At 38.7% G+C, this 44,342-nt stretch carries 49 protein-coding genes (1 of these 49 only partly in view); 18 read left to right on the forward strand and 31 right to left on the reverse strand.

What is annotated here, in order from left to right; translation table 11 throughout:
• Both ffh and gntR read left to right on the forward strand, forming a co-directional pair.
• Nucleotides 1-453, forward strand: partial view of a signal recognition particle protein gene (gene ffh, locus QQS40_RS10955; RefSeq protein ID WP_289901393.1) — the 3' portion only. Its footprint begins 939 nt before the window's first position; the window shows 453 of its 1,392 coding nt (coding positions 940-1,392); the start codon falls outside the window, past its left edge; the stop codon is at nt 451-453.
• A gap of 177 nt (nt 454-630) precedes the next feature.
• Nucleotides 631-1,626, forward strand: coding sequence for a gluconate operon transcriptional repressor GntR (gene gntR, locus QQS40_RS10960; protein WP_289901394.1), 996 nt, complete (start codon nt 631-633; stop codon nt 1,624-1,626).
• Nucleotides 1,627-1,674: 48 nt separating this feature from the next.
• On the opposite strand, the gene QQS40_RS10965 is transcribed toward gntR, so the two are convergent.
• The gene (locus QQS40_RS10965; protein WP_289901507.1) at nt 1,675-2,205 is read right to left on the reverse strand and encodes a gluconokinase; all 531 of its coding nucleotides are present in this window, start codon (nt 2,203-2,205) and stop codon (nt 1,675-1,677) included.
• A gap of 227 nt (nt 2,206-2,432) precedes the next feature.
• On the opposite strand from QQS40_RS10965, the gene QQS40_RS10970 reads away from it, so the two are divergent.
• The 6 genes from QQS40_RS10970 (at nt 2,433) to hda (ending at nt 9,765) form a co-directional block, all read left to right on the forward strand.
• Nucleotides 2,433-3,782, forward strand: a complete 1,350-nt coding sequence (locus tag QQS40_RS10970) for a GntP family permease (RefSeq protein WP_049356964.1) — start codon at nt 2,433-2,435, stop codon at nt 3,780-3,782.
• Nucleotides 3,783-4,126: 344 nt separating this feature from the next.
• Complete coding sequence (locus QQS40_RS10975; protein WP_329505297.1) at nt 4,127-6,367, forward strand: nitric-oxide reductase large subunit; 2,241 nt, start codon at nt 4,127-4,129, stop codon at nt 6,365-6,367.
• Between the two features lie 176 nt (nt 6,368-6,543).
• Nucleotides 6,544-6,882, forward strand: coding sequence for a PM0253 family protein (locus QQS40_RS10980; RefSeq protein ID WP_128787033.1), 339 nt, complete (start codon nt 6,544-6,546; stop codon nt 6,880-6,882).
• A 121-nt stretch (nt 6,883-7,003) separates the two neighbouring features.
• Nucleotides 7,004-7,630, forward strand: a complete 627-nt coding sequence (gene upp, locus QQS40_RS10985; RefSeq protein ID WP_128787032.1) for a uracil phosphoribosyltransferase — start codon at nt 7,004-7,006, stop codon at nt 7,628-7,630.
• Between the two features lie 120 nt (nt 7,631-7,750).
• A complete protein-coding gene (locus QQS40_RS10990) occupies nt 7,751-8,998 on the forward strand; it encodes a nucleobase:cation symporter-2 family protein (protein WP_329505300.1) in 1,248 nt (415 codons plus the stop codon).
• 71 nt (nt 8,999-9,069) lie between these two features.
• Nucleotides 9,070-9,765 (forward strand): DnaA regulatory inactivator Hda, encoded by a 696-nt coding sequence (gene hda, locus QQS40_RS10995; protein WP_329505302.1) that lies wholly within the window; start codon nt 9,070-9,072, stop codon nt 9,763-9,765.
• A gap of 37 nt (nt 9,766-9,802) precedes the next feature.
• Here hda and QQS40_RS11000 read toward each other — a convergent pair whose 3' ends face one another.
• The 12 genes from QQS40_RS11000 to ccmA all read right to left on the reverse strand — a co-directional run bounded on the left by QQS40_RS11000 (nt 9,803) and on the right by ccmA (nt 17,941).
• Nucleotides 9,803-10,108 (reverse strand): hypothetical protein, encoded by a 306-nt coding sequence (locus QQS40_RS11000; protein ID WP_225852614.1) that lies wholly within the window; start codon nt 10,106-10,108, stop codon nt 9,803-9,805.
• 13 nt (nt 10,109-10,121) lie between these two features.
• Complete coding sequence (locus QQS40_RS11005) at nt 10,122-10,709, reverse strand: DUF8095 domain-containing protein (protein ID WP_329505304.1); 588 nt, start codon at nt 10,707-10,709, stop codon at nt 10,122-10,124.
• A 19-nt stretch (nt 10,710-10,728) separates the two neighbouring features.
• Entirely contained in the window at nt 10,729-11,127 is a 399-nt protein-coding gene (gene gloA2 / locus QQS40_RS11010; RefSeq protein ID WP_128787029.1) for an SMU1112c/YaeR family gloxylase I-like metalloprotein, read from the reverse strand.
• Nucleotides 11,127-12,044, reverse strand: coding sequence for a c-type cytochrome biogenesis protein CcmI (gene ccmI, locus QQS40_RS11015; protein WP_126471898.1), 918 nt, complete (start codon nt 12,042-12,044; stop codon nt 11,127-11,129). The genes gloA2 and ccmI overlap by 1 nt, the downstream gene beginning before the upstream one ends.
• Nucleotides 12,044-12,508, reverse strand: a complete 465-nt coding sequence (locus tag QQS40_RS11020; RefSeq protein ID WP_329505308.1) for a cytochrome c-type biogenesis protein — start codon at nt 12,506-12,508, stop codon at nt 12,044-12,046. The genes ccmI and QQS40_RS11020 overlap by 1 nt, the downstream gene beginning before the upstream one ends.
• Complete coding sequence (locus QQS40_RS11025; RefSeq protein WP_126471902.1) at nt 12,508-13,053, reverse strand: DsbE family thiol:disulfide interchange protein; 546 nt, start codon at nt 13,051-13,053, stop codon at nt 12,508-12,510. The genes QQS40_RS11020 and QQS40_RS11025 overlap by 1 nt, the downstream gene beginning before the upstream one ends.
• Before the next feature lie 55 nt (nt 13,054-13,108).
• Nucleotides 13,109-15,058, reverse strand: a complete 1,950-nt coding sequence (locus tag QQS40_RS11030; RefSeq protein WP_329505311.1) for a heme lyase CcmF/NrfE family subunit — start codon at nt 15,056-15,058, stop codon at nt 13,109-13,111.
• The gene (gene ccmE, locus QQS40_RS11035; RefSeq protein ID WP_329505313.1) at nt 15,058-15,588 is read right to left on the reverse strand and encodes a cytochrome c maturation protein CcmE; all 531 of its coding nucleotides are present in this window, start codon (nt 15,586-15,588) and stop codon (nt 15,058-15,060) included. Before ccmE ends, QQS40_RS11030 begins: the two co-directional genes overlap by 1 nt.
• On the reverse strand, nt 15,585-15,788 hold the full coding sequence (ccmD, locus tag QQS40_RS11040) for a heme exporter protein CcmD (RefSeq protein WP_049356985.1): 204 nt from the start codon (nt 15,786-15,788) through the stop codon (nt 15,585-15,587). Before ccmD ends, ccmE begins: the two co-directional genes overlap by 4 nt.
• A 29-nt stretch (nt 15,789-15,817) precedes the next feature.
• Nucleotides 15,818-16,558 carry a heme ABC transporter permease gene (locus QQS40_RS11045; protein WP_128787024.1) on the reverse strand — a complete coding sequence of 247 codons (741 nt, stop codon included), beginning with the start codon at nt 16,556-16,558 and terminating at the stop codon, nt 15,818-15,820.
• 69 nt (nt 16,559-16,627) lie between these two features.
• Entirely contained in the window at nt 16,628-17,293 is a 666-nt protein-coding gene (ccmB, locus tag QQS40_RS11050; protein WP_049356989.1) for a heme exporter protein CcmB, read from the reverse strand.
• 6 nt (nt 17,294-17,299) lie between these two features.
• Entirely contained in the window at nt 17,300-17,941 is a 642-nt protein-coding gene (gene ccmA, locus QQS40_RS11055) for a cytochrome c biogenesis heme-transporting ATPase CcmA (protein ID WP_329505317.1), read from the reverse strand.
• Nucleotides 17,942-18,224: 283 nt separating this feature from the next.
• On the opposite strand from ccmA, the gene sodA reads away from it, so the two are divergent.
• Nucleotides 18,225-18,872, forward strand: coding sequence for a superoxide dismutase [Mn] (sodA, locus tag QQS40_RS11060; RefSeq protein WP_128787023.1), 648 nt, complete (start codon nt 18,225-18,227; stop codon nt 18,870-18,872).
• A 53-nt stretch (nt 18,873-18,925) separates the two neighbouring features.
• Here sodA and QQS40_RS11065 read toward each other — a convergent pair whose 3' ends face one another.
• The 7 genes from QQS40_RS11065 to rlmN all read right to left on the reverse strand — a co-directional run bounded on the left by QQS40_RS11065 (nt 18,926) and on the right by rlmN (nt 25,310).
• On the reverse strand, nt 18,926-19,369 hold the full coding sequence (locus QQS40_RS11065) for a methyltransferase family protein (protein ID WP_049356994.1): 444 nt from the start codon (nt 19,367-19,369) through the stop codon (nt 18,926-18,928).
• A gap of 51 nt (nt 19,370-19,420) precedes the next feature.
• Nucleotides 19,421-20,035: a YfgM family protein gene (locus tag QQS40_RS11070; protein WP_049356996.1), complete on the reverse strand. Its 615-nt coding sequence runs from the start codon at nt 20,033-20,035 to the stop codon at nt 19,421-19,423.
• Nucleotides 20,036-20,053: 18 nt separating this feature from the next.
• Nucleotides 20,054-21,325, reverse strand: a complete 1,272-nt coding sequence (gene hisS / locus QQS40_RS11075) for a histidine--tRNA ligase (protein ID WP_329505321.1) — start codon at nt 21,323-21,325, stop codon at nt 20,054-20,056.
• 9 nt (nt 21,326-21,334) lie between these two features.
• The gene (ispG, locus tag QQS40_RS11080; RefSeq protein WP_005695590.1) at nt 21,335-22,441 is read right to left on the reverse strand and encodes a flavodoxin-dependent (E)-4-hydroxy-3-methylbut-2-enyl-diphosphate synthase; all 1,107 of its coding nucleotides are present in this window, start codon (nt 22,439-22,441) and stop codon (nt 21,335-21,337) included.
• Nucleotides 22,442-22,459: 18 nt separating this feature from the next.
• Nucleotides 22,460-23,482, reverse strand: a complete 1,023-nt coding sequence (locus QQS40_RS11085; protein WP_329505323.1) for a RodZ domain-containing protein — start codon at nt 23,480-23,482, stop codon at nt 22,460-22,462.
• A gap of 67 nt (nt 23,483-23,549) precedes the next feature.
• The gene (gene pilW, locus QQS40_RS11090; RefSeq protein WP_329505325.1) at nt 23,550-24,092 is read right to left on the reverse strand and encodes a type IV pilus biogenesis/stability protein PilW; all 543 of its coding nucleotides are present in this window, start codon (nt 24,090-24,092) and stop codon (nt 23,550-23,552) included.
• 69 nt (nt 24,093-24,161) lie between these two features.
• Nucleotides 24,162-25,310, reverse strand: a complete 1,149-nt coding sequence (gene rlmN, locus QQS40_RS11095; protein ID WP_197542296.1) for a dual-specificity RNA methyltransferase RlmN — start codon at nt 25,308-25,310, stop codon at nt 24,162-24,164.
• Nucleotides 25,311-25,611: 301 nt separating this feature from the next.
• Between rlmN and QQS40_RS11100 the strand changes: the two genes are divergently transcribed.
• The 9 genes from QQS40_RS11100 (at nt 25,612) to arsB (ending at nt 34,167) form a co-directional block, all read left to right on the forward strand.
• Nucleotides 25,612-26,487, forward strand: a complete 876-nt coding sequence (locus QQS40_RS11100) for a D-alanyl-D-alanine carboxypeptidase family protein (protein ID WP_329505329.1) — start codon at nt 25,612-25,614, stop codon at nt 26,485-26,487.
• A gap of 153 nt (nt 26,488-26,640) precedes the next feature.
• Nucleotides 26,641-27,522 (forward strand): metal ABC transporter substrate-binding protein, encoded by an 882-nt coding sequence (locus QQS40_RS11105; RefSeq protein ID WP_049364985.1) that lies wholly within the window; start codon nt 26,641-26,643, stop codon nt 27,520-27,522.
• The gene (locus QQS40_RS11110) at nt 27,522-28,418 is read left to right on the forward strand and encodes a manganese/iron ABC transporter ATP-binding protein (RefSeq protein ID WP_049385015.1); all 897 of its coding nucleotides are present in this window, start codon (nt 27,522-27,524) and stop codon (nt 28,416-28,418) included. The genes QQS40_RS11105 and QQS40_RS11110 overlap by 1 nt, the downstream gene beginning before the upstream one ends.
• 3 nt (nt 28,419-28,421) lie before the next feature.
• The gene (locus QQS40_RS11115) at nt 28,422-29,273 is read left to right on the forward strand and encodes a metal ABC transporter permease (RefSeq protein ID WP_297567499.1); all 852 of its coding nucleotides are present in this window, start codon (nt 28,422-28,424) and stop codon (nt 29,271-29,273) included.
• Nucleotides 29,266-30,099: a metal ABC transporter permease gene (locus QQS40_RS11120; RefSeq protein WP_420485553.1), complete on the forward strand. Its 834-nt coding sequence runs from the start codon at nt 29,266-29,268 to the stop codon at nt 30,097-30,099. The genes QQS40_RS11115 and QQS40_RS11120 overlap by 8 nt, the downstream gene beginning before the upstream one ends.
• 394 nt (nt 30,100-30,493) lie before the next feature.
• Complete coding sequence (locus QQS40_RS11125) at nt 30,494-30,775, forward strand: ArsR/SmtB family transcription factor (protein WP_005662456.1); 282 nt, start codon at nt 30,494-30,496, stop codon at nt 30,773-30,775.
• Between the two features lie 96 nt (nt 30,776-30,871).
• Entirely contained in the window at nt 30,872-31,294 is a 423-nt protein-coding gene (gene arsD, locus QQS40_RS11130) for an arsenite efflux transporter metallochaperone ArsD (RefSeq protein WP_289901410.1), read from the forward strand.
• Nucleotides 31,185-33,038 carry an arsenical pump-driving ATPase gene (gene arsA / locus QQS40_RS11135; protein ID WP_329505336.1) on the forward strand — a complete coding sequence of 618 codons (1,854 nt, stop codon included), beginning with the start codon at nt 31,185-31,187 and terminating at the stop codon, nt 33,036-33,038. Before arsD ends, arsA begins: the two co-directional genes overlap by 110 nt.
• 88 nt (nt 33,039-33,126) lie before the next feature.
• On the forward strand, nt 33,127-34,167 hold the full coding sequence (gene arsB / locus QQS40_RS11140) for an ACR3 family arsenite efflux transporter (protein ID WP_289901412.1): 1,041 nt from the start codon (nt 33,127-33,129) through the stop codon (nt 34,165-34,167).
• A 460-nt stretch (nt 34,168-34,627) separates the two neighbouring features.
• On the opposite strand, the gene rlmC is transcribed toward arsB, so the two are convergent.
• The 11 genes from rlmC to rpmH all read right to left on the reverse strand — a co-directional run bounded on the left by rlmC (nt 34,628) and on the right by rpmH (nt 44,024).
• Complete coding sequence (rlmC, locus tag QQS40_RS11145) at nt 34,628-35,821, reverse strand: 23S rRNA (uracil(747)-C(5))-methyltransferase RlmC (RefSeq protein ID WP_329505338.1); 1,194 nt, start codon at nt 35,819-35,821, stop codon at nt 34,628-34,630.
• The gene (gene nagZ / locus QQS40_RS11150) at nt 35,818-36,861 is read right to left on the reverse strand and encodes a beta-N-acetylhexosaminidase (protein ID WP_307990335.1); all 1,044 of its coding nucleotides are present in this window, start codon (nt 36,859-36,861) and stop codon (nt 35,818-35,820) included. Before nagZ ends, rlmC begins: the two co-directional genes overlap by 4 nt.
• Nucleotides 36,862-36,864: 3 nt before the next feature.
• Nucleotides 36,865-37,212 (reverse strand): putative periplasmic lipoprotein, encoded by a 348-nt coding sequence (locus tag QQS40_RS11155; protein ID WP_049363082.1) that lies wholly within the window; start codon nt 37,210-37,212, stop codon nt 36,865-36,867.
• Complete coding sequence (gene hinT, locus QQS40_RS11160) at nt 37,212-37,562, reverse strand: purine nucleoside phosphoramidase (RefSeq protein WP_005695575.1); 351 nt, start codon at nt 37,560-37,562, stop codon at nt 37,212-37,214. The genes QQS40_RS11155 and hinT overlap by 1 nt, the downstream gene beginning before the upstream one ends.
• A gap of 100 nt (nt 37,563-37,662) precedes the next feature.
• Nucleotides 37,663-39,540 (reverse strand): peptidylprolyl isomerase, encoded by a 1,878-nt coding sequence (gene ppiD, locus QQS40_RS11165; protein WP_329505344.1) that lies wholly within the window; start codon nt 39,538-39,540, stop codon nt 37,663-37,665.
• Between the two features lie 68 nt (nt 39,541-39,608).
• Nucleotides 39,609-40,166: a manganese efflux pump MntP gene (locus QQS40_RS11170; protein WP_329505346.1), complete on the reverse strand. Its 558-nt coding sequence runs from the start codon at nt 40,164-40,166 to the stop codon at nt 39,609-39,611.
• A gap of 10 nt (nt 40,167-40,176) precedes the next feature.
• On the reverse strand, nt 40,177-41,535 hold the full coding sequence (mnmE, locus tag QQS40_RS11175; RefSeq protein ID WP_178160955.1) for a tRNA uridine-5-carboxymethylaminomethyl(34) synthesis GTPase MnmE: 1,359 nt from the start codon (nt 41,533-41,535) through the stop codon (nt 40,177-40,179).
• Nucleotides 41,536-41,662: 127 nt separating this feature from the next.
• Complete coding sequence (gene yidC, locus QQS40_RS11180; RefSeq protein ID WP_111406815.1) at nt 41,663-43,291, reverse strand: membrane protein insertase YidC; 1,629 nt, start codon at nt 43,289-43,291, stop codon at nt 41,663-41,665.
• Entirely contained in the window at nt 43,291-43,554 is a 264-nt protein-coding gene (gene yidD / locus QQS40_RS11185) for a membrane protein insertion efficiency factor YidD (protein ID WP_005695569.1), read from the reverse strand. The genes yidC and yidD overlap by 1 nt, the downstream gene beginning before the upstream one ends.
• Nucleotides 43,509-43,877, reverse strand: a complete 369-nt coding sequence (gene rnpA, locus QQS40_RS11190; RefSeq protein ID WP_111406817.1) for a ribonuclease P protein component — start codon at nt 43,875-43,877, stop codon at nt 43,509-43,511. The genes yidD and rnpA overlap by 46 nt, the downstream gene beginning before the upstream one ends.
• Before the next feature lie 12 nt (nt 43,878-43,889).
• Nucleotides 43,890-44,024, reverse strand: a complete 135-nt coding sequence (gene rpmH / locus QQS40_RS11195; protein WP_005539760.1) for a 50S ribosomal protein L34 — start codon at nt 44,022-44,024, stop codon at nt 43,890-43,892.
• Between the last annotated feature and the right edge of the window lie 318 nt (nt 44,025-44,342).

Raw genomic sequence — 44,342 nt, forward strand, 5'->3', positions numbered from 1 at the left:
GAAAAAGCGGAAAAAATGGCACAGAAATTCAAGAAAGGCGATGATTTCACCCTAGACGATTTCCGTGAACAACTCCGTGAAATGAAAAAAATGGGCGGTATGATGTCGATGCTTGAAAAATTACCGGGTGCAAAAAACTTACCGGATCATGTCAAAAATCAAGTAGATGACAAAATGTTCATCAAAATGGAAGCAATCATTAATTCCATGACCTTAAAAGAACGTGCTAATCCAGACATTATCAAAGGATCTCGCCGTCGTCGTATTGCATTAGGTTCTGGCACACAAGTGCAAGATGTGAATAAGTTACTAAAACAATTTGACGAAATGCAACGTATGATGAAAAAAATGCGCAAAGGCGGAATGGCGAAAATGATGCGCGGCATGCAAGGCTTAATGGGCGGAGGCGGTTTAGGTGGCCTCAGTGGTTTAGGCGGCATGTTTAAACGTTAATTTGTTTATAAAAATCAACCTATAAAATCAAATGGATCAATAAACAATATTCTGAGTTCTGTATGACACAGAACTCGTTCTTTTGACTTAGAATGAATTTATTTTTGAGAACCAGTGCGGTCAAAAAATTGACTGTTTTTTGACTTCTCGACAAAATATTCATCGCTACTTACTTCAATGAAGCAAAAACGCCCGACTCTACAAGATATTGCCGACCATCTAGGCATGACTAAAATGACGGTAAGCCGTTATTTACGTAATTCTAATTCTGTTGCGAAAGAGACTCAGAAACGTATTGCGGTGGCAATTGAACAGTTTGGTTATATTCCTAATCGTGCGCCAGAAATTTTGTCTAATGCAAAGAGTAAAGCGATTGGTGTACTGCTCCCCTCCTTAACAAATCATGTATTTGCAGATGTATTAAAAGGCATTGAGCAAGTTGCCGATATTGCAGGTTATCAGACGATGCTTGCACACTATGGATATAGTGTAAAAAAAGAAGAAGAACGTATCGAAAGTTTACTTTCCTATAATGTGGATGGATTAATCTTATCTGAAAACTACCACTCTTTACGTACCCTTAAAATGATTGAAATCGCCAATATTCCAGTCATTGAAATCATGGATAGTTCCCAACCTGGCATTCAACAAGTCATTGGTTTTGATAACGTTGCTGCGGCACAAGCTATGGTAGAAACCATGATTCAGCGTGGTTATAAAAATATCGTCTATTTCACAGCAAGAATGGATAAACGAACCCAATTAAAAATGCAAGGTTATGAACAAGCCATGAAAAAATATGGGTTAGAACCTTATAGCTTGATTACTGAAGCCGCATCTTCTTTCACATTGGGTGGAAAACAGCTACGTAAAATTTTAGAAGAACGTCCTGAAACAAACGGTGTCTTTTGTACAAATGATGACTTAGCAATTGGTGCATTATTTGAATGCCAGCGATTAGGTATTGCTGTGCCTCAACAGATTGCAATTGCAGGGTTTCATGGACATGACGTAGGCTTTTCGGTCACACCTCAGCTCGCAACGGTTATGACTCCTCGTTTAGAAATTGGCAAACTTGCCGCACAAGAATTGTTAGTAAGACTCAATAATGAGCCACTAAAAGAGAAAATAATTGATCTAGGGTTTAAAATCCATTTAGGTGAAAGCATATAAGCTGTGCGATCAAAAAAATACCAACATTTTGACCGCACTTCTTTTACTTTAGATCAGAGGTTTTAATACCTCAACACAACGTTCAATTACTTGCTCAAAACTTCCAGAAATATCCACATGAATAACATCTGATTCATCTTGACCTGGCACTTCCAGCGTCTCAAACTGACTTTTTAGCATATCAGTTTTCATATAATGCCCTTTACGCTGTTTCATGCGCTCAAGTACCAGTTCAAAAGAGCCTTCTAAAAATAAGAACTTCACATTTCCATTTCCTTCACGAATGAGATTGCGGTATTTTTTCTTTAGTGCAGAACAAATAATGATCCCCACTTCACTTTTTCGTTCTAGACTAAATGCTGCATCACGAATACGCTCCAACCAAGGTGCGCGATCTTCATCATTTAACGGATGCCCCTCTCCCATTTTGATGATATTCGCTCTAGGATGAAGATCATCACCATCAATTAACTTTATTCCTAAACGATGAGCCACCTCTGTTCCTACGGAGGTTTTACCCGTACTTGATACGCCCATTAGAATAAAACTTTTTCCCATATTTTCTTGTTTATGACTCATCATACACCTCTGCAAATTTTCATTTACCATACTCTAATTACAAACAAAATGTTACTGGTAACATTTTATTTTGTGATTAATATCACAAAATAAATTCATAATCATAATTAACCGCACTTTTAAAGATAAAAATTATGTGAATGAGATCACAATTTTGAAAAGTCATCGTTTACCAAATGTTAAATCAAGCGTATGTTACGGGTAACAATTCTATTTGGAGAACAACCATGCTCATTGCAATTATGATCGTAGCAATCTTATTGCTCCTTTTACTTATTATTAAATTCAAAGTTCATGCTTTTGTGGCATTAATTATTGTGAGTTTACTTACCGCTCTGGCGGCTGGGATTCCGGTGGAAAAAATTCTGCCAACCTTGCTTGGTGGATTTGGCAATACGCTTGCGGCAGTTGCCTTATTAGTAGGTTTAGGTGCAATGATTGGTCGGCTTCTTGAAATTACTGGCGGAGCAAAAGTGCTTGCCGACACGTTAATTAATAAATTTGGTGAGAAAAAAGCACCACTTGCATTAGGTATTGCTGCATTACTCTTTGGTTTTCCTATTTTCTTTGATGCAGGCCTTGTCGTAATGCTACCTATCATCTTCAGTGTCGCAAAACGGTTTGGTGGTTCTGTCTTACGCTATGCTTTTCCCGTTGCAGGAGCATTTGCTGTAATGCACGCTTTTTTACCACCACATCCAGGCCCTGTTGCATCTGGTGATTTATTAGGCGTGAACATTGGTTTATTGGTCATTGTTGGCTTAGTTTGTGCAATTCCAACATGGTATATTGGGACTTACTTATTTAGTCTATTCATCAGTAAAAAAATTCACGTTGATTTACCAAAAGCATTCTTAAATGCCGTCGCAATCAGTGAAACCTCTGTGCAAAATCCGCCAAGCTTTACCCGTGTAATAACGATCTTATTACTACCTATTCTTTTGATCTTATTAGACACGGGTTTAAACACATTAAGCGTGGCAAAAATAATTGACGGTTCACAAACCTGGGTTGAAGCACTGCGCTTAATTGGTAAAACGCCTGTTGCCTTACTAATCACTTTAATTATTTCCATTTTGTTATTAAAAGAACAGCGTAGCTATGAACAAATTGAAAAAATTTGTGATAATGCCTTAGGTCCAATTTGCTCTATCGTGCTCGTTACTGGTGCAGGCGGAATGTTTGGAGGTGTATTACGTGCCAGTGGTATTGGTGATGTATTATCTACGATGCTTTCCAATACCGGAATGCCAATCATTGTTGCCGCTTTCGTTATCGCCATGGTAATGCGTGTCGCACAAGGTTCTGCAACTGTTGCTTTAACTACGGCTGCTGCACTAATTTCGCCTACCGTTGCTGCGGCAACTGACTTGAGCCAATTTGATCTTTGCTTCATTGTAATCGCTATTGCATCAGGTGCAACAGTGCTTTCTCACGTAAATGATTCAGGTTTCTGGCTGATCAGCCGTTTCTTAGAAATGGATACAAAAACGACATTAAAAACGTGGACATTACTAGAGACATCTATCGGTATTGTGGGCTTTATTATTGCATTAATTGGAAGCCTGCTCTTCTAATCTTTGAATATCACTTATTCACTGAAATTATTCATTCTCGTTCTGAGCCTTGCTACAGCAGGGCTCAGCCGCTCACATGCCTATTCCACTGCTAATTTTACCGTTCACTTGTTCGGGGAATTAAAGCTTAAATCTTGTCTGCATCACTCAAAAAAATAAACAACTTTTTCAATTAAATTTTTCATTACCATAGTAAATTACTCAGTTTTAGGTAATATTTTGATTGCACAATACCATATATAATTACTCAGGTATTTTACCTTGCGTAAAATGTCGCTTTAGATGAACATTCTTAGCATGTAATCATCGAGCATCCAATTTTATAATAATCTAGGAGTGATAAAATGGGACAGTATAAAAAGTTCTGGTACCTATTAGTCGCCGTATTAATTGGAGCATTCTCCATTCTCGGTTACTATGGGTTTGAAGTGTATCGTGAAGCACCACCAATTCCGCAACAATATGTTTCAGAATCAGGTGAAAAAGTGATTACTCACGATGAAATTTTACATGGTCAAACTGCTTGGCAAACCACTGGTGGTATGCAAGTAGGTTCTATTTGGGGGCATGGTGCATACCAAGCGCCTGACTGGACTGCAGATTGGCTTCACCGTGAATTAACTAACTGGTTGGATATTACAGCGAACCAAGAATTTGGTAAAAACTTTGCTGATTTAAATGATGAACAGCAAACGTTATTAAAAGCGCGTTTAACCAAAGAATATCGTGGTAGCAAAGTTGAAAACGGTACTGTTGTGCTTTCAAATACCCGTTTAGCGGCAATGGAAAAAACTGCACAATACTACATTTCTTTATACGGCGATGATCCTGCCACTAAAGTCACTCGTGAACACTTTGCGATGAAGGATAATACCCTCCCTGACTTACAAGCACGTAAAGACTTAACTAAATTCTTCTTCTGGACAGCATGGACTGCCTCTGCAGAACGTCCAAATACAAATGCAAGTTATACTAACAATTGGCCACATGAGCCATTAATCAATAACGTGCCAACACCAGAAAACGTGATTTGGTCTATTGCGAGTGTGGTATTCCTCATTGCAGGTATTGGTTTTGTTGTATGGATTTGGTCATTCAAAAAACGTGAAGATGAAAAAGAACCACCAATGCCTGAGTTCGATCCACTCACAAAATTACAACTTACGCCTTCTCAACGCGCATTAGGTAAATATCTCTTTACGGTGCTTGCATTATTCTTACTGCAAGTGAATTTAGGGGCGATTGTTGCTCACTATACTGTTGAAGGTCAAGAATTCTATGGTATTGATATCTCTCAATACTTACCTTATTCATTAGTGCGTACATGGCATATTCAAGCGGCATTATTCTGGATTGCAATGGCATTCTTAGCTGGCGGTTTATTCCTAGCACCGATCATCAATGGTGGTAAAGATCCGAAATTCCAAAAATTGGGCGTGGATGTTTTATTCTGGGCATTAGTGGTATTAGTCGTCGGTTCATTCACTGGTAGCTATTTAGCAATTGCACATATTCTTCCAGAAGAATGGAGCTTCATGTTCGGTCACCAAGGCTATGAGTTCATTGACTTAGGTCGTTTCTGGCAAGCGGTGAAATTCGCAGGCATCTTATTCTGGTTAGTCTTAATGCTTCGCGGTACAGTGAATGCATTCAAACAACCTGGTGATAAAAACTTATTGGCATTATTCTTCGCCTCAGTAATTGCGATCGGTTTATTCTATGGCCCAGCATTATTCTATGGCGAGCACACTCACATTTCTGTGATGGAATACTGGCGTTGGTGGGTAGTTCACCTATGGGTAGAAGGCTTCTTTGAAGTATTCTCTGTCGCGGCACTCTCATTCATTTTTGTAAGTTTAGGTTTAGTTTCACGTCGTACTGCAACTGTGGCAACCATTACTGAAGCGGCATTGTTCTTAATCGGCGGTATTCCTGGTACGTTCCACCACCTATACTTCGCAGGCGCAACCACCCCAATTATCGCAGTAGGTGCGTCATTCTCAGCACTTGAAGTGGTTCCATTAGTGTTATTAGGTCATGAAGCTTGGGAACACTGGGCGATGCAACAAAAAACACCTTGGATGGACCGTTTAAAATGGCCTCTTTACTGCTTCGTAGCCGTTGCATTCTGGAATATGTTAGGTGCTGGTGTATTTGGTTTCTTAATCAATCCACCAATTTCACTCTACTATGTTCAAGGCTTAAACACGACTGCCGTTCACGCGCACGCTGCATTATTCGGTGTGTATGGCTTCTTAGCATTAGGCTTCGTCTTCTTAATCGCTCGTTATTTACGTCCGGATACACCATTTAACGATAAGTTAATGAAATGGGGATTCTGGTTATTAAACGGCGGTTTAGTACTCATGATCGTATCAAGCTTACTACCTATCGGTGTTATTCAAGGATATGCAAGTATCTCTGAAGGCTTATGGTATGCACGTAGTGAAGAATTTATGCAACAACCATTATTCGATACCTTACGTTGGGTTCGTTTAGGTGGTGATGTGGTATTCATCTTCGGTGCACTCGCCTTCTTCTGGCAAATCTTTACGATGATTTTCTTCAAACCGAAAAATAGCTAGTCTCCTCATCACATAAAAGCAACCAAAATTTTGGTTGCTTTTATTTGTTAAATATTCGTTAATTTTCTAACCGTAATTTGATCCATATCAAATCTTTTACCCTCTTTTAAGTATAAAAAAATTCTTAGTTAGATCTATACTACTTGCACCTTCAACTTTTTTTATAAAATATCAACATGAGTGAGAATCCATTTAAAGCACACTGGTCATCAAAAGGTAATACCCTATGCCTAGGACATTGGAACATTACTTATCTTGGCCTTCCCATTGTCCTACCCATAGAGCGCCATGATAAAGATATGGGGACAAATAATATCTATAATTTCATGGATCCTGATGATGAACTTTATCGTGAGGGATTAACAGAAGATGATTGGATTGTAGAAAATATCGATTGGTTATCTGATGTATTTATTGAACACAATATTCCATTAGAAGAAGAAACCATACGAGCATTTTATAAAGCGGTGAATAAGGAAGATTGGCGCTGTGGGAGCTGTGGTGGATGTATTTAATAGCAAAGTGCGGTTAATTTTATCATTGTTTTTATACTGAACTGTCATAATAAAAACACTAGAAAATTCAATATTTCTGATATAGAATTTTTCGATTTGTTTTTTAAAAGGGAGAAAAAAGATGAAACTTGTTGAAGTAAAACACCCGCTCGTTAAGCATAAATTAGGCGTGATGCGCGAAGCTGAGATTGACACTAAGAAATTCCGTGAACTTGCAACCGAAATTGGTAGTTTACTAACTTATGAGGCGACCGCAGACCTTGAAACAGAAAAAGTGACCATCAATGGTTGGAATGGTCCTGTTGAAATAGAACGTATCAAAGGTAAAAAAGTTACTGTTGTACCAATTTTACGTGCGGGGCTAGGCATGATGGATGGCGTGTTAGAACATGTTCCAAGCGCTCGAATTAGTGTAGTAGGAATTTACCGAAATGAAGAAACACTTGAGCCTGTTCCTTACTTCCAAAAACTCGCCAGTGATTTAAATGAACGTCTAGCTATCGTTGTAGATCCAATGCTTGCAACCGGTGGTTCAATGATCTCCACAATTGATTTATTAAAAGCAAAAGGTTGCCAACACATCAAAGTATTAGTATTAGTCGCGGCGCCTGAAGGGATCAAAGCATTAGAAAAAGCACATCCAGATATCGAACTTTATTGCGCATCTATTGATGATCACTTAAATGAACAAGGTTACATCATCCCTGGCTTGGGTGATGCCGGTGATAAGATTTTTGGGACGAAATAATTCCCTTTTAATAAGACGGCATTTATAGCCGTCTTTTTTCCGTGCGTGAAAACACAAAAGCTAAAAAAGCATTAAAACCGACCGCACTTTCAGTTAATTCAAACCGAGAGTTGAAACTAAATGAGTAATCAAACTACAACCGCACCTGTTGAGGTGCAAAGCATGGGCAAACAAGCGTTTGTCGGTTTACAGATGTTATTTGTTGCCTTTGGCGCCTTAGTATTAGTTCCTTTAATCACTGGATTAAATTCTAATACAGCCCTTCTAACCGCAGGTATCGGTACACTACTTTTCCAGCTTTGTACCGGTAAACAAGTCCCTATTTTCTTAGCCTCCTCTTTTGCCTTTATTGCGCCTATTCAATATGGCGTACAAACTTGGGGTATTCCAACCACAATGGGTGGGCTTGCTTGTGCGGGCTTAGTCTATTTTGCACTATCAACCTTAGTTAAATTGCGCGGTAGTGCTGCACTTGAGCGTATCTTCCCACCTGTTGTTGTAGGCCCAGTCATTATCATTATTGGTATGGGACTTGCCCCCGTTGCTGTTGATATGGCATTGGGTAAAAACAGTACATATAGTTATGAACATTCGGTGTTGGTTTCTATGATTACCTTAGTCACTACCCTTTCTGTTGCGGTATTTGCCAAAGGTATAATGAAACTGATTCCAATTATGTTTGGTATCGTTGCTGGCTATGTGGTTTGTTTATTCCTAGGATTAATTAACTTCCAACCTGTTTTAGATGCAAAATGGTTTGAATTACCCCAATTAACTAAACCAGAATTTAATTTAGAAGCCATTCTTTATATGCTACCCATTGCTATCGCACCAGCCGTTGAACATGTTGGCGGTATTATGGCAATCAGTTCTGTAACAGGTAAAGATTTTTTTAAAAAACCAGGCCTACATCGAACGCTATTAGGTGATGGTGTTGCAACCGCTGCGGCATCATTAGTCGGAGGCCCTCCAAATACGACTTATGCTGAAGTGACTGGTGCCGTCATGCTAACTCGCAACTTTAATCCAAATATTATGACCTGGGCTGCAGTATGGGCAATTGCGATTTCCTTCTGCGGTAAAGTAGGCGCATTCCTTTCTACTATTCCAACTATCGTAATGGGGGGGATTATGATGTTGGTATTCGGTTCAATTGCTGTTGTCGGGATGAGTACCTTAATTAAAGGAAAAGTCGATGTCACTGCGCCTCGCAACCTTTGTATTATTTCCGTCGTGATGACTTTTGGTATTGGTAATATGTTCGTCAACGTAGGAGATCTCGTATCTTTAAAAGGAATTAGCCTTTGTGCTATCGTTGCTATTGTACTGAACTTAATTTTACCAAATGAAAAAAATGAAGTAGAATAACGCACTCAACAAAGGGTTAAATGAGAATTTAGCCCTTTCTTGTTATTACTTTTAGAGCAACGAATTAACTTGTGAGTCAACAGCTTTCTTTACCTATTTATCAAATCGATGATGAAACATTAGCTAATTTTTATGGCGATAATAATGCATTATTGCTCAATTCATTGCGTCAAAATATGGCTGAATTACAACAACAATTTTTCTACCTTTGGGGACATAAAAGTGTTGGAAAAACCCATCTTTTACGCGCACTTAGCAATGAATATATTCATCAAAAACGCAGTACAATTTATGTGCCGTTAAGTAAATCACGTTATTTTTCTACTGCAGTGTTTGAGAATTTAGAACAACAAGAACTCGTCTGCCTAGATGATTTACAAACTGTCATTGGTGACTCAGAATGGGAAGTCGCTTTATTTGATCTTTTCAATCGAATTAAAGATAATAACAAAACATTGTTGATTGTCAGCGCCTCTTTATCTCCCTCTGCATTACCAGTAAAACTACCCGATCTTGCCTCACGCCTTAAGTGGGGAGAAAGTTACCAACTTATTGCGCTTACTGATGAGCAAAAACTACACGCATTAAAACAAAACGCTTATCAACGAGGAATTACCCTCTCTGATGAAATCATCAGTTTCATGTTTAATCGGTTAGATCGTGACATGTCTACGCTAAAAGAAGCGCTTAATCAACTTGATAAGGCCTCGCTTCAAGCACAACGCCATCTCACAATACCTTTTGTCAAATCAACTCTAAATTTATAGGAAAAAACCGCACATTAAAAATATGCGGTTAATATTATTACCAACAATGATGACAATATCCCACTCCAACTGCGGGTATAATTGAAACGGGAAGACGAGAATAACTCACATTCTTTGAACGATGATCACTTGCATTGATCTCATTTGGGGTACTCTCTTTTTGAGCCACCTTGATTTTCTCTTGAGTACTTACGGTATTACCGCTTATAATTCGAGAGTTATAATCTTTCACAGTATTCATATTGTATACAGCAGCATCGCTACCAATCGTTGAAGCTTCCTGAGGAGCTGTACAACTTGTTAAAATCAATAATAAAGTAATAGAAATTAATTTTTTCATCATCTTTCTTACCTTTTTAATTACAAACGACTTCATTTAAGGCTTTTCTACCTTCTTGAATACGCTCATGTGCTTTGTTTCTTACATTCTTCTCTTCATTTTGCTCAATATATTTAGCAATATTCTCATTCTTTATTACATAAACAGGTACATACTGCAAGGTTTTCGTTTCACCTTTTTGATAAATTGTCGCCCCTAAAACGCTACCATAATACTCGCTAGCATCATTTGGTTTAATGTAATAATTGCTTGAGTTTGTGACATTTACCCCATTATCACTTTTAAAACCATTACAAATTCCTGCAGGTGAAAAAAACGTAGTTTTTGATGCTGACATATCATTAAATTTATATGTTTCAAACTCAACACTATTAGCTAATGCTGACATATCATTCGATAATTTAGGCTGCAAAGCTCCCTCTACGTTTCTGTTACAGTGTTCAGAATCTACCTCACAGCTCTCAGAAAAATTCTGTGAGATATGGTCTTCTGGTGTTGGCATTTGGGTTGCGTAGATGATGCGACGATCTTCTGCTAAAACCGCTACAGAGACCAAAAAACAGAATAAGTATCCACCTAATTGTTTCTTAAAATAATTCGTCATACTAATCTTATTCTCCAAGCTAATTATTTGTTTCGTATAATTCAATGGGCAACGCATCCGGATCTTTTAGAAAAGTGTACTTCATTCTAGTTAATTCATCAACTCGAATTGGTTCACAAGAGATGCCTTTCTCAAGAAGATAAGCAATATACGAATCAATATTCTCGACTTTAAATGCTAAATGTCGCAAACCACAAGCTTCTGGCGTGGTTATTCTTGGTGGCGGATTGGGAAAAGAAAACAACTCTATTTGACTCCCATCGGGAAAACTTAAATCTAATTTATAGCTATCCCGTTCAGCCCGATAAGTTTCATTTAGCTGTTTAGCGCCTAAAATCTCCATATAAAAATGCTTCGAACGTGCGTAGTTCGAAGCAATAATCGCAATATGGTGAAAACCTAATAATTGGGGTTTCATTATTTCTCTGGTGTGACACTCTTCGCTTTTTCTTCTTCCTGTAAAGCGAGTGCATCACGTGCTGCACGAATACTTTTCTCAAGCATTGGAACGCGAGGATCATCTGGTTCTAATAAACGTAACATCATCGCCCAGGTGACGGCCGCCATTTTATAATCTTCCCCTTCAAAATAACTGAAAGCAAGTAAACTTAAGGCTTCAGGATTAGAATGATCTTGACGAATAATATCACGTAAAAGCTGATTGCCTTTGAGCTTATCTGTTTGATCTTCAGAAGACATTAGCATACGCGCATAGGAAAGCTTATACGTTAAATTATCCGGTTCAAGCTTATTCGCTTGTTGATAACTATCAAATGCTAATTTGCCGTTCCCTAAATTCATTCCAACCTGACCGAGCAACCACCATTTTTTTGCATCTTTTGGTGTTTTTTGTAAATCTAGACGAAGTGCGGTCGAAAATTGCTGCATTTCTGCATCTGACATGGGATTCTTATCTTCATCTGCAATACGTTCAAAGAAATAAGGCAATTTTGCCAATGTCTTTTCCATCATATCTTCTGCTTTCCAAGAGCCTAATGGGAAATAAGAAACCCCAGCAATAATGGCTAAACCGAGCAAACCAGAAACAAACCATAACTTACCGTAATTTTTGGCATTTTTATCGATCGTTTGTGTTTCTTGTTGAGGAATATCTTCCAACAATGTTTTTTGTAGCTCTTGCTTGAGTTGTTCAACATTTTCAACTAAACCCTGTTGATTATCTTGTTCAATCTCTTGCAAACGAGAAAAATATAACGCTTTATTTAATTCATTACGTTTTTTATCTTCTTTCGCTTTAACAGAACGCAACAAGGGATAAAAACAAATTAGTGCCACCACTAAAGTGAGCGCAATAATACTTAATGCAAAATTCATTATTTATCCTTTTCTTTGAGTAAAGCCGACAAGCGTGCATTCTCTTCATCATCTAAAACAACGTCAGAATTAACCGCATTTGGGCTTTTCGATTTACGTTTAAATACAAATAAAATGCCAACAAATACTAATAAAATTGGTGCAATCCATAACACCATTGTGGCCATTGTCATAGGTGGATCATAAGTCACGAAATTACCATAACGTTGGATCATATAATCCACCACTTCATTTCGACTTTTGCCTTCTTGCAACAATTCAAACACTTTGCCACGCATATCAACAGCAATGGTTGCATTAGAATCGGCAATATTGTTATTTTGACATTGTGGACAACGCAGTTCTTGCGTTAATTGATGATAGTCCTTTTCTTGCTCTGGTGAAGCAAAATTTAGCGCATCAATTGCAGCAGTCACAGAGACACTCATAAAAAGTGCGGTCAAAAAAAGCCATGATTTTCTCATTATGGTTTCTCCGCTAATTTGTCATAAATAGGCTTCAATGTCTCATTCCAAACACGTTCATTCACATCACCCGCTAAGCGATAATGAATCACACCTTTACCATCTACAATGAATGTTTCCGGTGCGCCATAAACGCCTAAATCTAATGCAAAAGAACCTTTTTCATCTTTAAACACACGGCTATAAGGATTACCCAAATCTTTCAGCCATTTCATCGCTTTTAGCGATTCATCTTTATAATCTAAACCAATAATTGTCACGCCTTGTTTAGCCAATTGATTCAAATATTGATGTTCTGCGTAACAAGTTGGGCACCAAGTCGCCCACACATTTAAGAGAATGGGTTTACCTTGTTGGAAAATTTCATTACCGTAGGTTTTATTTTCCAATAAATCCGTTAATGTTTTCTGTGGTACAGGCTTCCCTACCAGGGCTGACTCTAACGCTTTCGGATCATCACCTTGCGCATTGCGTCCAAGCTGAACTAAAAAGGCCACAACGACAGCTAGAAAAATAATAAGTGGGATAAGTAGTTTTTTATTCATAACACGATCAATTTACATCTATTTTTAGGGGGCTTAATTTAGCCCCGCATCACAATTAAGACTGTTTTACCAAACGACTAAAACGATAACGGCGGTCAAACATACAAAGCAAGCCACCTAGCGCCATAAACAAGCCACCAATCCAAATCCAACGGATAAACGGTTTATAGTAAAGGCGAAGTGCCCATGAGTTATCTTCTATTTTTTCACCTAAGGCGACATAAAGATCGCGGGTAAAGCCCCAATCAATTGCCGCTTCAGTCATTGGCATTTTACTGACGGTATAAAAACGTTTTTCAGCAAATAATGTTGCTTCTGGTTTACCGTCTTTTGAAATATCAATTTGTGCTTTGCCACCCATATAGTTTGGACCATTTGCATCACTCACGCCGGTAAATTTGAAGTCATAGTCAGCGATCTGTACAGTATCGCCAACGGCCATTCGCACATCGCGCTCTACACTAAAATTTTGGCTAAAGGCAATTCCCCAAACCGTCATCGCTACACCAAGGTGAGCCAAAATCATCCCCCAATGGGAACGGGAAAGCTTGGTAATTCCTTTAAAAAACGATTCACGGTGTGTTGCACGTTGTTTCATTTCATAAAGGCTTAATAAGACAATGATGACGGACATCATGGTGCCAAGCACAACACTGATGGTGAGTTTGTTGTGTAGGAAATATGGCAAGGCAAAGCCTGCAATCGCCATTACAATCACACTCACTACAACCGGTGTACGAATTTCAGAGAACTGATCACGACGCCATTTAACCAATGGCCCAATACCTAGTAATAAGGCAAATGGGGTCATAATAATCAGGAACATTTGATCAAAGAACGGCGCACCGATCGAAATAGAGCCCAAACTTAATTGTTTGTGAACTAATGGCAATAACGTCCCTAAGAACACCACGCAAAGTGCGGTCATTAATAGGATGTTATTTAATAACAATAAGGTTTCGCGAGAATAGCGTTCTGCATTATCACGCGAACGAATTTGGTTGGCTTTGTAAGCGTACAAGGTTAAAGAACCACCAATTACCACAACCAAATAAGCAAGAATATATAAACCACGTGTAGGATCTGAAGCAAAGGCATGTACTGACACTAAGATACCGGAACGAACTAAGAACGTACCCAGTAAGCAAAGTGAGAAAGCAAGGATCGCTAAAAGCACAGTCCAAGCTTTAAAAGAGCCGCGTTTTTCAGTCACCGCTAAAGAGTGGATTAATGCGGTTCCTGCAAGCCAAGGCATTAAAGAAGAGTTTTCTACTGGATCCCAGAACCACCAGCCACCCCAGCCTAGCTCATAATAGGCCCACCACGAACCGAGCACGATTCCGAGTGTTAAAAAGACCCAAGCAGCCATCGTCCAAGGGCGAGACCATCTTGCCCACGCGGAGTCTAATTTCCCTGTCATTAATGAGGCAATCGCAAAGGCAAAAGCCACAGAAAAACCAACATATCCCATATAAAGTAATGGTGGATGGAAAATCAAGCCCACATCTTGCAACATTGGGTTGAGTTCTCGACCATCTACTGGGAAATCAGGGAATGTACGGGTAAATGGATTTGAGGTAAATAAGACGAAGAGTAAAAAGCCGATGCTAATAATCCCCATAATACCCAACACGCGAGCCACGGCTTCTTGTGGTAAGTGTTTGCTAAATAAGGCAACCGCTGCGCCCCAAAGGGTTAATAACCAAATCCAAAGTAACAATGAACCCTCGTGTGACCCCCACACCGCAGATAAACGATAATAAATCGGCAAGCTGCTGTTAGAGTTATTTACCACATATTGCACACTGAAATCATTAACAGCAAAGAGGTAGAACAATGCAGCAAATGCAATGGTTAAAGTAAAAAATAAACCATAAGTCATTGGACGAGCCAATGACATAAGTTGAGAATGACCTTTTTCAGCCCCCCATAATGGGAAAATCGCTAAAAAGAATGAAACGGCAAGGCTTAAAGCAAGCGCATAATTTCCTAATTCAGCAATCATTATTGACCTTCTTGCAGTTTTTGCTGGGTTTCTTTATAACGACGATCGGCTTCGCTCTCGCCTTTTAATTCTGCCCCCATTGGTTTATGCATTTTCTGCATTTTCTCACCTAATTCTGGCGGCACATAGTTTTCATCATGCTTAGCAAGTACTTCTGTTGCTTCTAATAAGGTTGGTTCTTTTAGTACACCTTGCGCGACGATACCTTGCCCTTCACGAAAAAGATCCGGCAGAATACCTTCGTACTCTACTGTAATTGATGGACCAATATCATTCACATCAAAGCGAACTTTGAGACTTTTTGGATCTCGACTAACAGAACCTTCGACTACCATGCCACCAACACGAATACGTTGTCCCACTTCAGGTTTTTGATCTGCCTTGCCTTCTTTACCTTCAATCACTTCTGACGGTGTATAAAATAAATCGATATTTTGGCGAAGTGCATAAAGCACTAAACCTGTTGCAATCGAAATACCTAAAATCACAAAGATAATGATCGAAAGTCTTGATTTACGTCTTGGATTCATAGTGTATTTCCTTTATTTGCTTGGTTTAAACGGGCTTCACGTTGTTGCTCGCGTAACACTTCTTTTAACACCACTTTACGCCCTTTGACGCTTTGTATCGCCAAAATGATCATTGCCACAAAGCTAATGCCGTAGGAAAGCCACACATAAAAACCGTAGCCTCCCATATTGATAAAATCACTCCAACTTTGGAAAAACATTTTCCACTCCCTAAAATAAAAATAAAAAACTATTTTAGCTTACTTGCTAACTCTTTTACCCATGGACGTTTGCTGTCTTCTTTTAGCAATTCAACGCGGTAACGCACGAGCGTAAACCAAATGGATAAAAATAAAAATCCAAAAATACATAAAATCAGTGGAATTAACATCGGCGTTGCAATAGACGGTTTTTCAAACTTCGTGATACTTGCCCCTTGATGTAAAGTATTCCACCACTCTACGGAAAAGTGAATGATTGGTAAATTCACTACGCCAACAATACACAAGATGCCCGCTGATTTTGCGCCCACTGCACGATCAGAAAATGCAGAGTAAAGGGCTAATACACCGATATATAAGAAGAAAAGAATCAGTTCAGCAGTTAAACGTGCATCCCATACCCACCAGGTTCCCCACATTGGTTTGCCCCAAATTGCACCTGTGACTAACGCAATAAAGGTAAACATCGCACCAATTGGCGCCATAGCAACCATAGAAAGATGTGCGGCTTTAATTTGCCAAACTAACGCAATAATCGCAGCAATCGCCATCGAACCATACATGCCCATTGACCAAATCGCCGCCGGCACATGCACATACATAATTCGGAAACTATTGCCTTGCTGATAATCAGCCGGCGCGTAAGCTAAGCCCCACACAATGCCAACAGCTAATAATAAAACCGCAATCACACCAAAAAATGGGCTTAATTTGCCACATAAATGATATTGGGTTTCATGTTTTGCGTAAGGATGTAACCACTTCCACATAAAAGATCCTTAATTCCAAAAAAATAAAAAACAGTTAAAAATCTGACCGCACTTTCACCGCAATAGTGATTAATTATCTAAACTAATTCGTAGTGCCGCGGCAATAGCGAAAGGCGATAATGTTATCGCGCCAGCCAAGATTGCACCTAAAATAGCAAGCTGTCCGCCATAAGGGAGATTTAACGCGGCGGCATCTAAAATTGCTGAGGCAAAAATTAAAACTGGAATAAATAATGGTACCACAAGTAAACTCAGCAATACGCCACCTTTACGTAATCCTACCGTCAATGCCACGCCAATCGCGCCAATGCAGCTTAAAATGGGTGTTCCTACTAGCAAGGTGACCACCAGCGCCCACCAAATATTCACTTCCAACGAAAGCAATAAAGCCGCAATAGGTGAAAGTAAAATCAACGGCAAACCAGTTAATAGCCAGTGTGCAACAACTTTTGCGAGTGCCGTTAGCGCTAAAGGTTGAGCCGTGAGCATCAATTGTTCTAAAGAGCCATCAATAAAGTCATCTCGGAATAAGCGCTCAAAAGACAGCAACGCAGAAAGCAATGCCGCCACCCAAGCAACCCCTGGTGCAATTTGAGAAAGGAGTTTAGGATCCGGCCCAATCACCAATGGAAACAGCGTGATCACGATTAAAAAGAACCAAAGCGGGTTCAATATTTCCGCTTGTTTACGGGTCGCAATCTTCAGCTCACGCTTTATAATCTGTAAAAATATCATAAAAATCTAAGAGTTATATTTATAATCAGCAAGATTGATTTTCTTCAATAGGCTACTTGGTACTTCTTGATGGCTTGTTAAAATCACCATTCCACCTTTTTTAGCATGATTTTCAAAAAGTGCGGTCAAAACTTCAACCCCTTTTTTGTCTATTGCTGTAAAAGGTTCATCCAAAATCCAGAGTGGCGCTTCAGAGATCCATAATCTTGCCAAGGCAATGCGCTTTTGCTGACCGGCTGAAAGTTGGGCAGCCGGTAAATCTTCACGTCCCAGTAAACCCACTGTTTCAAGCACATCCCATAAAATATCGGTGCCTTGCTGGCTTTGACTAATCTGCTGATAAAATTTTAAATTTTCCCATGCCGTTAATTCAGGTTTCACACCAGAATGATGACCGAGATAAAGTAGCTGATGATGGTATTCTTCGCGTTGTTTTGTAATTTCGTCTAAATTCCACCGCACTTTACCTTCTACAGGCTGTGCAAGGCCGGCTAAAATCCGTAATAAACTTGTTTTGCCGATACCATTGTGCCCTTCAATTTGTACGAAATCACCGCTTTGAAATTGCAGTGAAAGATCAGTGAACAACACACGATCGCCACGCTGGCACGCTAATTGTTCTAATTGAAGTTGATGAGCAGGAAACATAGTCTCAGCCTTAAAAATAAAATCTTGTGAAAAATCAGCGGGTATTCTACCACAAGGGGAAATTTTGACGAGATTTTAAGAGCCAAAAGGTATAACTATTTAGAAGTAGATCGGTGTGTTTATTGATTTAAAACAAATTAAGCTTTTCTAGTCTATTCATCGGATAATCAAATAATTAAAAGATTTACTGATCTAAATCAAATTTTCTGCTACCATTTAACTACTTTTTGATGTTGTTTTATCAAAAACATTACCTTAACTTCATTTAAAAAAGGAACATATTATGTCTTATACTCTACCTGAATTAGGTTACGCTTATGATGCGTTAGAACCACATTTTGATGCACAAACAATGGAAATTCACCACACTAAGCACCACCAAGCCTATGTAAACAATGCAAACGCGGTGTTAGAAACTTTACCTGCTGAATTTTCTGAAATGTGCTCAGGTCAATTAATCAGCCAATTAGACAAAATCCCAGCTGAAAAACGTACTGCATTACGTAACAACGCAGGCGGTCACTCAAACCACAGCTTATTCTGGAAATCATTGAAAAAAGGCACCACTTTACAAGGTGATTTAAAAGCAGCTATCGAACGTGATTTCGGTTCTGTAGAAAACTTCAAAGCTGAATTTGAAAAAGCGGCGGCGACTCGTTTCGGTTCTGGTTGGGCATGGTTAGTGATCAACCAAGGTAAATTATCTGTTGTTTCTACCGCAAACCAAGATTCTCCGTTAATGGGTAAAGAAATCGCAGGTTGTGAAGGCTTCCCACTTTTAGGTTTAGATGTTTGGGAACACGCTTACTACTTGAAATTCCAAAATCGTCGTCCAGACTATATCAAAGAATTCTGGAACGTCGTAAACTGGGATTTTGTTGCAGAGCGTTTTGCTAAAAAATTAGCAGATTGCGAATGTGCAGCTAAATAATCGCTTCTCAAAATATAAAAAAATCGCCTATTTTTAGGCGATTTTTTTATTGGTTAAATCCAACGTCTGACTTTTTTCTTGTAAGCCAAATAAGACTCACCAAACTTCTTCTCTAGCCAGTATTCTTCAGATTTTATTTGCCATTGTGTGATGAGATAAATAAACAGAAAAACACCGAGAAAACTGACCGCACTTTGTAAATAAAGCGCCCATGCCACTAACAAGCCTGCTAAACTTAAATACATTGGGTTACGGCTAAAACGATAAATACCATTTACCACAAATACATTACTTTTTTCTAAGTGAATTGGATTGATATTCGCTTTACTCTTATAGAATTGCCAAAGGCTGAAAAAAGCGATGGCAGAAGAAACCGATATAATCAGATAAACTGTTAATACATTGATTTCGAGTGGATAAGGATTAGGCAAATATGCCATAATAAGTGCACAGCCAATAAAAATGATGGGTGGCGGCACAATAGGTTTCTGAATCATCAGCTCAAAAATCCAATAAAAAAGCCCGAGCAATTCGGGCTAATTAAAATATTACAGATTATTTAATTTCATCTGCGCCATTTGTTTTTCTAACGGGTTACCGCTTTTTTGTGCATTCTCAAAGCTTGCTTTAGCACCATTCACATCGCCTTTTGCGACTTGAATATCGCCCGCTAAAAGATCTTTACGCGCGCTAAAGCCTTGGCTTTTCACTTGATTTAGACTTGCTAATGCTGCATCAAATTGACCTTGTTGGAATTGTACGGCAGACAAACGAAGCGCTGCAAGAGACGTTAAGATATCATCTTGTGATTGAGCAATCGCTTGTTTTAAGCTATTTTCAGCAGAGGCGTAATCTTGTTTTGCAACGAAACCTTTTGCTTCATCGAGTAAGCTAAATACCGCATAGCTGGTTTTATCATGCGCTTTCACAAATTCAGCCACTTTAGCTTGTTGTGCCGCGGCATCTTTGTTTGCAGTATAAACTAGAGCATCATATTCAGCAGACGCTTGCATGATTTGATTGGCTTGATAAGACTGCCAATAACGCCAGCCCAACATCCCGCCTACACCAAGAATAAAAGCAGCAATAATGGTTTTGCCATTGTCTTTCCACCATTCTTTTAACTGGTTCAGTTCTTGTTCTTCTTCAATGGTATATGCCATTTTCCTATCCTTCTAAAATTAAAATTGGGCTTTCACGTGTTCAATTAAATTGTCCACATCAACGGTTTGCTGATCTGCTGCACCAAGTAAGTGTTTTACCACAACTTGATTATTTTGCACTTCACTTTCGCCAAGTACAAGGGCTAGAGTCGCACCAGACTTATCTGCGCGTTTAAATTGTTTTTTAAAGTTACCACCGCTGCAATGCAACATTGTACTTAAGTGCGGTAATTCTGAGCGAAGTTTTTCCGCTAGTTGGAATGCGGCTAATGTTGTACCTTCACCTTGATAAACAACGTAAATATCTACCGCACTTTTTACCGGAATCGATTTATTCACTTCTTGAACGAGCAGCACTAAACGCTCTAAGCCCATTGCGAAACCAACACCACTTGTTGCGTGGCCACCAAGTTGTTCAACTAAGCCGTCATAGCGTCCACCACCACATACCGTGCCTTGCGCACCTAATGCTGAAGTCACCCATTCAAATACGGTTTTGTTATAATAGTCTAAACCACGAACCAATTTGGGATTAATTTCATATTGAATACCAACCGCATCTAATAGACCACATAACTGCGCAAAATGCTCGCGACTTTCATCGTCTAAATAATCCAATAATTTTGGTGCACCGTCCAATACATCTTGTAATGCTTGATTTTTAGTATCCAAAATACGTAAGGGATTTTTTACAAGACGTTCTTTCTCTTCTTCGCTCATTAAATCTTGGTGATTTTCTAAGAAGGCTACTAATGCAGAACGATAGTTTGCACGTGCTTCTAATGAACCAATAGAATTTAATTGAAGAGAAACATGTTGATCAATACCTAAGGCTTTCCATAAACGTGCTGTTAAAATAATTAACTCAGCATCAATTTCAGGGGTTGCGATACCAAATACTTCGACACCAGCTTGGTGGAATTGACGGTAACGACCTTTTTGTGGACGTTCATGACGGAACATTGGTCCCATATACCATAAACGTTGTTCATTGTTGTAAATCCAACCGTGTTCAATCGCAGCACGCACGCATCCTGCCGTACCTTCCGGACGAAGCGTTAATTGTTCATCATTATCCCAGAACGTGTACATCTCTTTTGAGACGACATCTGTGACTTCACCGATTGCACGAGCAAATAATGGCGTACTTTCCACGATTGGCATACGCACTTCTGAATAGCCGTAGCTACTTAAAATTTGGCGAACCTGCCCCTCAATCCATTGCCAAAGTGGAGATTCAGTTGGGGAACAGTCGTTCATCCCACGAATTGCTTGAATATTTTTTGCCACGAGTCTTCCTTAAATAATTCGATTTTTTGGATCTTGTTGTGCAACTTTGGCACGAATTTTTGCTTCTAATTGGTCAATAATCGCGTCGTTATCGAAACGTTCTTTTTGACGCTCGCCATCTAAATAATAGCCACTTTTCTTATTACCACCGGTAACACCTAGGTCAGACACTAATGCTTCACCTGGACCATTTACCACACAACCAATAATAGACACATCCATTGGGGTAATAATATCTTCTAAACGTTGCTCCAGTGCATTCACCGTGCCGATCACATCAAACTCTTGGCGAGAGCAAGTTGGACAAGCAATAAAGTTAATCCCGCGAGAACGAATACGTAACGATTTCAAAATATCAAAACCAACTTTGATTTCTTCTACAGGATCGGCAGCTAAAGAGACACGTAAGGTATCACCAATGCCTTCTGCTAACAACATTCCTAATCCAATGGCTGATTTCACTGAACCCGCACGTGCACCACCCGCTTCTGTAATACCTAAATGTAATGGCTGTTTAATGGCTTTGGCGAGTAAACGGTAAGATTCCACCGCGAGAAAGACATCGGATGCTTTTACGCTCACCTTAAATTGATCAAAGTTTAAACGATCTAAAATCTCAACATGGCGTAAGGCTGATTCTAATAAGGCTTCTGGTGTTGGTTCACCAAATTTCTCTTGGATATCTTTTTCTAATGAGCCTGCATTGACACCGATACGGATCGGGATATTTTTATCACGCGCACAATCCACCACAGCACGAATACGATCTTCACGACCGATATTGCCTGGATTAATACGTAAGCAATCCACCCCATATTCAGCGACTTTTAACGCAATGCGATAGTCGAAATGAATATCTGCCACTAATGGCACATTCACTTGTTGTTTAATGATTTTAAAGGCTTCGGCGGCATCCATAGTTGGCACAGAAACGCGCACAATATCTGCACCGACACGTTCCAAAGATTTAATCTGCGCAACGGTTGCTTCAACATCAGTTGTGCGAGTATTTGTCATGGATTGTACGGCAATCGGTGCATCTCCACCGATTGGTACATTGCCCACATAAATTTTTGTCGATTCACGACGTTTGATCGTAGGTTTTACTGCTGACATTTTTTCGTAAATTATTCGTTAAGGTTTTGGTAATTTAAATTTAGCCACTCGGCCATCAACTGTAAGCGGATACGCTTCGCCTTTATAAGTAATGCGCACGTTACCTGGCGCCCCAATAATTAACGCATATTTATCACCATTAAAGGTTAAGTTCTCACCTTGTTTATATTCTTTTTGCGCTAATACTTTACGGTTTTGGTCTTTCACACTAATCCAACTTGAATTTTTCGTGATCTCAATAACGAGATCGCCTTTCGCTGTAGTTTGAGCTTCAGAAATAGCAGGATTTTCAACCGCACTTTGTATATCTGGTATAGTTTTCTCTGTTGTTGGTTCTGTATTAGGTAACGTTTGTTCCACAACCGCTGCTTGAGCTTGTTCAACAGTAGGCGCTGAAGTTGCTGCGGTTGAAACATCTGCGTTTACTGTTTTAGCTTGATTTTCTTGAGTCGTTGAAACAACTGGTTCAACAACGGCATTATTTGTTGCTTCCGTTACAGACGCAGTTTTATTGGTTGACACAGTAGGATGGCTATTTACCACGACAGGAATTTCATTCAAATGAGTTACCGGCACTTCTGCTGTTTTTTCTTTTTCAACGTAAGTTTGCACTAAATTATCACGCTCTTCATTTGATTTTTGATAATTTTGCCACCACCATAATGCGGTCATTCCAACCACAATAAGTAAAACAAGCGAAGTTAATAACCCAACCCAGCGACCATGAGGAGCATATTGATTAACTGAACGCATTGTCCGCATATTTTTATCTAAATCATTTTTAGGTACTTCACCAAAATCTAAATTTGCCCATTCGCTTTCAGGAATACGCAAAAATTTAGTATAGCTACGAAGATAACCCTTTAGAAAAGTAGCAGGTACATTTTTTTGTACAAACTCATTATTCTCTAACTTTTCTAAAATATTTGGACGTAAAGACGTTGCTTTTGCTACATCTTCTAAAGATAAGTTTAAGGATTCTCGCGTCTTGCGAAGTTTATCACCAAAGGATATTTCGATTGGTTCGACAATTGTATTCATAAGCACCCAAACAAAAATGGAAAACTAAATGCTAAATTCTAAAGTCGAAAGGGGCTTTTGGCAATGATTATTTGAGTGAACGGAGCTTTTCCGCTCTAGAAGGATCAACTTGGCGTAATTTCTCCAATGCCTGTTGATAAGCATCGGTTTGTTTTCCGGCAAAAGCACAAAGTGCCATGTTTTCGTAGGTATCTGCTTGATGATAATAATTTGGTGCAGCGAGTGCCGCATTAAATTGTGAATAAGCTTGTTCAAACTCACCTTGCCCACATAGAAATGCACCAAAGTTGTTATACACATCGCCTTGCTTATCATCTAACTTAATCGCCAGTAAATAAGCTTGCTTCGCTTTTTCCGTATCGCCTTGTAATTGATAAAAATGCGCAAGTGCCGAGTGCACAAGATAATAGCGTTCATCATGTTCAAAGGCTTTATCTAAGTTAAGTTTTGCTTGAACAAAATCCTCTTGTTGCAGATAGCCTAATGCCAATTCAACGCGCGCTTTTGCTGCTTGTTGTTTATTAAAATCAACAGAAGACTGAGAGACGCAAGCAGAAAAAACAAAAGGAAAAATGACCGCACTTAGAATGTTAATTGGGATTAATTTCATCTTATCACTCCTCTATCTTATCACTCTTAGCTAGACCATTTTCCCTTTACAAGTATTGCTATATTTAGCTTAGTTAACCGCTTTTACGTCAATACCTTCGCCAAACTTACGTTTCATTGCTGTACGTTTGGTTCGGTCGATCACATCTCCTGCCAACTGACCACAAGCGGCATCAATATCATCACCACGAGTTTTGCGTACAATCACCGTAAAACCGTATTCCATTAATGTTTTTTGGAAACGATCGACACGGCTATTTGAGCTTTTACCATAAGGCGCTTCTGGGAACGGGTTCCATGGGATCAAATTAATTTTACATGGGGTATTCTTTAATACTTTGGCTAATTGATGCGCATGCTCTGTGCCATCATTCACATGATCTAATAACACATATTCAATAGTCACTTTACCATGGTTAGCATTTGATACTTCTAAGTATCTATGCACCGAATCCATCAACATCTTGATGTTATATTTTTTATTGATCGGCATAATTTCATCGCGCAACTCATCGTTCGGTGCGTGAAGTGAAATCGCTAATGCCACATCAATCTTATCACGTAACATATCGAGTGCTGGCACGACACCAGAAGTAGATAACGTCACGCGTCTTTTCGATAACCCATACGCGAAATCATCCAGCATAATTTCCATCGCGGGTACAACATTGGCCACATTTAGTAATGGCTCACCCATGCCCATCATCACCACATTGGTAATCGGACGAACACCCGTCACACCAAAATTACCGATAATTTTTGATGCACGCCAAACCTGCCCAATAATTTCAGACACCGTTAAATTACGGTTAAAGCCTTGCTGTGCTGTCGAACAAAAAGTACAAGCTAACGCACAGCCTACTTGAGAAGAGACACAAAGCGTTGCGCGATCTGCTTCAGGAATATAGACCGTTTCAACTTGCTGTTCACCTACCTGCATCGCCCATTTAATGGTACCATCCGCAGAGCGTTGCTCAACCGCCACTTCTGGCGCTTTAATTTCCGCGACCGCTTTTAATTTTTCTCGTAATTTTTTATTAATATTGGTCATATTGTCGAAGTTATCTTCGCCAAAATGATAAATCCATTTCACTAATTGATCCGCACGAAATGGTTTCTCGCCTAATTCAGCAAAAAACTCACGCATCTGCTGACGCGTTAAATCCATTAAGTTAATCTTTTTTGTATTCGTTTCGGATAAAAGGGGTTGTTCTAACATAAAGCCTCGTTATTACACATTACGGCGATGATGTTACTCAGAATTGAGCAACAAAAAATTCGCATATTAAAAATGAGCCGAGATTTTACAGATTTACCGACAGATAAGCTAGCAGATTTAAAAAACAACGAAAATTTTGACCGCACTTATTTGCGATCCGCATCGCAAAAATCAAAAAAACAAAAGAAAAAAGTGCGGTTAAAAAACTTCGAATTTTTTATCTTTCATACATCCCAAACCCCTACAAAAACTGATAGAATGTGCACTTCGTTTTATTCTCTGAGTTAGCTATATTGAAGATATGTTAAAAAAAGTTCTTTCTGTATTGTGTTTAGTACCCGCAGTCGCAACGGCACAATCTTATATCGTATATGATTTCACCCATGATCGCGTGCTCGAAAGTAGCTCACCTAATCATGTGCAACCTATCGCATCTGTCACCAAATTAATGACGGCGAATGTGTTTCTTGAAAATAATCGAAACACAAACTGTACAGCCTCAATTACAGACGATGATTTCGATTACATCAAAGGCACTCATACAAAATTACCTAAATATACGCCAATTTCTTGTAATGAATTGTTAAAAGCAATGCTCGTTCATTCTGATAACTATGCTGCCCATGCACTTTCTCGCTCTGCGGGCATGAGTCGTTTGCAATTTATTCAAAAAATGAATGAGAAAGCGAGAGAATTAGGTATGCGCTCTACCCGCTTTTCAGATAGCTCAGGTTTATCTGACAGTAACATTTCAAGTGTGATGGATCTGGTTAAATTGGCTAAATACTCTCTTAACAAAGCACAAATCAAAAACATCTCGAATATGCCAAGTGCTTTCATTCAAGCAGGCGGACGCAGTGTTTTTGTTAAAAACACCAATAAATTAGTGCGTGAAGAAGTGTTTGATGCGGCAATTAATAAAACTGGTTACATTCGCGAATCTGGCTATAATTTAGTCTTTGTGAATAAAAATCCATGTAATCGCGCGACCATTGGGGTGATCAGTTTAAATAACCATTCATCTGCGTTTCGTACTAACTTTACTAAAGGAAAATTGGAACAATACGGTTGTATCGCAGGGCGTAGCATGCACAACTTTACTGTTGATGAAGCCCAATATGAAGAAGGCTATGATGAAGCGGGTATGGATCGCCTAATTCAACAAGTTGGTGGTTAATCATTTCAAAAAGAGCGGTCAATTTTGCACAAAATTTTCCGCTTTTTAATTTTAATCACCTATCGATTTGATAATTATTTTCATTTAAAAAGCTTGTAAAAAATGATATTATTATGCAGAATGCTAATTCATCATTATTTTTAAGGAAATCTCATGAAACATTTATTTAAAAGCCTATCTGTTATCGCTCTAGGTTTAGCAGCTTTACAAGCCGAAGCGAAATTTAAAGTGGTGACCACATTTACGGTTATTCAGGATATCGCACAAAATGTTGCGGGCGATGCCGCGACGGTGGAATCTATCACCAAACCTGGTGCAGAAATTCACGAGTATGAACCGACCCCTAAAGATATTGTAAAAGCTCAATCTGCTGATTTAATTTTATGGAACGGATTAAATTTAGAGCGTTGGTTTGAGCGTTTCTTCCAAAATATCAAAGATAAACCAGCCGTTGTGGTAACCGAAGGCGTCACGCCACTTTCTATTTATGAAGGCCCTTATAAAGATGCCCCTAACCCACACGCTTGGATGTCGCCATCTAATGCGTTGATTTATGTCGAAAATATCAAAAATGCATTAGTTAAATACGATCCGCAAAATGCTGATACTTATCAAAAAAATGCAGCGGCGTATGCAGAAAAAATCAAACAGCTCGATAAACCTTTACGTGAAAAACTCTCACAGATTCCTGCCGACCAACGTTGGTTAGTGACTAGTGAAGGCGCCTTTAGTTATTTAGCGAAAGATTACGATCTCAAAGAAGGCTATTTATGGCCAATTAACGCTGAACAACAAGGTACGCCTCAACAAGTGCGTAAACTTATCGATTTAGTGAAAAAAAATCACATTCCAGTGGTATTTAGTGAAAGTACCGTGTCAGCCAAACCTGCTCAACAGGTAGCGAAAGAAAGCGGTGCTAAGTACGGCGGCGTACTTTATGTCGATTCCCTTTCTGCTGCTGATGGCCCTGTACCAACTTATATTGACTTACTGAATGTCACTGTATCCACCATAGTCAAAGGATTTGAAAAATAATGACTGAACTGTCCGCTTCTATTTCCGTTAATGACGTAACCGTGCGTTACAACAACGGGCACACTGCAATTTATGATGTTACCTTTGCATTACAAGGGGGAACCATCTGTGCTCTTGTCGGCGTAAATGGGAGCGGAAAATCAACGCTATTCAAAAGCATCATGGGCTTAATTAAACCACAACAAGGCAATATTTCGCTTTGTGGTTTGCCAATTAATCGAGCTTTGAAACAAAATTTGGTTGCCTATGTGCCGCAAGCGGAAGAAGTCGATTGGCAATTTCCAGTCTCCGTTTATGATGTTGTCATGATGGGACGCTACGGCTACATGAATTTTCTACGTATTCCAAAGGCTGAAGACAAACAAAAAGTGCTCGAAGCGATGCAACGGGTAAACATCGAGCATTTAGCTGAACGACAAATCGGCGAGCTTTCTGGTGGACAGAAAAAACGCGTATTTTTGGCTCGAGCATTAGCACAGCAAAGTAAGATTATCTTACTCGATGAGCCTTTTACGGGTGTGGATGTTAAAACTGAAAATGCGATTGTGGAACTCCTTCGCCAATTACGTGCTGAAGGCCATTTAATTTTAGTCTCTACCCACAATTTAGGCTCTGTACCAGACTTCTGTGACCAAGTGGTGATGATTAACCGTACTGTGATTGCAGCCGGTAAAACGGAAGATACATTTAATCAGCATAATTTGGAAAAAGTCTTTGGTGGTGTATTACGACACATCAAATTATTAGGTGAAGATCTGCATAATGATGAAGATAAACGTGCGGTAACCGTTCTCACAGATGATGAACGTCCCGTTGTCTTCTATGGCGAAACCAAAAATGATCCGCCTGCAACGGCTGTTAAATCCTGTCGTCTGCCTCCGTCTGACAAGGAATAAGTCATGCTTGAATATTTACTGGAACCTTTCTCCTATGAATATATGCAAAAAGCCATGTGGATAAGTGCCACAGTTGGTGGCATTTGTGCCTTTCTTTCTGCCTATTTAATGTTGAAAGGTTGGTCATTAATTGGCGACGCGCTCTCTCATTCCGTGGTTCCGGGTGTGGCGATAGCTTATGCCTTTTCACTCCCCTATGCTTTAGGTGCTTTTTTTGCCGGCATTTTGGCCGCACTTTCCATTTTATGGATCAAATCCATTTCTAAACTCAAAGAAGATGCCGTTATCGGCTTTATTTTTAGTACCTTTTTTGCCTTAGGTTTACTGATCATTTCCTTGAATCCGACCTCGATAAATGTGCAAAACATCATTCTCGGCAATATCCTCGGGATTGCTGATGAAGATATTTATCAAGTAGCCATTATTATGTTGATTTGCTTGGTCTTATTGCTTATTTTTTGGAAGGATCTATTGCTGATTTTCTTTGATGAAACGCAAGCAATTACAGTTGGACTTTCACCACTGTTTTACAAAGTTCTCTTTTTTACACTCTTGAGTGCTTGTGTCGTTGCGGCATTACAAACTGTCGGGGCGATTTTAGTGATTGCGATGGTAATAACACCAGGCGCAACCGCCTATTTACTTACTGACAAGTTCAAAACGCTGATCAAAATTGCCGTAGCATTAGGCGGAATCACTGGTTTCGTCGGTGTTTATTTAAGCTATTATCTGGATGGTGCAACAGGTGGTGTCATCGTAACATTACAAACATTGTTATTTTTATTGGCTTTTCTATTCTCGCCTAAATACGGATTAATCAGTCAAAAACGGCGTAAGGTGGTGGATTATGACTGAGATGTTCGCCATTTTCGTTGAGCCATTTCAATTTGCCTTTATGCAAAATGCGCTACTCACCGCATTAGTAGTTGCGGTTATTTGTGCACTACTCTCCTGCTATTTGGTCTTGAAAGGGTGGTCATTAATGGGTGATGCCATTTCTCATGCTGTCCTACCTGGCATTGTCTTAGCTTTTCTAGCGGGTATTCCATTAGTGATTGGTGCCTTTGTCTCTGGAATTGCCTGTGCCTTAGGTGTCGGTTATTTAAAAGAAAACAGCCGTATCAAAGAAGATACCGCAATGGGGATTGTATTTTCAGGGATGTTTGCCATTGGGTTGGTGCTGTTCACTAAAATCCAAACCTCACAACATCTCACACACATCTTATTCGGTAACGTATTGGGTGTAAGCAGACAAGAGCTGATTCAAACGGCTATTATCGCCTTGATTATTTTTATTTTGCTTGGCTTAAAGCGTCGTGATTTTCTGCTTTATTGCTTTGATCCTAGCCATGCTCGCGTTGCGGGGCTCTCGCCGAAATTACTGCACTATGGCTTGCTCACATTACTCGCGCTCACCATTGTGAGTACGATGCAAGTCGTTGGGGTTATTTTGGTTGTAGCGATGCTAATTGCGCCTGGCATCACCGCACTAACCCTGACGAATCGCTTCGACAAGATGCTTGTTATCGCGATCATCAGTGCTGTAACTGCAAGTCTACTAGGCGTGCTACTTAGCTATCATTTTGATGCGTCCACGGGCGCATGTATTATTTTGCTACAAGCAGCGTTCTTCTTGCTCGCACTGATTTATAGCAAAATAAAAGTGCGGTTAAATTTCTAAATAAAAAAAGCTAACAGAGATGTTAGCTTTTTTATTAGGAATTGAGTTCCAGCAATGTCACTGCTTCAACTTGCTCATCATTGTCCAAATTGGAATTCTGTCAATATTTTGGACACATTTTGGGAGGAATATTTAAGTCAAAGATACTGACGAACAGATGGTTTTGATGTCTGATAAAAAGGATAGATGATGCTTGATGCTTGTAACGTCATTCTATAAACTTATATGTTCCATGACACAAGTATATACATAAAAGAAACTAACATTAATTACAATAATATTAGATGACAAGATTATCCAGAAGCATTTTTGATATCTAACGAAATAAGACTTGTCAAGAAGAACAATTAGTGATACAAACAACACATCAAAATAATTTGATATGAAGACTTTTATGAACAGAGATTTAGTAAAAACTGCAAAGATATTTAAAGCCTTTTCAGTGGCAATTCGCCTAGAGATATTAGATTTATTAAAAAATGGGGAAGAATGTGCCTGTGTTTTACTAGAAAAACTAGATTTAACGCAATCAGGCTTGTCATACCATATGAAAATATTGATAGAGTCAGGAATTGTTACAGCAAGAGAAGAAGGCAAGTGGGTTTACTACACTATATCTGAACAAGGAAGACAAAAAATAATACAGATGTTTTTATCATCTACAGCAAGAAATTAGTTACCCTTAAGGGTAACTAAAAAAATACTCTTCACATCAAAAAAAATTGATATATTAATAATGTTTAATTCAAAAAATTGAAGAAAGGGGTAAAAAATGAAAAGAATGTCAATTTATGAACCAGCTATGTGTTGTGATACCGGTGTTTGCGGAGTTAATGTCGATCCTGAACTCGTACGTATTTCAACAGTAATTAACAACTTGAAGAAAAATGGTATCACTATTGAAAGATACAATTTATCAAGTGAGCCAATGGCATTTGTCAATAATAACAAGGTAAAAGATGCTTTGGATAAAAATGGAATCGATAGGCTGCCATTAATCCTTGTGGACGACGATATAGTCATAGAAGGCAGATATCCAAAGAATGAAGAAATAATGGAACTTTTACAAATCTCTAAAGATTATCTTGAAAGTAGTAACCAAAATGGCTGTTGTTCTTCAGGTAATGATTCTTGCTGTAGTGAAGATGAAGAACCAAATCAAGGGTGCTATGGAAATAATAACTCTTGTTGCTAAGGGGGGATTTATTATGAAGAAATTTAATCTTCCAGATATTAAATTAACTAAATATCTATTTTTCACAGGCAAGGGAGGGGTTGGTAAAACATCTACAGCTTGTGCAACAGCAGTGGCTTTAGCAGATGAAGGAAAGAAAGTACTACTTATTAGTACAGACCCTGCTTCAAATCTTCAAGATGTTTTTGAAACAGAATTAGACGGTAAAGCAAAACCAATCAAAGGCGTAGATAATTTAGAAGTAATCAATCTAGATCCATTGGAAGCGGCACATAACTATAAAGAAAGTGTAGTTGGACCTTTTAGAGGCAAATTGCCTGATTCTGTTATTGAGAACATGGAAGAACAGCTATCTGGATCTTGTACAGTAGAGATTGCTGCCTTTAATGAGTTTTCTAATTTCATTACAAATTCTAAGCTCAATACAGACTATAACCATATTATATTTGATACAGCACCTACAGGTCATACCCTTAGAATGTTACAACTTCCTTCTGCTTGGACTGATTTTATCAGTGAAAGTACGCATGGCGCATCCTGTTTAGGACAGTTATCAGGATTAGATACTAAAAAAGAAACCTATAAAAAGGCAGTTGAAAATTTATCAGATAAGAGTTTAACAACCCTAGTATTAGTTACAAGGCCTGATAAAACACCACTTAATGAGGTAGCCAGAGCATCAAAGGAGCTATCTGAGATTGGAATAAAAAATCAAATATTAGTGATTAATGGTGTCTTAGAAAATTATGATGATGACTTATCTGAAAATATATTTAACAAACAAAAGTTAGCCCTTGAAAATATGCCAGAGATGTTAACTGAGTTTGATACCTATACAATTGCCTTGAGATCATACAACATTACTGGAATTGACTCTATAAGAAATCTCCTTAAGAAGGATCAAATAAATGAACAAAAAGTGGAAGTAAAAGGCAAACTCTTTAATTTAGATGATGTTGTTAGTGACCTTGTAAAAAATAATAGAAAAGTAATCTTTACTATGGGCAAGGGCGGTGTAGGAAAGACTACTATTGCATCTTCTGTTGCCATCAAACTAAGCAAACTTGGTAAAAAGGTACACCTGGCTACAACAGATCCCGCTGACCATATCAAATTTATGATAGATAGTTCAAGTGGAATATCTATGAGTCATATTGATGAAAAAGAAGAATTAAAAAAATATCAAGATGAAGTACTTGGAAATGCAAGAAAAACAATGAGTGAGGATGATGTAGCTTACATTGAGGAAAATTTAAGATCACCATGTACACAGGAAATAGCTGTATTTAGAGCTTTTGCAGAGCTCGTGGAAAAAGCAGACGATGAAATAGTGGTGATTGATACTGCTCCTACGGGTCATACCTTGTTATTATTAGACTCAACTTTAAGTTATCATCAAGAAGTTCAAAGAACACAAGGACAGGTACCTGAATCTGTAAAAAACTTGTTACCTAGATTAAGGGGAGAGGAAACAGAAGTATTAATCGTTAGCTTGGCGGAGGCTACCCCATTTTATGAGGCATATCGATTAGAAGAAGATCTAACAAGGGCATCAATTCATACAAATTGGTGGATTGTTAATTCATCCTTGTATAAAGCAAATCCTAGTAACAAGATGTTATCTGCTAAAGTAAATGAAGAAGTTAAGTGGATTAACAAGATATTAGATCATACTTCAGGAAAACTAGCCGTCATTGAATGGACAAAAGAAGACCTTTGTGGTGACAAACTTTATCAGATATAGGGGAAAAAATGATGAAGAGTTTAAAAACCATTAAAGCGATTGAAAGTAAGGTTCATAAATTAATTGAGAAAGTTGAGGATATTTAGGAATGAAGAAAATAAATGGAATTGGTTTTTTTGAGAAAAACCTGACTTTTTGGGTGTTAATTTGTATGGTAATAGGCATATTTATTGGGAAATATTTTCCTGCTATTCCAGATTGGTTAGGAAAATTTGAGTTCTACAATGTGTCTATACCAACAACAATTTTACTTTGGATAATGATTTATCCAATGATGTTGAAAATTGATTTTAAGAGTATAAAAGACATAGGAAAAAATCCTAAAGGTCTATTTATTACATGGTTTGTAAATTGGATCATTAAGCCACTCACTATGTATTTAATCGCTTCCTTATTTTTCTTTATTATTTATAAAGGATTTATTAATAAGGAATTGGCATCAGAATATTTAGCTGGGGCGGTTTTACTCGGAGCTGCACCATGTACCGCAATGGTATTTGTATGGAGCAAGTTAACAAGAGGTGATAGTGGTTATACCTTAGTACAGGTAGCTAGTAACGACTTAATTATTTTGATTGCATATATACCAATTGTGAGTTTCTTATTAAAGGTTGGAGATATAAATATTCCATGGGGAACACTTTTATTGTCCATTGTATTATTTATTGTTGTTCCTCTTATTTTAAGCATGGTAACTAGAAGTATAATCATTAAAAATAAAGGGGAAGACTACCTAAATAAAACTTTTATCCCTGCATTTGATAAATACACTATGATGGGATTATTGTTGACGTTGATTATAATATTTTCATTTCAAGGACAGAAGATATTGGATCAGCCACTAAATATTATCCTTATTGCAATTCCTTTGATAATTCAAACTTTGTTTATATTTGCAATAACATTTTTCATGGCATATTTAGCAAAGCTACCATATTCAATTGCAGCACCATGTGGCATGATTGGTGCATCTAACTTTTTTGAGCTGTCTGTTGCAGTTTCTATATCTCTATTTGGGTTAGTATCAGGAGCTACGCTAACAACTGTAGTAGGTGTTCTGGTTGAGGTTCCTGTTATGTTAGCCTTGGTAAAGTTTGCCAATTCTATGGAAAATAAATTTAATCGTTGAATATGAGTTAAAACTGCTAGCAACAATCAAGTAGTGTTAATTTACAAAATGCTAGATCAGATATATGTCTTAGAATGTCCATCTATAGTCTGTGGTACTATATAATCACCAAGAAATATAATATAAGCCTTGGAGGGAAACCTTTAGGGCTTTTCTTATACCCATTAGGAGATGGAAGGATTACCAAGAAAACCAAAGCGACCTTGCGCTTAAATCATTTTGAAATGTCTTAACGTATCCATGATAGTTTCTTCTTTTTCTGGTGTAATTGTGGAATAACCTGTTTCTCTTTTTGCGATTTATTATAATGCTCCCTCAGTACAACTCCACATTTCTTTTTGATTTGTGCTATATACGATGTAGAAACCTTAAATCCAAATTTCCCCAGTACATACTCTTTAATTTTCTCATAAGTAGCCTTGCTCTCAGCACTTGTCAAATCAAGTTCATCAAGCTCTATTTAAACACTTATATGTTCATTGACATTAAGTTTGGACAATAATGCTAGCGTCTCATAATGTGCCGTATGCGGGAACATATCAAATAATTGAATTTGAGTAAGCTTATAATTGGTTAGGTGTTGCAAATCTTTTCCCATGGAAATCGCGTTACAGCTGGAATAAAGAATAAAGTGCGGTTGCATTTCATTGAGAAATTCTGCGAGTTCCCTTCCGATACCTCGACGAGGCGGATTGACGATCACCAAATCCGGTTTATTTTCATCTTGTGTTAAAGCAAAATTAGCCGCATCCAAAGATTGGAATTTAACGTTGTTTAGCCCTAACACCTGAGCGGATTGCGTCGCCGCTTGAATAGCAGATGGGGAAATTTCAATCCCGGTCAATTCCACTTCTTGTTGATGTTTATCCTGTAAAGCTTTAGCGCAATGAAGTCCAAACCCTCCAACACCACAAAAGAGATCCCAAAGTTTAGTAATCGGCAAATCTTGCACCCAATCTTGCGCCGTTGCATATAGCCCTTGCGCTACAAGTGGATTCGTTTGGAAGAAACCTTGAGGGCGAATAAAGAGCGGAATACCATTAAAGCTTTCTGATAAGGTGTGCTGTTCAGTTAAAAAGATTTCTTTCTCACCTTCTAAGATCGCTGCGTGTTGAGGTTGAATATTCACGCTCACCACTTCAAGTTGTGGTAATTTTTCCAATAAGCCTGCAAATTCACGTTGAATTAACGGCAATTTAGTTTCTGAACGCAATACAAAACGTAACATCAATTTTTTTGTATGTTGGCTTTCTGTAAGCAGAATATATTTCAGCTCACCTTTTTGTTTAGCCACGTTATAAGGGACTAAACCCGCGCGCCCAATAAAATCTTTTAGAATCGGAAAGAGTTCAGCAAAGCGTTGCGGATAAAGCGGACAATCACATAAATCCACCGCACTTTGTGGATCATTCGAGTCTTGTAAAATACCTAAAATGGGACGTTCCACCGCACCACTTACCACCATTTTGGCTTTATTACGAAAAGCTGACTCAGAGGAATAAAAAGGCGGATGCCAAATTAAATTATCACAATCTAATTTGGCAAGTTGTTGTTTTAGATGCTCTTCTTTCTTGGCGAGTTGCTGTTCATAAGGCATTTCAAGCCATTGACAAGAACGGCAATCGCCTTTTTGATAATGATGGCAATCAATCATTTAGAAGCAAGCCACTCTTGTTGAAGTGCGGTCAGTTTTTGATGATTTTCAATCCAACGCGAAGTTTTTGTGAGTTCTGACCAATCAAAGGATTTTTGTTTAAAGAGCGATTTCAAGCGAGCTTGGCGTGCTGTGAAATGCTCTGTTGTTTCCTGTAACTTCAGATTATCAAGCACTTGAATGACACCTTCTCGCTCATTACAAAGCAATAATAAGTCACAACCAGCCTTCAAGGCTTTTTCACTGCGAGCCACAAAATCGCCCATAAAGCCTGCGCCTTTCATGCCTAAATCATCAGAGAAAATCGCTCCTTGGAAGCCCAACTGTTTACGCAAAATCTCTTTTAACCAATAACTCGAACCGCTTGCTGGCTGGCTATCACATTGTGTATAAATGACGTGAGCCGGCATAATCGCATCAAGCTTACTCTGTTGAATTAATTGCTGAAATGGCAAAATATCATGATTAAAAATCACTTCTTTTGCTCGCTCATCATAAGGGGTTTCAAGATGAGAATCAGCTAAAACATGGCCGTGTCCCGGGAAGTGTTTTCCTGTTGTTGCCATGCCCGCCTGGTGCATACCATCAATAAAAGCTGCTGCTAAATTGACCGCACTTTTTACATCACAGCCAAAACTACGATCACCAATCGCACGACATTCGTGACCTAAATCCAACACCGGAGCAAAACTCAAATCAATATCTAACGCCACCATTTCAGCAGCCATTTGCCAACCCGCTTCTTTTGCTATTTGCTGTTGCTGAGCTGAGTCCTCAACTAATGCCGCAAAAGCCTGCATCGCAGGGAGCTGAGTGAAACCTTCACGGAAACGTTGCACGCGACCACCTTCTTGATCGACTGTGACCAATAAAGGCTTTTTCACTCGTTGACGAATGGATTTAATTAGCGCTTGAACTTGCTGACGATCATAAAAATTGCGGGTAAATAAAATCAAACCGGCAACTAAAGGATGTTCCAGTAATTCAACTTCTTCTTGTTTGAGCTCATGACCTTCAAGGTCAATTAATAATGTGGACATAAACTATTGTAAGTAAAGACGATAATTGCTACTTTCTGTGCTTGGTTTTGGTAGCTCAAACACTTTCTTTTCTTGTGGTTGCAATAAAATATTGCCTGATTGGCTTTCTTGCTGATTCGGCCAAACTTGCGTTACACCTTGTGTGTTATACCAATAAAGGTGGTAAAGCACATTGAGTTGTTGTGTAGTTTTATTTTTTAAGGCTGCGGTATTATCAGACAAATCAACATCTAAAGCGGGTGCTAAATTTGCTGCCATATTTAAAATTGGCTTATTGGTTCCCACAATATTTGGTGCAGATGAACAAGCCGTTAAAAATAATACCGTTGCTGTAATTAGGATCTTTTTCATTATTTCGCCAACATTCTACCTAAAGGTTCACCACCAACAAGATGCATATGAATATGGAATACTTCTTGTCCACCGTGTTTATTACAATTCACAATCAAACGATAACCGTCTTCGGCAATGCCTTCTTCTTTCGCAATTTTAGCCGCGACAGTAAATAAGCGACCCAAAGTAACTTCATCTTGTTCCGTCACATCATTAACCGTTGGAATCACTTTATTTGGGATAATCAAAATATGGGTTTTCGCTTGCGGTGAAATATCGCGGAATGCGGTTACTAATTCATCTTGATAAACAATATTGGCCGGAATTTCTTTACGAATAATTTTGCTGAAAATGGTTTCTTGAGCCATAGTCTTCTCCTTATTTTATATAAAAAAGTGCGGTCAAAATTTACCGCACTTTGCTTTTATTTTCCATCAGAAATTGATGATGAATGACATTTCAATCGGCTTAGTGAGCCGCACCTTCTTCTGAATCATCTTGATTAATAAAGCTGGTATTAATCTCGATTTGTGCTTTTTCACGTAATGCTTGCATTAACTGTCCTTGCAATTCGCCTTGACGTGCACGAACAAGTTGAGTGCTAAATTTCGCTAATTCTTGCTCACTTAAAGTCGGCTCTTCTACACGTTCAAGAGCAACCACAACTACATCACCTTTGCTGTTGCGAGCAACTTGATAAGCTACTTTACCATCTTGTGGTTTAGCAATAGCAAATACACCTTCATAAAGCATTGGATCTTTATTATCCATTAGTGTAAAGGTTTGTGGTTCACTAAAACTAATACCTGCTGGTAATTTGGTAGGATCAGTAGATAGTGCTTTAACCGCTTGCTCTGCTTTTTCAGCTAATACTTTATCGGCTTTTTCGCGTTTTAAAAATTGCTCGATCGTTGATTTTGCTTCATCAAGGCTTTGTAAACCTTCATCTTTGTGATCCACGACACGTACCACTACAAATTCATTTTCACCTACGGTTAATGGCTCAGAATTTGCACCGCCGTTTGCAATATCAGATTCAAAAATAGCAGAAGTCACATTTGGGAAATTTAATGCCGCAGGGACATTATTTTTACCAAAGTAATCCGTTTCTTCTACTTTCACACCTGCCGCTTCAGCTACCGCAGCTAAAGAATCACTGCTTTCTGCTGCTTTTTCACGAACCGCTTTTTCTACCGCTTGGAAACGGCTTTCTGCTAAGTTTTTACGTACAGTCTCTGCGATTTGTTCTTTCACTTCTTCTAAAGTACGCTCTTTACGATCTTGCACTAAAATAATATGGTAAGCCCCATCCACATTAACCGGTGTACTGTATTGACCAACATTTAACAATAATGCTGCATCTTCAAAGTTTTTCGGTAATTCGTTGTCTTTTACCCAACCTAATTCACCGCCTTGAGCACCAGAAAGTTTATCTAGGGATTTTATTTTTGCTAACTCAGCAAAATCAGCACCTTTTTGCAGTTCTTGATAAACGGCATCCGCTTCTTTCTCAGTTGAGAATTGAATATGCGCTAATTTTTGGCTAATGAATTGTGCTTTATTTTCTTGATAATATTGTGCAATTTGTGTTTCAGTGACAGGTTGTAATTTACCTAATGCATTTGCTGAAACGCTAATATATTGCACTTTCGCTTGTTCAGGTTGAACAAGTGATTTCGCATTCGCATCATAATACGCTTTAATTTCTTCGTCCGTCACTTTTTGTTTTGCAATTTCATCGGCTAATGGAAGTGTCGCAAGACGAGCGATACGTTTTTGGAAAAAGACTTGTGCGTTATCTTTTACTTGAGCCGGCACAACAAATTCACTGTCAGCCAAACCGTTTTGCATTTGTTCAAGTGTTAATGCATTACGTAAAATAGTCGCATAAGTATCGGACGTTAAACCATTTTGAGTCAATAATTGTTGATAACGGGTATTATCAAATTTACCGTTAGATTGTAAATTAGGATCGCTTACAATCGCACGTTTGATCATGTCATCGCTGACACCTAATTTTAATTCTTTCGCATATTGACGGATTAATTCTTGATCCACTAAACGTTGAATTAAATTTTGACGAAGTGCGGTCACAAATTCCACCGAGTCAGTTTTCGCTAGGAAGCTCTCGCCTTCTTGTTGAGCTCGCGCTTCAAACTCTTGGTTATAACGATTTAAGACATCTTGTTGAGAGATGGTTTCGCCATTTACTTTTGCCGCAAAACTATCATTGCTGCTATACAGATAACCTGACATCCCACCAATCAAAAATGAAACTGGAATTAAAGCAAAGATCGCTTTTCCGATAAAGCTATGGGCGATGCCATGCATTTTTTCAATTAACATTCAATTATTACCCTTTTAAAAAAAGACAAAGTTCGTAAGATTATAATCTAAAAGGCGAAAATTCGCACTTAAAAAACACCATGTTCGTGTAGGATTTTCACAGCCATGACTAATAACACTAAACCGCCAAAAATCTCTGCTTTGCTTTTGAATTTTTTCCCTAAAAAATGACCGCTCTTTACGCCAATAAAAGAGATGACAAAGGTTGTTAAACCAATGATGAAGACAGCCAACAAAATGTCCACGGAAAGAAAAGCAAAAGAGACACCAATGGCTAACGCATCAATACTCGTTGCCACACCAAGTGTTAGCAAGTGTTTTAAACTAATCAATGAGGGAGTGGGTTCATCATCTGAGCTAATTCCTTCTCGAATCATATTCACACCGATGAGAACGAGCAAAATAAACGCAATCCAGTGATCCCAATTTTGAATCATATGACTAAATTGCAGTCCGACAACATAGCCTATCGCAGGCATGATGCCTTGGAATAACCCAAAGCAACATGCAATAGCTAATGCTTGTTTCCAACGAAAAGCCCGCATTGCTAAGCCTTTAGAGATGGAAACTGCAAAGGCATCCATCGAAAGCCCTAGAGCAATAACCCACAACATATGAAAAGTCATAAACTACAAGTTATTTTCCAATACAGAAAGAACTGAAAATATTGCCGAGTAAATCATCCGAGGTAAATTGCCCCGTAATTTCACTCAGGTTAGCTTGAACTAAACGAAGTTCTTCTGCCAGTAATTCACCCGCATGAAATTCAGTTAATTGGACTAATCCAATTTGTAAATGTTCGGCCGCTTTTTCTAAGGCATCAAGATGACGACGGCGTGCTAAGAAACCACCTTCCATTCCCGTTTGGAATCCCATCGCCTGTTTTAAATGCTCACGCAACAAATCTACACCCTGATGTGTTTGGGCGGATAAACAAACGGTCGTTGTTCCATTTTCTTCTTTTAGCCCAACTGCCTCGCCACTTAAATCTACTTTATTGCGAACAATGGTCACTGGCATATTATTTGGCAATTTTGATAAAAATTCTGATCGCACTTTTTCGATATTTTGGCTATCAGGGTCGCTGCTGTCTAACATTAAAATGATGCGATCGGCTTGCTCAATCTCCGTCCAGGCACGTGAGATCCCGATACGTTCAACTTCATCTGTCGCTTCACGAAGCCCGGCGGTATCAATAATATGTAAAGGCATGCCATCAATATGAATATGCTCACGCAACACATCACGCGTTGTACCAGCAATATCTGTCACAATGGCTGCTTCTCTGCCCGCTAAAGCATTCAGTAAACTTGATTTACCTGCATTTGGACGACCAGCAATCACCACTTTCATCCCTTCACGTAAAATCGAGCCTTGTTTTGCTTCGCTACGGACTAAATCAAGCTGATCAATAATTTCTCGTAATTTTGCTTCGATTTTACCGTCTGCCAAAAAGTCAATTTCTTCATCGGGGAAATCAATCGACGCTTCCACATAAGTACGCAGATAAATCACGGAATCCACTAACTGATTCACTTTATTAGAAAATTCACCTTGTAATGATTTTAATGCTGAACGAGCAGCTTGCTCCGAAGTCGCATCAATCAAATCAGCAATGGCTTCAGCTTGGGCTAAATCTAATTTATCGTTTAAAAAAGCTTGTTCAGAAAATTCACCTGGACGCGCAAGACGAACACCATCAAGTTGTAAGATTCGTTTTAGTAACAAATCTAATACCACTTGTCCGCCATGACCTTGCAATTCCAATACATCTTCACCAGTAAAGGAATTCGGCGATTTAAAATAAAGCGCAATGCCTTGATCTAATACTGTGCCATCAGCATCTTTAAAAGGTAAATAATCTGCCATTCTTGGTTTAGGACATTTACCGAGCACCGCCTGTGCCACTTCAACCGCTTTCGGGCCAGATACACGCAAAATACCAATACCACCACGTCCTGGTGCTGTCGCTTGTGCGACGATTGTTTCTTTCATAAAAACTCACTAAAAATTGACCGCACTTTTATCTGCGATAAAAAAATGAGAGGGCGCATTAATACGCCCATGAGATTATATATCAATCAATGATAGAAAAAAGGCATCTTTCGATGCCTTCTATTTGTTATTTTTTACGGGTATGTAACCCTTTTTTCTCTAAACCACGGTAGATCATTTGTTGTTGTACGATAGTGATTAAGTTAGACACTAACCAGTAAAGCACTAGACCTGCCGGGAACCAGAGGAAGAAGAACATGAAGATCAACGGCATGAAATTCATCACTTTTTGTTGCATTGGATCTGCAACGGGTGTCGGTGACATTTTTTGTAACAAGAACATTGATCCGCCCATTAAGATTGGGAGAATGTAGTAAGGGTCTTGTGCCGATAAATCTTGAATCCAACCAAAGAATGGTGCATGACGCAGTTCAACCGCTTCCATAAACGTCCAGTATAATGCGATAAAAATTGGCATTTGAAGGATTAATGGTAAGCAACCGCCAAGTGGATTTACTTTTTCTTCTTTGTAAAGTTTCATCATTTCTTGGCTCATACGTTGGCGATCATCACCAAAACGTTCGCGCATTTCTTGCATTTTTGGTTGCAACATACGCATTTTCGCCATAGACGTGTATTGTGCTTTTGTGAGCGGATATAAAATCGCTTTCACCACTAAGGTGACACAAATAATTGCCACACCCCAGTTAGATACAATACTTTGAATGAAAGTTAATAACCAGAATAATGGTTTCGCGATGAACCATGCCCAACCATAATCGACAGTTAAGTCTAAGTGGTTAGCCACTTCAGCCATTTTGTTTTGTAATTTCGGACCTGTCCATAATGAGCTGGTAATTGTTTCTGTTGCACCCGCTGGAACAGATACTACTGGACCACGATAACCAATAGACGCAACGTTATTTTTGCTATCTGTAATACTATAAAGTTGGTTATTTACATCTTGATTTGGGATCCAAGCTGATACGAAATAGTGTTGTAAAACAGCAACCCAACCTGCTTTGGTATCGATAGAAAGATTTTTGTCTTTCATATCGCTGAAGCTGTATTTTTTGTAATTTGTTTCAGAAGAAGAATACGCACCACCGGTATAAGTAGGCATTGCTACGTTACCGCTGCTTTCAACTAATGTATGTTTTAATTGACCGTAAGGTTCAACTTCAATTGCGCTACCACTTTGGTTCACAATTTCAAAGTTAACACCTACATCGTAGCTATCGCGTTTTAATACAAAGATTTTACGATAAGTGACACCATCTTTTTCAAATGTTAATGGTACAGAAAGTTCATTTTGACCTTCTGCTAATTTGAAATTATCACCCGTCACTTGATATTGTGCACGACCTGCTTTTGTATCGATCCCGTTTTTACCGATTAAGCCGCTTTGTGCAATGTAAACATGCTCGTTTGTATCTTTTAATAAAACGAAAGGTTCTTTTGAATTTAATTCTGCATCATATTTTAATAATTCAGAACTGATTACATCACCACCTAATGTATCCACTTTCAAACGGAATACATCATTTTCTAATGTGATAATGTGACCTTTGGTTTGTGAGTCTGCCACTACTTCGGCAGATGAAGAAGAACTTGCCGGTACATCAGAAGAGGCGGTTGTTGTTTGTTCCGTGGTCTGTTGTTGAACCGGTGGATTTTTATCAAGTTGCCATTGCTGATAAACAAGGAAAGAAATAAAGAGTAGTGCAAGCACTAATAGGCTACGTCTTGAGTCCATTATTTTTTCTCATCGTTATTATTAATCTTTTTCGGCGGAACAGGATCGAATCCACCGGCGCTTAAGGGGTGACATTTTAATACACGTTTTAGCGTAAGCCAACTACCTTTTAACAATCCATGTGTTTTTAACGCCTCAATACCATAGCAAGAACAGGTTGGCACAAAACGACAGCGAGGCCCGATTAAAGGACTAATCGCTACTTGATAAAACTTAATTAAAGCGATGAGGATTTTTGTGCCAAACGAATGTGACGTGCCCATAATTTATCCAAAGTTTGTAAAAACGTTTGATTATCAAGCTGACCAATGCCACGTTTCGCCACAAAGACAAAGTCACAAGAAGGCAAATTATGTTGGGACAAACGAAAACTTTCACGAACTAAACGTTTGATACGATTACGATCATGCGCTCGTTTAAGATGTTTTTTAGCCACAGTTAAACCTAAGCGTGGATGCTCAAGATTATTTTTGCGTGCGAGAATGGTAATTTCAGGGGTGCTTGCTCGAAACGGTTGTTCGAAGACATTTTTGAATTGAGCGGGAGTTAACAATCGTAACTCCCGAGAGAAGTTTAGCTTAATCACTAAAAGAGGTGATTATGCAGATAAACTTTTACGACCTTTAGCACGACGACGAGCTAAAACTTGACGGCCGTTTTTAGTTGCCATACGAGCACGGAAACCGTGAGTACGACTACGTTTTAATACAGAAGGTTGAAATGTACGTTTCATTATAATCTACCTAAATCAAAATGGTTTACTGTTTTGATAGCCAAAACACAACAAGGGTTATAAAAAATAGACCGCAATTTTAATCATAAATTGGGCTTTCGTCAAATAAGAAAAGAGAAAATTCCGAAATAATCTTCCGTTTCTTCTAAAATCGTGGGGATTATACGGATTTTGGGCAAAATCTCAAGCAACCTTTTTGTCTTTTTTTGATGAGCAACAGAAGATCTTTCGCCTAAATTATTGTAAAATCCTCTTCGATTTTTAACCGCACTTTTGCGGCTTTTATTTTATACGCATATAACATAAGGATAATTTATC

Origin of the sequence: Haemophilus parainfluenzae (assembly GCF_036288925.1) — a bacterium.
In the GTDB taxonomy this organism is placed as follows: Bacteria; Pseudomonadota; Gammaproteobacteria; order Enterobacterales; family Pasteurellaceae; genus Haemophilus_D.

Excerpts from the sequence above, each read along its gene's own strand:
- gntR (WP_289901394.1), top strand. The coding sequence starts at position 631 with ATGAAGCAAAAACGCCCGACTCTACAAGATATTGCCGACCATCTAGGC.
- QQS40_RS10965 (WP_289901507.1), bottom strand. The coding sequence starts at position 2,205 with ATGAGTCATAAACAAGAAAATATGGGAAAAAGTTTTATTCTAATGGGC.
- QQS40_RS10970 (WP_049356964.1), top strand. The coding sequence starts at position 2,433 with ATGCTCATTGCAATTATGATCGTAGCAATCTTATTGCTCCTTTTACTT.
- QQS40_RS10975 (WP_329505297.1), top strand. The coding sequence starts at position 4,127 with ATGGGACAGTATAAAAAGTTCTGGTACCTATTAGTCGCCGTATTAATT.
- QQS40_RS10980 (WP_128787033.1), top strand. The coding sequence starts at position 6,544 with ATGAGTGAGAATCCATTTAAAGCACACTGGTCATCAAAAGGTAATACC.
- upp (WP_128787032.1), top strand. The coding sequence starts at position 7,004 with ATGAAACTTGTTGAAGTAAAACACCCGCTCGTTAAGCATAAATTAGGC.
- QQS40_RS10990 (WP_329505300.1), top strand. The coding sequence starts at position 7,751 with ATGAGTAATCAAACTACAACCGCACCTGTTGAGGTGCAAAGCATGGGC.
- QQS40_RS11000 (WP_225852614.1), bottom strand. The coding sequence starts at position 10,108 with ATGATGAAAAAATTAATTTCTATTACTTTATTATTGATTTTAACAAGT.
- QQS40_RS11005 (WP_329505304.1), bottom strand. The coding sequence starts at position 10,709 with ATGACGAATTATTTTAAGAAACAATTAGGTGGATACTTATTCTGTTTT.
- gloA2 (WP_128787029.1), bottom strand. The coding sequence starts at position 11,127 with ATGAAACCCCAATTATTAGGTTTTCACCATATTGCGATTATTGCTTCG.
- ccmI (WP_126471898.1), bottom strand. The coding sequence starts at position 12,044 with ATGAATTTTGCATTAAGTATTATTGCGCTCACTTTAGTGGTGGCACTA.
- QQS40_RS11020 (WP_329505308.1), bottom strand. The coding sequence starts at position 12,508 with ATGAGAAAATCATGGCTTTTTTTGACCGCACTTTTTATGAGTGTCTCT.
- QQS40_RS11025 (WP_126471902.1), bottom strand. The coding sequence starts at position 13,053 with ATGAATAAAAAACTACTTATCCCACTTATTATTTTTCTAGCTGTCGTT.
- QQS40_RS11030 (WP_329505311.1), bottom strand. The coding sequence starts at position 15,058 with ATGATTGCTGAATTAGGAAATTATGCGCTTGCTTTAAGCCTTGCCGTT.
- ccmE (WP_329505313.1), bottom strand. The coding sequence starts at position 15,588 with ATGAATCCAAGACGTAAATCAAGACTTTCGATCATTATCTTTGTGATT.
- ccmD (WP_049356985.1), bottom strand. The coding sequence starts at position 15,788 with ATGTTTTTCCAAAGTTGGAGTGATTTTATCAATATGGGAGGCTACGGT.
- QQS40_RS11045 (WP_128787024.1), bottom strand. The coding sequence starts at position 16,558 with ATGTGGAAGTGGTTACATCCTTACGCAAAACATGAAACCCAATATCAT.
- ccmB (WP_049356989.1), bottom strand. The coding sequence starts at position 17,293 with ATGATATTTTTACAGATTATAAAGCGTGAGCTGAAGATTGCGACCCGT.
- ccmA (WP_329505317.1), bottom strand. The coding sequence starts at position 17,941 with ATGTTTCCTGCTCATCAACTTCAATTAGAACAATTAGCGTGCCAGCGT.
- sodA (WP_128787023.1), top strand. The coding sequence starts at position 18,225 with ATGTCTTATACTCTACCTGAATTAGGTTACGCTTATGATGCGTTAGAA.
- QQS40_RS11065 (WP_049356994.1), bottom strand. The coding sequence starts at position 19,369 with ATGATTCAGAAACCTATTGTGCCGCCACCCATCATTTTTATTGGCTGT.
- QQS40_RS11070 (WP_049356996.1), bottom strand. The coding sequence starts at position 20,035 with ATGGCATATACCATTGAAGAAGAACAAGAACTGAACCAGTTAAAAGAA.
- ispG (WP_005695590.1), bottom strand. The coding sequence starts at position 22,441 with ATGTCAGCAGTAAAACCTACGATCAAACGTCGTGAATCGACAAAAATT.
- QQS40_RS11085 (WP_329505323.1), bottom strand. The coding sequence starts at position 23,482 with ATGAATACAATTGTCGAACCAATCGAAATATCCTTTGGTGATAAACTT.
- pilW (WP_329505325.1), bottom strand. The coding sequence starts at position 24,092 with ATGAAATTAATCCCAATTAACATTCTAAGTGCGGTCATTTTTCCTTTT.
- rlmN (WP_197542296.1), bottom strand. The coding sequence starts at position 25,310 with ATGTTAGAACAACCCCTTTTATCCGAAACGAATACAAAAAAGATTAAC.
- QQS40_RS11100 (WP_329505329.1), top strand. The coding sequence starts at position 25,612 with ATGTTAAAAAAAGTTCTTTCTGTATTGTGTTTAGTACCCGCAGTCGCA.
- QQS40_RS11105 (WP_049364985.1), top strand. The coding sequence starts at position 26,641 with ATGAAACATTTATTTAAAAGCCTATCTGTTATCGCTCTAGGTTTAGCA.
- QQS40_RS11110 (WP_049385015.1), top strand. The coding sequence starts at position 27,522 with ATGACTGAACTGTCCGCTTCTATTTCCGTTAATGACGTAACCGTGCGT.
- QQS40_RS11115 (WP_297567499.1), top strand. The coding sequence starts at position 28,422 with ATGCTTGAATATTTACTGGAACCTTTCTCCTATGAATATATGCAAAAA.
- QQS40_RS11120 (WP_420485553.1), top strand. The coding sequence starts at position 29,266 with ATGACTGAGATGTTCGCCATTTTCGTTGAGCCATTTCAATTTGCCTTT.
- QQS40_RS11125 (WP_005662456.1), top strand. The coding sequence starts at position 30,494 with ATGAACAGAGATTTAGTAAAAACTGCAAAGATATTTAAAGCCTTTTCA.
- arsD (WP_289901410.1), top strand. The coding sequence starts at position 30,872 with ATGAAAAGAATGTCAATTTATGAACCAGCTATGTGTTGTGATACCGGT.
- arsB (WP_289901412.1), top strand. The coding sequence starts at position 33,127 with ATGAAGAAAATAAATGGAATTGGTTTTTTTGAGAAAAACCTGACTTTT.
- rlmC (WP_329505338.1), bottom strand. The coding sequence starts at position 35,821 with ATGATTGATTGCCATCATTATCAAAAAGGCGATTGCCGTTCTTGTCAA.
- nagZ (WP_307990335.1), bottom strand. The coding sequence starts at position 36,861 with ATGTCCACATTATTAATTGACCTTGAAGGTCATGAGCTCAAACAAGAA.
- QQS40_RS11155 (WP_049363082.1), bottom strand. The coding sequence starts at position 37,212 with ATGAAAAAGATCCTAATTACAGCAACGGTATTATTTTTAACGGCTTGT.
- hinT (WP_005695575.1), bottom strand. The coding sequence starts at position 37,562 with ATGGCTCAAGAAACCATTTTCAGCAAAATTATTCGTAAAGAAATTCCG.
- ppiD (WP_329505344.1), bottom strand. The coding sequence starts at position 39,540 with ATGTTAATTGAAAAAATGCATGGCATCGCCCATAGCTTTATCGGAAAA.
- QQS40_RS11170 (WP_329505346.1), bottom strand. The coding sequence starts at position 40,166 with ATGACTTTTCATATGTTGTGGGTTATTGCTCTAGGGCTTTCGATGGAT.
- mnmE (WP_178160955.1), bottom strand. The coding sequence starts at position 41,535 with ATGAAAGAAACAATCGTCGCACAAGCGACAGCACCAGGACGTGGTGGT.
- yidC (WP_111406815.1), bottom strand. The coding sequence starts at position 43,291 with ATGGACTCAAGACGTAGCCTATTAGTGCTTGCACTACTCTTTATTTCT.
- yidD (WP_005695569.1), bottom strand. The coding sequence starts at position 43,554 with ATGGGCACGTCACATTCGTTTGGCACAAAAATCCTCATCGCTTTAATT.
- rpmH (WP_005539760.1), bottom strand. The coding sequence starts at position 44,024 with ATGAAACGTACATTTCAACCTTCTGTATTAAAACGTAGTCGTACTCAC.